A 57671-nucleotide genomic window follows, 5' to 3' on the forward strand; every position below is an offset into this window, starting at 1 on the left:
GACGGGCAGCATCTGCATCGCGAACAGGCCGAGCAGCAGGCTGATCGCGCCGACCACGCCGGGCAGCACGAAGCCCGGATTGGCGAATTCGAAGAACAGGCCGTACATGCCGAGCATGAGCAGGATCAGCGCGACGCTCGGGTCGGTGATGACGGCGAGAAAGCGGTTGCGCCAGTCGGGTTCGAGCACGACGAGCGGCGCGTGGGCGGTGTGCAGCGTGATGCTGCCGCCCGTTGTCGCGACGGTGTGGCCGTTCAACTGGCGCAGCAGGTCGGGCACGTCGCGCGCGACGACGTCGACGACGTGCTGCGCGAGCGCTTCCTCGTCGGACAGGCTCACGGCTTCGCGGACCGCGCGCTCGGCCCAGTCGGCGTTGCGCCCGCGCATCTGCGCGAGGCCGCGGATGTAGGCGGCCGCGTCGTGGACCTGCTTGCGCAGTTCGGTCGATTGGGTGTCGAGGGGGAGTGCGCTCGCGGCGGGCGATGGTGGTGTCGCGGCAGGCTCGGCTGCGGCTGCGGCGGTGGAGGGCGCCGATGCGCCTGAGGTGCCTGATGAACCCGATGCCAGGGGGCCGGACGCTGACGGACCGGACGCACTGCCTGACAAGGCGCGCATGTCCGGCAATTCCGGCGTGCCTGGTAAAGCTGGCGCACTCGGCGCACCGCCGCCCGCGGGCGGCTCGGCCCCGCCGATCCCTATCTGGATCGGTGTCGCGGCGCCGAGGTTGGTGCCTGGCGCCATCGCCGCGATATGGCTTGCGTAGACGATATAGGTGCCGGCGCTCGCGGCCCGCGCGCCGCTCGGCGCGATGAAGGTCGCGACCGGCACCGGCGAGCCGAGGATCGCCTTGATGATCTGCCGCATCGACGTATCGAGCCCGCCCGGCGTATCGAGTTGCAGCACCGCGAGTTGCGCGCGCTGATTCGCGGCGCGTTGCAGGCCGCGCACGATGAAATCGGCGCTGGCCGGCCCGATCGCGCCGTTCACCGGAATCACGACGACGCTGTTCGCGGTGGCCGCCGCGCCAGGGGCAGCATGGGCCGTTTGCACCAGCGCGAAGCCTTCGCGCGCCGAAAATCCGGCCGCGAGCCCGGACGTCAATCCGGCCGCGAACCTGGCGGTGGGGCCGGCGGTGAATCCGGATGCCAGCCCAATCGCCAAGGCCAACGCCAACGCGAACCCCACCGGCAACAGCACCCCGCGCGCGCCGATGGTGCGCATCAACCGGCGCGCCGCACCGCCGCGGATAAGCGGCCTGCGCGAACCGGACTGCCGGAGCGGAAAACGCGTGGACGTGTTCATCGCCGACGGCCACCGCGCCCGCCGCTTAAGTCCGGCGAGCGCGGGCCGATACCTCGATCAAGGCTGGCCTGTTGCCTCTTAAAGCTTAGTCCGATTCCGCGCGATGCGTGAGGCGCGTGAGGCCGGCACCGCTTGCCGGGCGATAGTCGGCCGGCCGCATGCCGGTCCATTTGCGGAACGCGCGATGAAACGCGCTCGGTTCCGCGAAGCCGACCGCGTTGGCGATGTCGGCGATCGTGCGGTGGGTGCGCTGCAATTCCGCGATCGCGATGTCGCGCCGCAGCGCGTCCTTGATCGATTGATACGTATAGCCTTCCTGCTTCAGATGCCGCCGCAGCGTCGCCTCGGCGACGTGCAGACGCGCGGCCATCTGGTCGGCGGCTGGCCAGTTCGCCGTCGGCAGCGCGCGCAGCGTCTTGCGCACGCGCGCGGCGAGCGAGCCGGCATTGCGGTATTTGACGATGAAGTTGCCCGGCGCATCGCGCAGAAACGCACGGGCCGAGCGCGCGGTCTGGATCACGGGCAGGTCAAGAAACGCCGGTTCGAGATCGACGTACGACTCGGGTTCGTCGAAATGCATCGACTCGCAGAACATCAGCCTGTATTCGTGAGCGGCGGGCGGCGCGGCGCAGCGAAAGCGCGCTTCGAGCAGCGGAATGCGCCGTCCGACGAGCCAGCACACGAGGCCGTACACGAGGATGAAATACGTGGCGTACGCGAACATCGCCGGTGCGGGCGCGCCGGGTCGTTCGACGAATTTCAGCCTCACGCGCTGACGCGTGTCCCGCAGTGAGCCCGTTCCGGGCGCTGCTTCAACCTTCGTTTCAACCTTCGTTGCGGCACCCGTTTCGGCATTCGTTTCGATGACCGCGCCGAGGTCGTCGAGCACGAGCCGCATGAAGCCGACCGCGCGCGCGAGCGCCTGCGCGCCGTTGCGTGCGCCGAGCGCCATCTGCGTCATCGCGACGAAGCTGCCGCTTTTCATCGGATGCGAGTCCTGGCCGAAGAATTCGTCGTCGAGGGCGCGCGCGATGCCGGTCCAGAGCGCACCGTATTGCGCCGACGACACGCGGCTTTTCGGCGACGCGAGCATCGGCGCGGCGATGCCGGCCGCCTCGGCAAGAGGCAGCGCATCGAAGCCGCGCGCCCTCGCGAGCGCAAGCGTTTCCTCGACGAGACTGACGGAGATCGTGCCTTTGTCGCTTTTCATGGGGGGGCGGGTCGATGCCGGCCGAGCGGGGCCGAATCTGGCAAAAGCGCTCAGTGGCGTATGGTGGCGATGCGCAAAAGCACTGTAAACACGGGGTACCGCGTATGCGCATAGTAACAGTATGGCAAAAGCGCTCAACAACAATGAGCGCAGCGAGCATCGAGAGACGCGCCCGGCTTGCCTACACTACAGCGGCAAGCCATGAGCGACGGCGGGGGGCGCGAGCGGGCACCGCGAGCACTTCGAGCCTCGTTCGCACACCCCGGGACGCAGGCATGGACAGTTTCTACACCGACGAACAACGGATGATTCGCGACGCCGCGCGCGACTTCGCCACCGGTTGCCTCGCGCCGCACGCGGCGCAATGGGATCGCGACGCGCAACTGCCGGCCGGCGTCGTCGCGCAGATGGGCGAACTCGGCTTGCTCGGCATGATCGTGCCGTCCGAGTGGGGCGGCTCCTACACCGACTACGTTGCCTACGCGCTCGCGCTCGAAGAGATCGCGGCCGGCTGCGCAGCCTGCGCGACGCTGATGAGCGTGCACAACTCGGTTGGCTGCGGGCCGATCCTCAATTTCGGCAGCGCCGCGCAGAAGGAGCGCTATCTGCGCGACCTCGCGACCGGCCGTACGATCGGCGCGTTCTGCCTGACCGAGCCGCAGGCCGGCTCCGAGGCGAACAATCTGCGCACGCGCGCGGTGCCGCGCGACGGCCACTGGATTCTCAACGGCAGCAAGCAGTTCGTGACCAACGGCGCGCGCGCGAACCTCGCGATCGTGTTCGCCGTGACCGATCCGGAGCGCGGCAAGCGCGGCCTGTCCGCGTTTATCGTGCCTACCGATACGCCGGGCTTCAAGGTCGGCAAACCGGAGCACAAGCTCGGCATTCGCGCGTCCGACACCTGCCCGATTTCGCTCGACGACTGCGCGGTGCCCGCCGCGAATCTGCTCGGCGAGCCGGGCGAGGGCCTGCGCATCGCGCTGTCGAATCTCGAAGGCGGGCGCATCGGCATCGCGGCGCAGGCGGTCGGCATCGCGCGGGCCGCGTTCGACGCCGCGCGCCGCTACGCGAGCGAGCGCGAGCAGTTCGGCAAGCCGCTCCGGGACCATCAGACGATCGCCAACATGCTCGCGGACATGGCGACGCGCCTGAATGCCGCGCGCCTGCTCGTGCATCACGCGGCGCGGCTGCGCTCGGCGGGGCGGCCGTGTTTGTCGGAGGCGTCGCAGGCGAAGCTGTTCGCCTCGGAACTGGCCGAGGAAATCTGCTCGAACGCGATCCAGATTCATGGCGGCTATGGCTATCTGGAGGATTACGCGGTCGAGCGGCATTACCGCGATGCACGCATCACGCAGATTTACGAGGGGACGAGCGAAGTGCAGCGGATGGTGATCGCGAGGCATGTTTGAGCGCAAAATAGCCTGGCCGTGGGTCGTTCGCGGCGGGCATGTGGCAACCTCGGCGGCAACTACGGCAAAAAATGGAGCGCGCAGCGCGCCATGCGCGACTGCTTTGCATGGGATCGGAGTAAGCGCTGAAACGCCAACTCCGGATCGACAACTAAAGCGCTAACTCTGATCGACCGCGTTGCATGGGATCAGAATAAGCGCTGAAGCGCTAACTCAGATCGACATTGGAGACGACGATGACAGCAGCGAAAGCCTTTCTCGACGCGCGCGATCTGCTCTTGCGCCATCGGATCGACTACGAGCGCGCGTATCGCGAATTCGCCTGGCCGACGCTGGGCGAGTTCAACTGGGCGCTCGACTACTTCGACGCAATCGCGCGCAACAACGACAACCCCGCGCTGTGGATCGTCGACGATCCGTCCAGCGACGGCCTGCGCCTCTCCTATGCGCAGATGTCGGAGCGCTCCGCGCGCATGGCGAATTTCCTGCGCGGCGCCGGTGTCGGCCGTGGCGACCGCGTGCTGCTGATGCTGCCGAACCGCGTCGAACTGTGGGACGTGATGCTCGCGGCGATGAAGCTCGGCGCGATCGTGCTGCCCGCCACCACCCAGCTTTCCGCCGACGACGTGCGCGACCGCGTGCAGATCGGCGGCGCGAAGTTCGTGGTGGCCGATAGCGCCGAACTCGCCAAGTTCGACACGCTCGACGTGCCGCTCACGCGCTTCTCGGTCGGCACGCCGCGCGAAGGCTGGACCGATCTCGCCGCCGCCCGCGAGGCATCGCCGCACTTCGCGCCCGACGGCGTCACGCGCGCGAGCGATCCGCTGCTGCTGTACTTCACGTCCGGCACGACGTCGAAGCCGAAGCTCGTCGAGCACACGCACGAGAGCTACCCGGTCGGCCATCTGTCGACGATGTACTGGATCGGCCTGCAGGCGGGCGACATCCACTGGAACATCAGTTCGCCGGGCTGGGCCAAGCACGCGTGGAGCTGCTTCTTCGCGCCGTGGAACGCGCAGGCCTGCGTGTTCGTGTTCAACTTCGCGCGCTTCGTGCCGAAGGACACGCTCGATGCGCTCGTGCGCTTCAACGTGACCACGCTGTGCGCGCCGCCCACCGTGTGGCGCATGCTCGTGCAGGAGCATCTCACCGATTATCCGGTCAAGCTGCGCGAGATCGTCGGTGCGGGCGAGCCGCTCAATCCCGAGATCATCGAGCGCGTGAAGCACGCATGGGGCATCACGATTCGCGACGGCTTCGGTCAGACCGAAACCACCTGCCAGATCGGCAACTCGCCGGGGCAGCCGGTCGTGCCGGGCTCGATGGGTCGTCCGCTGCCGGGCTACACGGTCGAACTGCTCGATGCCGACGATCAGCCGGTCAGCGAGGGCGAGATCGCCTTGCCGCTCGCCAAGCGGCCGCTCGGTCTCATGACGGGCTATGCGAACAACGCGAACGCGACGGCCCAGGCGATGCGCAACGGCTTCTATCGAACGTCCGATGTCGCGCTGTGCCGCGACGACGGCTACTACGTGTACGTCGGCCGCGCCGACGACGTGTTCAAATCGTCCGACTACCGGCTGAGCCCGTTCGAACTCGAAAGCGTGCTGATCGAGCACGAGGCGATCGGCGAGGCGGCCGTCGTGCCGAGCGCCGATGCCGTGAAGCTGTCGGTGCCGAAGGCGTTCGTCACCGTGCGCCAGGGCTACGTGGCCGGGCCCGAACTGGCGCGCGCGGTGTTCGCGTTCTCGCGCGAAAAGCTCGCGCCGTACAAGCGAATTCGCCGCCTGCAATTCAGCGAATTGCCGAAGACGATCTCCGGCAAGATTCGCCGCGTCGAATTGCGGCGCCGCGAAATGGAGCGTGCGGCCGAACCCGCGCGTCTGCCCGACGAGTACTGGGAAGAGGATTTTCCCGACCTGCGTTGATCGTTGGGGGCGAGTCTCCGGAGCGTCTTTGGAACGTCAGCCGGTTGATCGTGCTGTCTGTTTGCGGGGCCGCTTGTCAGCATGATTTATCAGCACGATTTGTCAGGGCGGCTCGCAGGCTCGCTGCCCGGATCGCTTCCAGACTCGCTTGCCGGCCCGCTCACAGGATTGTTTATCGGCCCTCGTGTCGCTTCGTCCGCATCCCCATGCCGACGCGAGGCCCACGCTTTTTCCTTCCCATCGCCGTCCGGCCGCCGCGCGGCTATCGCACAGGAGTTTCAGCATGAGCACCGTTGCTTCGAACGAGACCAGCCGCGCCGCCGCCGCTGGCGCCGTCTCCACCGTCAAGCTGCTGATCGACGGCGAATTCGTCGAATCGCAGACGACCGAGTGGCGCGACATCGTCAACCCGGCGACACAGGCGGTGCTCGCGCGCGCGCCGTTCGCGACCGTCGCTGAAGTCGATGCCGCCGTGCGCAGCGCGCAGGCCGCGTTCAGGACCTGGAAGGACACGCCGGTCGGCGCGCGCATGCGCATCATGCTCAGGTACCAGGCACTGATTCGCGAGCATATGCCGCGCATCGCGAAGACGCTTTCCGCCGAGCAGGGCAAGACGATTCCCGATGCCGAAGGCGACATCTTCCGCGGTCTCGAAGTGGTCGAACATGCCTGCTCCATCGGCACCTTGCAGCAGGGCGAATTCGTCGAGAACGTCGCGGGCGGCGTGGATACCTACACGCTGCGTCAGCCGCTCGGCGTATGCGCCGGCATCACGCCGTTCAACTTCCCGGCGATGATCCCGCTGTGGATGTTCCCGATGGCGCTCGTCTGCGGCAACACGTTCGTGCTGAAGCCGTCCGAGCAGGACCCGCTCTCGACGATGCAGCTCGTCGAACTCGCGCTCGAAGCCGGCGTGCCGAAGGGCGTGCTCAACGTTGTGCATGGCGGCAAGGAGGTGGTCGATGCGCTCTGTACGCACGAACTCGTGAAGGCGATTTCGTTCGTCGGCTCGACGGCGGTCGGCACGCACGTGTACCGCCTCGGCAGCGAGCACGGCAAGCGCGTGCAAGCGATGATGGGCGCGAAGAATCACGCGGTCGTGCTGCCCGACGCGAACCGCGAGCAGACGCTCAATGCGCTCGCGGGCGCCGCGTTCGGCGCGGCGGGGCAGCGCTGCATGGCGACTTCGGTCGCGGTGCTGGTCGGCAGCGCGCGCGAGTGGCTGCCCGAACTCGTCGCGAAGGCGCAGACGCTGAAGGTCAACGCGGGCCACGAGCCCGGCACCGACGTCGGCCCGGTGGTGTCGCGCGCGGCGAAGCAACGCATTCTCGGCTTGATCGACGCGGGCGTGAAGGAGGGCGCGACGCTCGCGCTCGACGGCCGCGATGTGCGGGTGCCCGGCTACGAGCAGGGCAACTTTATCGGCCCGACCGTGTTCAGCGACGTGACGACCGGCATGGAAATCTACCGCACCGAAATCTTCGGGCCGGTGCTCGTGGTGCTGAGCGTCGCGACGCTCGACGACGCGATCGCGCTCGTCAATGCCAATCCGTTCGGCAACGGCGTTGGCCTCTTTACGCAAAGCGGCGCGGCGGCGCGCAAATTCCAGAGCGAGATCGATATCGGCCAGGTCGGCATCAATATCCCGATTCCGGTGCCGGTGCCGTTTTTCAGCTTCACCGGCTCGCGCGGCTCGAAGCTCGGCGACCTCGGTCCGTACGGCAAGCAGGTCGTGCAGTTCTATACGCAGACCAAGACGGTCACGGCGCGCTGGTTCGACGACGACACCGTCAACGACGGCGTCAATACGACGATCCGCCTGCGCTGAGCGCGCACGGCGCAACGCGAAAACACGGAGACGACACCATGAAAATAGGCTTTATCGGACTCGGCAACATGGGCGCGCCGATGGCGTTGAACCTGCTTAAGGCGGGCCATGCGGTGAGCGTATTCGACCTCAGCGCGCAGGCCGTGCGCACGCTCGCCGACGCGGGCGCGCAGGCGGCCGGCTCGCCACGGGCGGCCGCGAGCGAGGCCGCCTGCGTCATCACGATGCTGCCCGCGGCGGCCCACGTGCGCAGCGTGCTGACCGCCGACGACGGCATCCTCGCCGGCATCGCACCGGGCGTGCCGATCGTCGATTCGAGCACGATCGATCCGGCCACCGTGAAAGCCTGCGCCGAACTCGCGGCGCGTCACGGCAACGCCTTCGTCGATGCGCCGGTTTCGGGCGGCACCGGCGGCGCGGCGACCGGCACGCTGACCTTTATGGTCGGTGGCAGCGCGAGCGCGTACGAGCAGGTCAAGCCGGTGCTCTCGGCGATGGGCACGAACATCGTGCATTGCGGCGATACCGGCACGGGCCAGGTCGCGAAGATCTGCAACAACCTCGTGCTCGGCATTTCGATGGCGGGCGTCGCCGAGGCGATGTCGCTCGGCGAGGCGCTCGGCATCGATACGAAGGTGCTCGGCGGCATCATCAATACGTCGACGGGGCGTTGCTGGAGTTCGGATACGTATAACCCGATGCCGGGCGTGATCGACAGCGCGCCGTCCTCGCGCGGCTATAGCGGCGGCTTCGGCACCGACCTGATGCTGAAGGACCTCGGCCTCGCCACCGATGCGGCGCGCAGCGTGCGGCAGCCGGTCTACCTCGGCGCGCTCGCGCAGCAGCTTTATCAGACGATGAGCACCCACGGCGCGGGACGGCTGGATTTTTCGGCGGTCATCAGGCTGTATCGTCAAGATGGCCGCGAGGCGAGCGGCGGGGGCGCGCGATGATCGAACTCGACTACGCGCACGACGGCGCTGTCGCGCTGCTCACGCTCCGGCGTCCGCCCGCCAATGCGTTCACGCCCGATGGCCTGCTGCAATTGCAGCGCCTCGTCGGACAATTGAACGGCGACGCGCGCGTGCGCGCGCTCGTCATCACCGGCGACGGGCCGAAATTCTTCAGCGCGGGCGCCGATCTGAACACGTTCGCCGACGGCAATCGCGAAGTCGCGCGGATCGCGGCGGCGCGCTTCGGCGCGGCGTTCGAAGCGTTGCAGAACGCGCGGCCCGTCGTGATCGCCGCGCTCAACGGCTATGCGATGGGCGGCGGGCTCGAATGCGCGCTCGCGTGCGATATCCGCATCGCCGAACAGCACGCGGTGCTGGCCTTGCCCGAGACCTCGGTCGGGCTGCTGCCGTGCGGCTGTGGCACGCAGACGCTGCCGTGGCTGGTCGGCGAGGGCTGGGCCAAGCGCATGATCCTGACCGGCGAGCGTGTCGACGCGGCGACCGCGCTGCGCATCGGTCTCGTCGAGGAAGTCGTCGAGCGGGGCGCCGCGCGTGAGGCGGCGCTGGCGATGGCGCAACGCGTGACGGGTCTGAGCCCGCAGGCGGTGAGCTTCAGCAAGGCACTGATCCATCAGGCGCGCCATGGGGTGCCGCGCGCGGCGGCGCTTGCGCTCGAACGCGAGCGTTTCGTCGATCTGTTCGACGGCGCCGATCAGCGCGAAGGCGTCAATGCGTTCCTCGAAAAGCGCGCGCCGCGCTGGCAGGCGAGCGAACCGCACACTGAGGCGCACGGGTCTGCCGGCGGAGCGTGATGCGGGGCCACGGCGTGGGAGCATGACGCGGGAGCGAGCTTGATCGATCGTTGCCGATGGCGGGTTGTCCGGTGGTCGCGGCGGCTGGGTGGGCCGGAATCGAGCGGTTCCGGGTGGCGCGAAATGTCGAGCGGATGGCGCGAATCGCGTACCGTTGAGCCGGGAACGCCGCTTGCTATATCTGAGGGATTACCCGGGTAGCAATCGCATGATGCGAATCGCGGCATGCGACGAAAGCGGTTCCTGAGCCGCACGCCGAGGCGCGTCGCGAGCCGCGCACGGCGGTTCAGGCAAGGCCGCTGCCCGGGTTGCCGTTTCAATCCCACGAGGACAGCGCCATGAACAGAAATCGGGTAGAAGGTACAGCGAAGGAACTGAAGGGCTCGATCAAGGAAGCGATTGGCAAAATTACCGGTAATCGCGTGCAGCAGGCCGAGGGTGCGGCGGAAAAGCTTGCCGGGCGGATGCAGGCCAAGGTCGGCGAGGCGGCCGATGCGATGCTCGAACAGCTGAAGAGTTGACGTTTTCTCACGTTGCGCGGGGGTTTCCCTTGCCGTACACCGTTGCGTGCAGACAGTGCGCAGGCGGCGGCCCGCGCGCAACTGTGCGTATGAGCACGCGCAAGACCGCGCGCAGGACCACGGACACGGCCCACGCCGCTCGCGCCCGCGAACCCTCCGGTCACACGCGGCCCGCGCGCACCTGATACAGTCGGATGTCCCCGGCGCCGGTAAGGCGCCGGATCACATCGCCTATTCGAGGACGGTTCATGCTGGGATTCGATGTCGGCACGGCCAGGAAAGTCTGGACCGCGGCCCTGCTCGCGTTGCTGTTCTTCGTCATCTATGTCGCGTCGACGACGGTGCTCGTCATCATCTTCGCGGTGTTCTTCAGCTATCTGATCTATCCGATGGTCGCGCTCATCGAGCGTGTGAGACCGCGCCGCGTGCCGCGCGTCGCCTCGATCGCGCTCGTGTTCGTCGTCGTGGTCGCGCTGCTCGCGGTGGTCGGCTCGCTGTTCGGCGTGCAGTTGCAGGATCAGGCGACGCGTCTGCTCGCGCAATTGCCCGAGCTGATGCGCACCGACGTGCCGAACCGCCTGCCGCTGCCGCATTTTCTCGAACCGCTGCGCGAGCGCATCGTCGACTTCGTGCGCAGCCAGATCGAGACCGGCTCCGACAAGGCCGTGCCGGTGGCGCGCAGCCTCGGCCTCGGCGTCGTGCATGCGGCGAGCAACCTGATCTATCTGGTGCTGATTCCGATCCTGAGCTTTTTGCTCATCAAGGACGGCGCGCACATGCGCGATGCGTTTCTCGCGCTGCTGAACCGGCGGCATCGCGCGCTGTGGAGCGATATCGTCGACGACGTGAACGTGCTGCTCTCGAAGTACGTGCGCGCGATGCTGTTTCTGTCGCTCGCGACGCTGCTGTGCTACGGCGTTGCGTTCTCGCTGCTCGGCGTGCCGTACGCGTTTCTGCTTGCGGTCAGCGCGGGCCTGCTCGAATTCGTGCCGTTCGCGGGGCCGCTCGCCGCGGTCGCGATCACGCTCGTGGTCGCGGTGTTCAGCGGCTATTCGCATCTGCTGTGGCTGGTGATTTTCATCGGCCTGTACCGGCTCTTCCAGGACTACGTGCTCAATCCCTATCTGATGAGCGAAGGGGTCGAGGTCAGTCCGTTTCTCGTGATCGTCGGCCTGCTCGCCGGCGATCAGCTCGGCGGCGTGGCGGGGATTTTTCTCGCGGTACCAGTGATCGCGATGCTGAAGATCGTGATCGGGCGGGCGCGGGTTTTCTACGCGACATCGCACGATGAAGGGGACGCCGCGCGGCGCGTGCCAGTGGAGAAGACGGATTGACGGAGCGCGGCGGGGCGCAACGGTTCTGGTATCTTGACGCGCAATCCAGTTCCGACGTACCGCTCGCTCCCTCATGGCGCTCACCTTCAATCTGAACAACCTCATCACGTTTCTCGCTGTTGCCGAAACGCTCAGTTTCCGCCGCGCGGCGGAACAGATTCACACGTCCCAGTCCGCTGTCAGCGCCCGCATCGGCCAGCTCGAAGATCGGCTTGGCGTGCGCCTGTTCCATCGAACGACGAGGCAGGTCACGCTGACCGACGAAGGGCAGCAACTGTTCGTCGTGGCCAAGACGGCGGTCGAAGACATGGAGCGGGTCGCCGAATCGTTGCGCAAGAAAGCGGCTTTGCAGAGCGGCGAACTGACGATCGCCGCCGTCCCGTCGATTGGACAGACGGTGCTGCCGACTATCATGGGCGAGTTCCATCGCCGGCATCCGGGCGTGACGCTGAAATTGCTCGACGTGGACTCGCGGCGCTGCATCGAGATGATGGAAGCGGGCGTGGTCGATCTGGCGATCGTCTCGGATCTCGAAGACCGTCACCACACGGTTTTCGAGCCGCTCTTCTGGGACGAATGTTTCCTCGTCGTGCCGCGAACGCATCCGCTCGGCGAGCGGCGCAGCATTTCCCTGCGCGAAGCCGCGCAATACCCCCTGATGGCGAGTCCCAGGGGGACGACCCTATGGCAGATCATCGAGCGTGCGTTTGCGGCATGCGGCGCCACGCCCGTCGCGCATCAGGAAACCTGGAACATGTCGACTCTCGTGCGGCTGGTCGAAGAGGGTTTCGGCATGGGCATCGTGCCCGAGATCTGTCTCGGCAAGCTCGACGTGTCGCGCTGCACGGTCCTGTCGCTGGAAGAGCGCGTGGGCCGCATGATCGGCGTGGCGCGCCTGACGGATCGCTCGGAAACGCCCAGCAGCGCGGCGTTTCGCCAGTTGCTCGGCGAACGGACGCCGCCGCTGCGGGCGGCGCGCCCGTAGCAAGCATCGCTGGGGTTGCGTCGTCGGCTCCGCGCCGATTGTGCGCCGATTGATCGGATTTCAGCATCAATCGATAAGAAACGAGCGATTGTGGGCGCTTCACGCTGTCGACATAATCGCTTCAACAAGGCCGGCTAGCGCGTTGCCGTAGCGGCCGCAGATCAAGAATACGAAACTGCTGGAGACACATTGCCATGTATGCAGAGCCGAGGCGTATCAAGACGGAAGTGTTCGCGAGGTTGCCCGACGAATTCAGGCAGCCGCAGGCCTCGTCGGAGTGGCACGCCCAGCAGCCGGCCGGCATGCCCGGCCATTCCCTGCTCGAAGGTCCGTCGTTCGACCGGCACGGCAACCTGTGGTGCGTCGATATCCCTTGGGGCCGCATTTTCCGCGTCAGTCCCGAAGGCCGCTTCGAGTTGATGCACACCTATGACGGCGAGCCCAACGGCCTGAAAATCCACGAGGACGGCCGGATTTTCGTCGCCGACTACAAGAACGGCATCATGCTGTTCGATCCCGTAGAAAAGACCGTGCGGCCCGTGCTGGAACGGGTTCATCTCGAACGGCTCAGGGCCGTCAACGATCTGGTGTTCGCCTCGAACGGCGATCTCTACTTTACGGATCAGGGTCTCTCGGGCCTGCACAATCCCAACGGACGGGTCTTCTGTCTGCGCAAGGACGGGCAGATCGATTGCCTGATGGACAACGTGCCGAGTCCCAACGGACTGGTGCTGAACCGCGAGGAGTCGGCGCTCTATGTCGCCGTCACGCGGGCCAATGCCATCTGGCGCATTCCGTTGTTGCGCGGTGGCCGGACAGCCAAGGTCGGGTGCTTCATCCAGATGTCCGGCGGCGGCGGCCCGGACGGGCTCGCGCTCGACGAGGACGGCAATCTGGCGGTCGCGCATGTCGGTATCGGCGCGGTGTGGCTGTTCTCGGCGCGCGGCGAGCCGATGTACCGGATTCAGTCCGAGATCGGCTATCACACGACCAACGTCGCCTACGGCGGCGCCGAGCGCAAGACGCTGTTCATTACGGAATCGGAAAGCGGCACGATCCTGACGGCGGCCATGCCGGTGGCAGGGCGTCGGATGTACTCCGGCGTTTGAGCGCCGACTCGGGACCCTGGGCTTAGTCAGGGTCGACGCCGGCATCGGGAAGCAGGAATTTAAGTTAGTTATCCATATAAGTTGGACGGCAGCGGTGCTGCACGCGATGTCCACGATATGGCGGATGACCATGAAGAACGGAGAAGAAGCGTGCTGAGATTCGAGAACAAGGTGGCGATCGTGAGCGGCTGCGGTTCCTCGTTGCCGGGCTGGGGAACGGGTAAGGCGATTGCCGCGGTGCTGGCGCGCCAGGGCGCCCAGGTGGTGGGGCTCGATGTGAACGAAGAGGCGCTGGCCGACACGCGCGCCGTTATCGAAGGCGAGGGCGGCAAGCTGAAGGCCATGCTATGCGACGTGACGGACCCGCGCAGCATCGACCAGGTCGTGCGTCAGACGCTCGACGCCTACGGCCGCATCGACGTGCTCGTGAACAACGTCGGCGTGTCCGCGCCGGGCAACGTGGTCGATATGAGCGAAGAGCTGTGGGACCGGCAATTCGACATCAATCTGAAGAGCGTCTTCCTGATGTGCAAGGCGGTCCTGCCCGTGATGGACCGGCAACGCAGCGGCAACGTCGTCAACGTTTCGTCGCTCTCGGCGTTGCGCTACAGCGGCAAGCCGCAGATCGCCTACTCGTCGAGCAAGGCGGCGCTGATCCAGTTCACGCGGATGGCCGCCTTGATGCACGGCGAAAACAATGTGCGCCTGAACTGCGTCATTCCGGGGCTGATTACCACGCCGCTGGTCCAGCGCCTCGCCAACCAGTTCGGCGGCGGCGATTACGAAGCCTATCTCAAGCGCCGCAACGCGCAGGTTCCGCTGGCTCAGGAAGGGGACGCCTGGGATGTCGCCAACGCGACGGCATTTCTGGCGTCCGACGAGGCGCGCTATATCACGGCGACAGAAATTCTGGTCGACGGGGGCTCGGCCTCGACCATGCGTTAGCCACGAGCAGAAGCAACACACACGCACCGTACACGCAACGCACACGCAATGCCCCTACAGCGACACGACAAGAATCGCTGACACATGCCAATCATGATCGGAGACAGACATGCAACCCACCGCGTACGCGGCTAACCGGCTTGACCGCCTGCCTTTGAGCGGTTTTCACTGGCGTCTTCTGTGCATCATCGGCTTCGGCCTGTTCCTCGAGTTTTTCGATCTGTACACCGGCGGCGCGATTGTCGGCGTATTGCTCAAGCAGGGATGGTCGACGCTGCAGCTCAATGCGCTGTTCGGCACGCTGACGTTCGCCGGCCTGACCGTCGGCGCGCTGCTGGCGGGGATCATCGGCGACCGCTACGGGCGGCGCGTCGCCTATCAGATCAATCTCGTCGTCTTCGGTATCGCGTCGTTTGCGGCGGCGGTCGCGCCGAACATGTACTGGCTCAGCGCGATCCGTTTCGTCATGGGGCTCGGCATCGGCGCCGAGGCGGTCATCTCGTACGGGATGCTCGGGGAATTCGTGCCGCCGGGCTATCGTGGCCGCATGCTGGCCTTTCTGTCGGTGTTCGGCAACTCGGCGGTGTTTGTCGGCTCGCTCGTGAATCTCTGGGTCATTCCGCATTTCGGCTGGCGCTACGTATTCGTGATCGCAGGCGTTCTGGCCGTGGTGCTGTGGATCATGCGCCGCTCGATTCCCGAATCGCCGCGCTGGCTCGAAACCCAGGGCCGGATCGACGAGGCCGAGGCGGTGCTGCAGCGGATCGAGCGCCGTGTGGCGCGCGGCGGCGAACTGCCTGCCTATGCGCGCGAACTGCCCGCGCCGGCGCCGCAGGTTTCCATTGGCGTATTGTTCGCGCCGCCGATCCTCGGGCGCACGCTGGTCGGCTCGGCGATCCTCGTGTGCATCGGCTTCAGCATCTACGGCCTGATCAACTGGCTGCCGACGTTCTTCATCCAGCAGGGCTTCGACATCGTCAAGTCGCTGACGTGGACCACGGTCATCACGCTGGGCGGCCCGGTGGGCTCGCTGCTCGGCGTCGCGGTGTCGGACCGGGTGGGCCGTCGTCCCGCGATCATTACGTCGTGTCTCGTGACCGCGGTGTGCGGCCTGATCTATCAGCAGGTCGACTCGGCGTATGCGCTGATGGGCGTCGGCTTTCTGCTCGTCTGCTCCATCTACGTGCTGGTGGCGGTCGGGCAAGGGGCTTACGTGCCGGAACTGTTCTCGACGTCCTATCGCCTGCGCGGCACCGGCGTTTGCATGACGGCGGGACGGCTGGCCAGCGCGGGATGCCAGTTCTTCATCCTGTGGCTGTTCACGACGGGCGGGGTGCTGATGGTGGTCGGTTCGGTGGTCGCCGCGCAGTTGCTGCTCGCGTTCGCGGTGTGGGCCATCCGGATCGAGACGCGCGGCAAGCGGCTCGAGGAACTCGATTCGGGCGTGCGTGGCGGCGCGCTCACGGACAGTCACTCCTACAGCCGCGGTCAATAACACTGACGGGCGTATCGCGCATGATGCGTCCGCTTATCCCCTGGAGGTCACATGGGTTCATCACGCAAGGTCATCATTACCTGCGCCGTGACTGGCGCGATTCATACGCCCACGATGTCGCCGCATCTGCCGGTCACGCCCGACGAGGTCGCGCAGGCGTCGATCGGCGCCGCCGAAGCCGGCGCGGCGGTCATTCATCTTCACGCGCGCGACCCGCATGACGGCCGTCCGACGCAGGACCCGGCCGCTTTCGCCGAGTTTCTACCGCGCATCAAAAGCGCGACCGATGCCGTCATCAACCTGACCACGGGCGGCAGTCCGCATATGACGGTCGAAGAGCGCCTGCGTCCGGCCACGCACTATCGGCCCGAACTCGCCTCGCTCAATATGGGCTCGATGAACTTCGGGCTCTATCCGATGCTGGATCGTTTCAAGGAATTTGCCCACGCGTGGGAGCGCGAGCATCTGGAGCGCAGCCGGGACCTGGTGTTCAAGAACACGTTTGCCGATATCGAGTTCATTCTCAAGACATGCGGCGATAACGGCACGCGCTTCGAATTCGAGTGCTACGACACGTCGCACCTGTACAACCTCGCGCATTTCGTCGACCGCAAACTGGCGACGCCGCCATTCTTCGTGCAAACGGTCTTCGGCCTGCTCGGCGGGATCGGGCCGCACCCCGAGGATCTGGCGCATATGAAGCGGACCGCGGACCGGCTGTTCGGCACCGACTTCGTATGGTCGGTTCTGGGCGCGGGACGCCATCAGATGCCGCTCGCTTCGATGGGCGCGGCGCAGGGCGGCAACGTACGGGTGGGACTGGAAGACTCGCTCTGGATCGCGCCTGGCGAACTGGCGCAAACCAATGCCGCCCAGGTCCGCAAGATCCGGCAGATACTCGAAGGCTTGTCGCTCGAGGTCGCCACGCCCGCCGAGGCGCGAGCGATGCTGGGCCTGAAAGGCGCGCAGAACGTCAACTTCTGACGAGGCTCGCGCCGGGCTGCCGTCAACCAGAATATGAGCCGAAAGCAAGCCGCAAGCCGATGTCGTCGGAGCATGACAGCGGTGGTCGATAGCGGCTTTTCCCCACCTCTACCGGAGTTCAGTATGGCTAACATTACGTATGTACCGATCGATCTCGCCGAACCCAGGGAGATCGTCGACGCGGTTCGCGCACGCCGCGGCGGAACGCTGTCGCATCTCGACCGCATTCTGCTGCATAGTCCGAACCTCGCGCAGGGATGGAACACCTACCTCGGTGCCGTGCGGCAACGGCTGTCCATCGATGCCAGGTTGCGTGAAATCATTATTTGCTGCGTCGCTTCACTGAACGACGCGGAGTACGAGTTTTATCACCACGCGCCGGAATTGCTGAAGGCGGGCGGAACGCAGCAGCAGGCGGATGCGTTGCGCAACGTCGAGGCCGCGGTGGCCGACGAGCATCTTTTCAGCGCAAGCGAACGCGCGGCGATCCGGTTGACGCTTGAAATGACGCGTGACGTCAAGGTCAGGCCCGACACGCTGGCACAGGCGCGAGCGGCGCTGGGTAGCGATCAGGCGATCGTCGAGGCGATTGCGACGGCTGCCGCGTACAACATGGTTTCCCGCATGATCGTCGCCTGCGGCATCGAGCCGGAGTCGGGGCATTGAGTTTTTCGGCGGCCCGCCGCCACAGCCTGGCGGGCCGGTCTCGCGCGCATGCTAATCTTGCTCACTTTGCAGAAGTCATACGGCAGAGCAGATAGCATGATGGAAGCCTTCGATCCGGACGGCATCGGGCAAGCGGTCTTCGTGGTCGGCGAGCGCCACGAGATGCTGGACGAACCCTGGCGCGCGCATCGGCGCGCCACGCTGATTCACGTGAACGACGGTGTGCTGACGGTGCGCACCGAAGCCGGCCGTTGGGTCGTGCCGCCCGGCCGCGCGCTGTGGATCGCCGCGGACACGCGGCATTGCCTGCGCGCGGCGCGTCCCGTGGAACTGCATGTGCTTTATGTCGCGCCGGATTGTGCGGCGGATCGCGCGCCGTTTTCCGCTAGCGAGGATGCGTCGCCGTTCGGGTTCGCATCCGCGTCTTTATCTGCGTCGTTACCCGCGCGTTTCTCCACTTCATCGCCCGCTTCGCTGCCGACCTCTACGCCATGGCCCGCGCAAACCGGCGCGCTCGTTCCGGATGCGCTCGTGCAGGCGCTGCTCGCCGTCGCGGCCGGTTTGCCGCACGATGTGCCACTCGACGAACCCGCGCGCCGCCTTCTGCACGTGCTGCTGGACCGCCTCGCGGTCTTGCCCGCGGCGCCGCTTGGTTTGACCTGGCCGCGCGATCCGCGCGCGCAGCGGATCGCCGATGCGCTCAGCGCCGATCCGGCGCAATCGCTGATACTTGAGGAACTCGCCGCGGCTGCGGGCGTGACGGCCCGCACGGCCGCGCGTCTGTTCGCGAAGGAAACCGGGCAGACCTTCGGGCAATGGCGCCAGCAACTGCGCCTGCTGGCCGCGCTCGAACATCTCGGCGCCGGCGAAAGCGTCACGCAGGTGGCGCTCGCAGTCGGCTATAGCGATGTGTCGTCGTTTATTGCCGTGTTTCGCGAGGCGTTCGGCGATACGCCGGCGCGGTATTTTCGCTGATGCGATGTTGACGCGATGTTGCCGCGACCGCGTTGTTAAGTTCACTGTCTGGTACTGAGTGCCGAGTCGCCTCGCATCGCTCAACCCCCCGCGCACCATTCCCGCCGCTCCCTCGACTCAATGCGCTCCCGCCGCACCCGGCCCGCCGCCGCCTTTCACCGGCCGCGTGATCCAGATCAGTGGAATGATCAGCACGAAAATAATCGCCGAGATAAGGAAGATGTCGTTCAGGCCCATCATCGCCGCCTGCGTGTTGACCGTGAAATCGAACAGCGCATTCGCCGACTGCGCGTTCAGATGCAGCAGCGCTTGCGTCGTGTCGATCTGCTGCGCGAACACGGGGTTGCCGATCGACGCCTGCTCCGTGAGCCGCACATGATGGAGCACCGTGCGGTTGTTCCAGGCCGTGCCCGCGAGCGACGTGCCCACCGCGCCGCAAAACACGCGCACGAAATTCGACAGACCCGCCGCCGCCGGAATCCGGCTCGGCGGCTGGCCCGACAGGATGATCGCCGTGAGCGGCACGAAGAACATCGCCATCGGAATGCCTTGCAGCAGCGTCGGCAGCACGAGATGCCACGTGTCGATTTCGATCACGTATTTCGAGCGCATGTAGAACACGATTGCGAAGCCGACGAACGCGAGCGTCGAGATCACGCGCGCGTCCGAGCGCGGCAGCACGCGGCCCATGACCGGCGCGAGAATCACCGCGAACACGCCGAGCGGCGCGGTGACGAGGCCGGCGTCGACCGAGCGGTAGTTCAGATACTCCTGCATCCATTGCGGCAGCAGCACGAGATTGCCGAAGAACACGCCGTACGCGACTGAAATCGCGATCGTGCCGCCGAGAAAATTGCGCTGCCGGAACAGCCGCAGATCGACGATCGGGTTCTCCTCGGTCAACTCCCACACAAGGAAAAACGCGAAGCTGATCAGCGCGACGAGGCCGAGCGTCGCGATCACCGGCGACGAGAACCAGTCGAGGTCCTTGCCCTTGTCGAGCATGATCTGCAGCGACGCGACCCACGTAATCAGGAGGCCGAGGCCGATCACGTCGATCGGCGGCTTGCGCGTGGGCGATTCGCGGGTGCGGTAGATCATCCACGTGACGCCGCCCGCGAACAGGCCGACCGGAATGTTGATGTAGAAGATCCACGACCAGCTGTAGCTATCCGTGATCCAGCCGCCGAGCGCCGGGCCCGCGATCGGGCCGACGGTCGCGGTCATCGCCCACAGCGCGAGCGCGGTCGAGGCTTTCTCCTTCGGATACGAGCCGAGCAGGATCGCCTGCGAGAGCGGAATCAGCGGACCGGCCACCGCGCCCTGGAAAATCCGCGCGATCAGCAGGACCGGCAGTGTCGGTGCGATGCCGCACAGCCACGAGGCGAGCGTGAACGCGAGGATCGCGCCGACGAACAGCTTGACCTGGCCGATGCGCTGCGTGAGCCAGCCGGTCAGCGGAATCGACACGGCATTGGCGGCCGCGAATACGGTGATGACCCACGTGCCTTCGTCGACCGAGACGCCGAGATTGCCTGAAATCGTCGGGATCGCGACGTTCGCGATCGAGGTGTCGAGCACGTTCATGAACGTGGCGAGGGCGACCGCGAAGGTCGCCAGCACGAGTTTGCCGCCTTCGAGGGGCGGCGGCGGTGCGGGAGGCGGTGGAGGCGGCGCGGAAGCGGGCGCGTCGTTGGGCTGGGTCAAGCGGTTTCTCCGGATACGGTGCGGCCAGTGAGGCGGACGGACCGCGTCTGCGCGTTGCGCCGATGATGTGCCGCGCGAGAGTGGGCGGCGGGTCCGTCGGGTACTCGTCGGAGCATACCTGTATTCGGGTTGAGGCGTCGGCGAGGCGGGCGGTGCAGGGCTGACCGGCGAGACCGGCCCATGGTGGCGAGTGTCGTTGCCTCGGGGCGACGGAGCGATTCACTGTCGGGAATGCCTTTCTCCAGAAATTTCAGGATTTCTCACAATCCCGACCATGGAAGGATCGTTGTCGCGGGCATGGATGTGCTGCGCAGGTCATGCGGCGAAAAGTCAAACAGGATGGCGTCTTTGACGGGTTTCAGGGAGCGCCGACCCGGTTTGCACGGCAGAGAGCTTGGGCTGGTTTGCAGAATCGTGTCGTTGCTTTTCCGTGAGAAGTTGGGAACGATCACACGCCATGCATCCGCAAGCCTGGCCTATCCGGCCCCGGGTGCGCCGCTCGGGGTTGCCGCCGTGGGAGCGGCGCGAAGAACCACGCGCTGAATAGCAGGGGAACCGGCGGTGTCATGGCCGAAGGTACGCCAGGAAAACGTCAGGTGTACGGATGGAGTTTTTTGCCGGCTACATCGCCGAATAACGCGGACGGAAAGGAGACTATGAGGTTATGGCAGCACAGATGATTCCCGTTGACACAACGGTGACCATTCGGGAGGACATACCCAAATACGTCCGTCTTCCGCATCAGGCGATGGGTTACCTCGAAGAAAAAATCCGCTCGGCGATGTGGTGGCCCGAGGTACTGCGGGTGCAGAGACCGGATGGGCTCGTGGGAACGAGCCTGCTCAAGCAGATTGCAATGAGCGCGGCGATTCGCGCGGATGAAAGGAAGCATGAGTTCTGCTGGCGGTATAAGGCTGAGGTGTCGTTTGATATGCGGCCTTGGCAAACAAGCAGACGTGCAAAAGCGCCAATTCCTTTTCTGAGCAAGACCGACGGCGACACCCCCGGGCGCCGCCACAGCCAGAACCCGTTTCCTCTGCCCGGCAGCCTTGCGGGCGAAGTCCGCCGCCCGGATGTGGTGATCGTCGAGAACGAGGGCAACCGGTGGCCAGGGCGCGGAGCAGTCGATCACGACGGGATGGCGCAGTGGCCGAACCTGCTGAGGCTCGTCGAGGTCAAGTTTCCGGGAGACACCTGGGGAAAGGGACAGGAAGAAGACTATGTAGGGATAGCCGGCGATAACCACCACATGACTGTGCTGAAGGTCTCGGGCGGTGAGGAGCATGCGAAAGAGCTGGTCGAGGCGGCCATTGCCGCCGGATTCCTCGGCAAGGTCGCCGGCAGGCTGCTGCTGCGCGCCCGGCTCCGCTCGAAGATACCCGTCCCGCAAGCCGCATGGTTCGAGCCGTGGAGCGCGCTGGAGGGCGCAGCCGGTTCGGCCGCGAGCGGTGTGGCGGCGCTGTGGGATACGGCGGCACAAGGGGTCCGCGAGCTTTCTGCCGACACCCAGGTCTGGCTGCGTCAGAGCGCGCAGTGGCTGTTCGAGCAGGGCCGGTGGATAACGGAAGCGAGTGCCGCTGGCCATGACCATGAATGGCACTACCTCGACGACACAAACCAGGCCGTGTCGCGCTACACCGCTGCTGAACTCAAGGCCGCATGGCAGCAGATCAGACAGCAGACCGACCTGACCGTCCAGCAACTGCGGCAGATCGACTGGGGACAGGTGTGCATCACCATGTCCGGGGGGATGGCCGTGGTTGTCCTCGTCATCGATGGGGTTCTCGTTCCCGTCGTGCTGACGCAGGCTCTGGTCGGCGCGCTGGCCGCGCTGGTGGCGATCACCGCGACAGCGGGCGACGCGGCGCTGATGGCGGCACTGACCAGCCCACCCAATTTTTCTTTTACTTCAAATGGATCACATGATGAATTCTTCCCATAAAAAAACGGTGCTGACACCGGCGGAAGCCTTCAGCCGCTATGGCGAGGAACTATGTCAGCACGACAACCGGGGCGGCGGGCTGGTGATCTTCCCCGGCGTGATCGGCACGGTGTTCTTTGAACGCGGCTCGAAGCCCGATGTACGCCAGGGACTGTTCGCCTGCTTCGACCGTTTCGAACAACTGTTTGGTCACTACCTGAAAGGCGGCAGGAATGGCGATGACGGCCGCTTCAGCCGGAAGACACCACGCGGGGTCGAGGCGATCCGCCGGGCAATTCTGGAAGTCCCGCCAGAGGTCAAGCTGGAAGTCGTACGCTCCAGCGCGATCGATGAGGATAGCGCTGCGGCCTATCAGATCGAGACGCTGACCGATGTAGCGGTAGCCGAGGACTATACCGATCCGTCAGGATTTTCCGTGAAGAAAGGGCAGGACTGTGGTTTGTCCTACCTGAAATTCTGGATGCCGATGGATTTCGTGAACACGCCCGAAGGTGTCTGGAGCTACGAAGCGTTCCTGCGCTTTGTCTGCGAACAGCTTCCGGTGCGGGGCGGCTACGGCGGTCTGTCGTCCATCCTGCCATACAGTTTCCACGAGTACATGCCGCAGGAATGGGCGCTCGCGCAGCGGTTCAGCGGGCTGGAAATCGACAGCTATGCCTTTCTACAAAAGCAGGAATACGACACCATGTCGTACGAGGGTCAATCGACCGACCACATGACGGCGATTTATGAAGATATTCGTCCCGGCGCCAAAGTCGGGCATTACGGCTTCATCAAGGGCGTGAACTGGTACACCCTTATCGGCGACCTGTTTGTCGACCGCCTCGGCGGGGAAGCCGCCGTGCGAGCCCAACTGGCACGGCCTGACATTGGCATCGAGCGGGTCGGCCACTGCCTGCTGATCCGCGCGGGCGACTTCCCCCGCCTCGGCGCGCCTGAGGAGGGACTTCCCGAACCCTACGTGTTCGTCAATCGCGTGCTACGCGTGCTGCGTAATCCCGCGCCTCCCTCGCTGCACACCAACGTGCCGGGCGCCGACCATGCCGACCCCGACGGCACCCGGCGATGGGAAGCCCGCTTTGATCTGCCCGGTGCGCCTCCCTTGCCGCGCACGCCTGAAATCGTCCCGCCGAAGAGAAACTGACCCAGCAAACTGATCCAGGACAACGACATGGATTTTATTCGGCTCGGCGACACCACCGACCACGGCGGCAAGGTCGCCATCGTGTCGAATCCAGCCATGTGAGTCTCACTCCGCCCCGAACACGAAAAAGTCCGCCTTCCCAGCACAAACCCACCCCACAGCGTATGCTCGCGCCTGAGGCCCCACGCGTCGTCTTCGCGTTCAGCAGCAGGGCCGCGCAACCCACCACGAATCCAACGCTAGAAAGGACCCCCCCATGAACTGGGAACAATTCGAACATGGCTGGCGGCGCGCGCCGGTGAATGCGCCCGCAACGAGTCTCGTCGTGCTGATGCACGGTGTCGGCAGCAATGCGCGCGACCTGATGCCACTTGCCGATATCTGGAGCGAGAGCCTGCCCAAGGCGGCGTTCGTGTCGCTCGACGGCACCGAGCCGTTCGATGGTGGCTTCGGCGGCCGTCAGTGGTTCAGCCTGCGCGACGTCAGCGAGGCGAACCGCGCGGCGCGCGTCGCCGCCGCGTATCCGGCGCTGCGGCGCGTGCTCGACGCCGAACTCGCGCGCTGCCAGCTGTCTTTCGAAAAACTCGCGCTCGTCGGCTTTTCGCAAGGCTCCATCATGGCGCTGCATCATGTCGCGGAAAATCCGCAGGGCGCCGCGGCGGTCGTCGCCTATTCGGGGCGGCTCGCCTCTGCCATCACCGCGCATAACGACACACCGCGCGCCACGCCGCTCACGCTGATCCACGGCGAGGACGACAACGTGATCCCGGTGCGCGAACTCGAGCACGCCGCCGCCGCGTTCAGCGCGGCTGGTTATCCGGTCGATGCCTATGCGCTGCCCGGCGTCGGCCACACGATCACCGGCGAAGGCGTCGCGCTCGGCGGCGCGGCGCTGCAGCGCGCGCTCGATGCTGTGTCGCGCAATTGACACAGCGCTGATCGAAAGTGTCTCTAAAGGTTTCGATCCGCTTGCCGTTACAGGCTTAATGGATCGAGAATCATCTTCACCGCGCGCAAGCGCAACGCCCAGCCGGGCGTGGCGCGCGGTTCGGAGCACCGGGGGCGCATTCCAGACCCGCCTGAGACGGTGGATCACGACATATCAGAGCCTGCCTATGGCCACATCGACGCCGCATTACCCGCTTTTCGAGCGACTGTTCCGTCACTCCGTGGCGGTAGACCTCGGCACAGCCAATACGCTCATCTATACCGACGACGGCGGCATCGTGGTGAACCAGCCGTCCGTGGTCTGCTTCGAGAAAGAGCCGGCGACCGGACCGAAGCGCATCGCAGCGGTCGGCACCGAGGCGCGTCAGCTGCTCGGCCGCGCACCGCTCAATCTCGAAGCGGTGCGGCCGATGCGCCACGGCGTAATCGCCAATTTCTCGGCCGCCGAACAGATGATCCGGCAATTCGTCGACATGGCGCGTCCGCGCTCGCTGTTCAGCCGGCGCGCCGCGTTCACGGTGTGCGTGCCCGAAGGGGCGACCCAGGTCGAGCGGCGCGCGATCCGCGAGGCCGCCGAGGCGGCCGGCGCGTGGAAGGTCAGCCTGATCGGCGAATCGCTCGCGTCGGCGCTCGGCGCGGGCTTGCCGGTGAGCGAGGCGATCGGCTCGATGGTCGTCGACATCGGCGGCGGCACGACCGAAGTCGGCGTGATCGCGCTCGGCGGCGCCGCGTATAGCGGCTCGGTGCGCGTCGGCGGCGACAATTTCGACGCGGCCATCGTAAGCTACGTGCGCAATCTCTACGGCGTGCTGCTCGGCGAGCAGACGGCCGAGCACGTGAAGAAGAGCATCGGCTCGGCCGTGCACGACGTGCCGCTCGAACAGATGAGCGCGACCGGCCGCAGCGTCGACGACGGCTTGCCGCGCACGGTACAACTGAGCAACCGCGATGTCGCCGAGGCGATCGAGGGGCCGCTGCGTCAGGTGATCGGCGCGGTGAAACGCGCGCTTGAACTGGCGCCGGCCGAACTGGTCACCGATATCGCGCACAACGGCATCGTGCTGACCGGTGGCGGCGCGCTGCTCGGCAACCTCGGACAACGCCTCACCGATGAAATCGGGCTGGACGTGTATGTCGCCGACGAACCGCTGACCTGCGCGGTGCGCGGCGCAGCGGCGGCCGCCGCGACGGGCCTGCTTGACGAAGCCGGGTTCGAGTGAGCGGGGCGGGGCTCGTGCGTGTTTGTTGGTGCGTTCGCGTTAGCACCCTTGCGCAATGACGTGCCGGTGAGCAGGTCGATGAGCCAGCCCATGCGGGCTGATTGAGGCGTTCGACAGCGCTTATGTGACAATACGTCCCACGTCCCACTTTCAGGGATGCCAACGCGCTTCTTTTTCCAACGTTTTTTTTGCCGGCGCCACCGAATCCGCGTAGCGTCGCGCCGTCAGTGAACCACTCGTGAATCAATCCGTTTCCGCTTCGTCTGCCTCGTCCACTTCCTCCGCCTCGCCCTCGTCATCCTTTATCGAATTGCAGAACGGTTTGCGCATGCCCTATGTCGAAGCGGGCGAGGGCGAACTGCTGCTGTTCGTGCACGGCTCGCTATGCGATTACCGGTACTGGCAGCCGCAGCTTGCGGGTCTGTCGAAGCGCTATCGCTGTGTCGCGGTGAGCCTCACGCATTACTGGCCGGTGACCGACAGCGGCCAGGACCTGCCGTTCAGCTGGAGCGGACACGCGGACGAAGTCGCGGAATTCATCGAGCGTTTCGGCGCGGGACCGGCGCACGTGGTCGGGCATTCGCGTGGCGGCTGTGTGGCGTTCCATTTCGCGCGGCGTCACCCCGAGCGCGTGCGCACGCTGACGCTCGCCGATCCGGGCGGGCCATTGCAGATCGCCGGCCGTCCGCCCGCGCGTCTGCCGGAAACGGTCAACGCGTTGCGCGCGAAAGCGGCGCAGCTGATCGAAACGGGCGAGGTGGAAGCGGGCCTGCAACTGTTCGTCGATTCGGTGAGCCGCCCCGGTTTCTGGGACATGAGCACGCCGGGCTTTCGCCGCATGGCGACCGATAATGCGCATACGCTCGCGCGGCAATTCCGTGATCCGCTGCCTACGTACGTGCCCGAGGAAGCGGCCGAGGTGCGCTGCCCGGTGCTGTTGATCGATGGCGAGAAGAGCCCCGACATGTTCCGGCGCACCGTGACCGCATTGCAGGGATGGTTGCCCGATGCGCGTCGCGAGACGGTGCGCGGCGCGTCGCACGGCATGAATCTCGCGCATCCGTCGGCGTTTAACCGCTATGTCGACGAATTCGTCGAGGCGATGAGCGTGCGCTGAAGATGCGGTTGCAGTGAGAACATCACGGGCGATCGGTGGGCGTGCGCTTCACCGATTGCCCGCGAGACGCATGACGTCTTTATGCTTTGCGATGCGCATCCTTGTCGAGCGCACGTTCGGCTGCTTCGCCGACGAGCCCGTGATAGTACAGATGCACGCCGATCGCGAGCGAGTCGTTGCGAATTTCATGGAACACCTTCCATGCTTTGGCCGGGTCCTTGAACAGCAGATAGTGCGCTTCCTGTGCGATGAGGTCCGCGACTTCATGCAGGCCGTGGCCGTGCAATACGTCCACGAGGGTGTCGAGACTGCGATGCGTGCGCGCGTCGGTGCGCGGATAGAGCATGTGCAGTACGGCGACGTCCTGCGTCTTCAGCGCCGCCGACAACGCGACGACGATGTCCTGGTGATTGAGCGCGGTAACGGTGCTGTCTTCGGTATGGATGTGGTCCGGGAACAGCGTTTCGAGCGATGCGTTCATCGTGTCCTTCCTGTTTTTCTATCTGTTCAAAAAGCCCGCATCGGATAGCGGGCCGTAACGTCAAAGCACGGACCCAGTATCGCAGATGGATGCGGGCCGGCGCAGTGCGCGCGCCGCAAAACATTGTTGCAACGATGATGCTGACTTTCATTTAGCTGGCAATGTGCTGAGACGCGCGAAGGCGACCCGAGGGAACCGCGAGGCGTGCGTTCGCGGACGACGAACAGACGTGCGCCGGCAACGAATGTTGCGTGCATCGAGATGGATTGTTGCAGTCAATCGTCGCAATCAATGCGGCCTCGGCCCGTAGAATGCGGGGCGAGCCTGAGCATGCCCGTATTTCTCCGAGCGCGCCGATGTCGCGCTTGCCTGTCCGACCCTCATGCATGCCGGCACGTGTTCGGTATCAAAGCAAAAGGAAGATCCAGATGAATTCGAAGACACACGCAACGCTGAGCTTCTCCGACAGCGATCAGACCATCGATCTACCGATCTATCAGGGCACGCTGGGCCCGGACGTCATCGACATTCGCAAACTGTACGGACAGACCGGCAAGTTCACCTATGACCCGGGCTTCATGTCGACGGCGTCGTGCAATTCCGAAATCACGTATATCGACGGCGACAAGGGCGAGTTGCTGTATCGCGGCTATCCGATCGACAACCTCGCGCAGAATGCCGACTTCCTCGAAAGCTGCTACCTGCTGCTGAAGGGCGAACTGCCGAACGCGCAGCAGAAGGCCGAATTCGTCAACACCGTCACGCAGCACACGATGGTGCACGAGCAGATGCATTTCTTCTTCCGCGGCTTCCGCCGCGACGCGCACCCGATGGCGATTCTGGTCGCCGCGGTCGGTGCCTTGTCGGCGTTCTATCACGACTCGCTCGACATCTCGAACCCGGAGCATCGCGAAGTGTCCGCGATCCGCATGATCGCGAAGCTGCCGACGCTCGTCGCCATGGCGTACAAGTACACCGTCGGCCAGCCGTTCGTTTATCCGAAGAACGACCTGTCGTACAGCGCGAACTTCATGCGCATGATGTTCGCGAATCCCGCCGAGGAATACAAGGTCAACGACGTGCTGGTGCGCGCGCTCGACCGCATCCTGATCCTGCACGCGGACCACGAGCAGAACGCCTCGACCTCGACCGTGCGTCTCGCCGGTTCGTCGGGCGCGAATCCGTTCGCCTGTATCGCAGCCGGCATCGCGTGCCTGTGGGGCCCGGCGCACGGCGGTGCGAACGAAGCCGCGCTGAACATGCTCGAAGAAATCGGCTCGGTCGACAACATCCCCGAGTTCATCAAGCAGGTCAAGGACAAGAACTCGGGCGTGAAGCTGATGGGCTTCGGTCACCGCGTCTACAAGAACTACGACCCGCGCGCGAAGCTGATGCGCGAAACCTGCCACGAAGTGCTCGAAGAACTGGGTCTGCACGACGATCCGCTGTTCAAGCTCGCCATGGCACTCGAAAAGATCGCGCTTGAAGACGAATACTTCGTGTCGCGCAAGCTGTACCCGAACGTCGACTTCTACTCGGGCATCGTGCAGCGCGCGCTGGGCATCCCGACCTCGATGTTCACGTGCATCTTCGCGATGGCGCGCACGGTCGGCTGGATTGCGCAGTGGAACGAAATGATCGCCGATCCGGAGCAGAAGATCGGCCGTCCGCGCCAGCTCTTCATCGGCGAGACGCTGCGTGAGGCGAAGCCGCTAGCACAGCGCTAAACCGGCGCCGATGCGCGTGTCAATGCATTAGCGCTCCGTCGGCCCTTGAGGCCGGCGGGGCGCGGAAGTGTCGCGCCAACCTGCAGGTCCTGTGCCACCGGAAACATCTATAAACACATTCCGCAAAAAACCGCACAAAAAAATCGAAACTCCTCTGTGATAAGTTCGTCTCACGCGCACGGACACTCTACAATCGGAAGCGACCGGGCAAGATGGCGACCCGCCTTGGGCATCATCCGGAAGTGACACTGAACGCAGCAGCGAATCCACAGGAGCGACCTTGATACAGCAGCCAGAAGCCCTCGGCGGGCTGACCCACTCGGGCGGCGTCGATCACCGCGAACCCGAGCAGGACGGCATCTTCATTCCGACGGAAAACCTCAACGTCGCGAGCGCCACGCAGCACGTGCTGAAGTCGGGCGACACCTTCATCGTCAACGATCCCCTCGGCGACATCACGGGCCACGAAGACGGCCTGTTCGTCAACGACACCCGCATGCTGTCGCAACTGCGCCTGACTTTCGGTGGCCGCGCGCCGTCGCTGCTGTCGGGCAGCGTGAGCAGCGACAACACCTCGTTCACCGCGCATTTGACCAACCGTCCGCTGCCGCCGCTTGGCGGCAGCAGCACGCCCGAAGGCGTGATCCACGTCGAGCGCGTGCGCGTGCTGTCGGGCACCGTGCTCAACGAAGCGATCGAACTCACGAACTACGGCACGAGCGACGCGGTCGTGCCGCTGTCCATTTCGTTTTCGAGCGACTTCCGTGACATGTTCGAAGTGCGCGGTCTCAAGCGCGACAAGCAGGGGCGTATCGAACCGGCGCGCATCGAAAACCAGGAGGTGCTGCTCGGCTACCTCGGCCTCGACGACGTCGCGCGCAACGTGCAGATCGCGTTCTCGCCGCAGCCCGACAAGCTGTTCGCCGACCGCGCCGACTACACGATCAAGCTGCCCGCGCAGGCGTGCGTGTCGATCTATCTGTCGGTCGCGGTGCACCTCGTGCCGATGACGAACAAGCCCGGCGCCGACATCGCGCAGTCCGTGCATGCGGTAAGCGAGGCGCATCTGTCGCAGGTCGATGCGGAGCGCCCACGCGTCGGCCGCACGGCGGTGCGCGCGGCGCTCGTCGACGCGCACCTCGTGATGCGCGAACGCCGCCGCGCGAGTGCGCGCGTGCGCTCGGGCAACCCGCTGTTCAATGCGTGGATCGACCGCTCGTTCGCCGACCTGAGCCTGCTGACCACCGATCTCGCGACCGGTCCGTATCCGTATGCGGGCATTCCGTGGTTTTCGACCCCGTTCGGCCGCGACGCCGTTATCACGTCGCTGCAGACGCTGTGGCTGCAACCGCACCTCGCCGCGGGCGTGCTGCGCTTTCTCGCCGATCATCAGGCGCGCGAGAACTCGCCGTTCCGCGATGCCGCGCCCGGCAAGATCATGCACGAGATGCGCAAGGGCGAAATGGCCGCGGCCGGCGAAGTGCCGTTCGCGCTGTACTACGGCGGCGTCGACACCACGCCGCTCTTCATCGTGCTGGCCGGCGCCTATGCCGAGCGCACCGGCGACCTCGCGCTGATCGACGAACTGTGGCCGGCGCTCGAACGCGCGGCGCAGTGGGTCGCGGGCGTGTGCGACAAGAACCGCCATGGGCTGCTCGACTATCAGCGCGAATCGGACGGCGGGCTCGCCAATCAGGGCTGGAAAGACAGCCACGATTCAGTGTTCCATGCCGACGGCCGTTTCCCCGATGGCCCGATCGCGCTGGTCGAAGTGCAGGCCTATGCGAGCGCCGCGTTCGACACGATGGCCCGTTTCGCGAAGCTGCGCGATCTGCACGAGGAGGCCGGGCAATATGCCGGGCGCGCGCAGAAAATCCGCCGCTGCGTGGAAGAAAAGTACTGGATGGACGAGGCCGGCTTCTACGGCATCGCGCTCGACGGTCACGGCGAACTGTGCCGCGTGATGGCGTCGAATGCGGGACACCTGCTGGCGTTCGGGCTGCCTTCGCGCGAGCGCGGCGAAGCGGTCGTGCGCGCGCTCGACTCGGCGCTGTTCCATACCGGCTGGGGCGTACGCACGCTCGCCGCGAGCCAGGCGCGCTTCAATCCGATGGCGTATCACAACGGCTCGGTTTGGCCGCACGACAACGCGCTCTGCGCGCGCGGGCTGTCGCGCTACGGCGGCAAGGCGTCGGCGGTGCGGTTGCTGCAGGCGCTGTTCGAGGCCGCGGTCAATTTCGACATGCGCCTGCCCGAGCTGTTTTGCGGCTTTCCGCGCCGGCGTGGCGAGCCGCCGACCGCGTATCCGGTCGCGTGTCTGCCGCAGGCGTGGGCGGCCGGTTCGCCGTTCATGATGCTCGAGGCCTGTCTTGGCATCACGATCGACGCCGAGCGGCGTGAGGTGCTGATCGAACAGCCGATGCTGCCCGAGGGTATCGACTGGCTCGAAGTCGGCGATCTGCGGGTGGGCGATGCGTCGGTGTCGATCACGTTCCGCCGGATCGGCGAGAAGGTGGTGGCGTCGGCGGAGCAGGGCGATGTGCGGGTGGTGGCGCTGCTTTAACGCCGTGCCGCCGTTGTTGCGCGCCGTTGTTCCGTTGTCGCTCTGCCGTTACGTTGCTGTGTCGCTGCGTCATGCACCGAGGCGGGCGTCCCGCTGTCAGCCGGATGTGACGCGTCGGGACGTGGGCCGGGGCGGGCATGCGCGATGCTACCCGATAGCCCATTCACTCACATTCCGGGAGGGCGGGTGCATCCGGCACGACGACTTGGAATAGTGCTGCTGTGGGCGGCGGCGTTGGGCTCGAGCGCGGCCTGGGCGAGCGACATCCAGTGCTCGACGACGCAGCAAGCCGCTGAGCGCGTCATATGCGATCACGCGATCCTGAACAACGAATACGACGATATCTTCGCGCAGCAACAGGCGCTGCTGCGTGACGGAAGACTCGCGGTCGCGCAACTGGTGCAATGGCGGCAAGCGCGCAACGCATGTGTCGACGTTCACTGTGTCGATGGCGTATTCGCTCAGTGGAAGACGATGGCAAGGTCTCTCGAAGCCGTTCCGCAGGCGGCGCCGATAGAGATGGCTTCGGATACGGCAGCGGCTCCGGTCGGGCCGAATCCGGAGGCGCCTCCTGCGCCGGCATCGCAATCCGAAACGTCGTCGCCAGCCTCGCCGACCTCGGAGGCGTCGCTGGTGCATCAGGGCAGCGCTGCGGGCATCGCGCTTCCGCAACCGGTCGAGGCGTCGGATGCCACCGCGCCCGCGCCCGCGGTTGCGTCCGCGGCTTCCGCCGCGAGCGACGCTCGCCGTACGACCGGCATGAGCGCTGGCCTCCTGCTGGTTCTGCTGGTCGCGGTGGGGGCCGGCGTGCTGTTTGCACGCAGGACAAGGCGCGGCGGATGAGAGGCGAGGGCGGCCGCAGGCGGGCCGATTTCTCTCCGTTGAAGCCACCCCACCCGGTGGTAACATTTGTTGTCATCCTTACCTCCGGCGCCGCCCGGCCTTGATATGCCTGACAGCTTCGATCAGCTCGCCGCCCTGATCCGGGCGCGCTTCTCCGAACTGAGCCCGCAGTTCCAGTTGGGCGCGGCTTTTCTGCTCGATCATCCCGACGAGGTCGCGGTGTCGTCGATGCGCAAAGTCGCCGAGCGCGCGCAGGTGCAGCCGGCGTCGCTCGTGCGGTTGTCGCAGCAACTCGGCTTTCCCGGCTGGAACGAATTGCGCAACCTGTTCGTCGCGCGCGTGCGCACGCGTCCCGAACCGTTGACGAGCCGCGCGCGTTCGCTCGTCAAATCCAAAGATGCGCTCGCGAACGATCTGCTCGCCGCGCAACAGCACAATCTCGCAGCGACCGCCGCGCATAACGGCCGCGCGATCGTCGAGGCCGCGCGGCTGTTGCGGCGCGCGCCGCATGTGCAGGTGGCGGGCTTCCGCTCGTGTTACCCGGTCGCGTTCGGGCTCGTGTACGGCTACCGGCTGTTCCGTCCGTCGGTGTCGTTGCTGAACGGCGAGGCCGGCACGCTCGACATGCAGTTGCGCGCGATCAGGCGCGACAGCGCGACCGTCGTCGTCAGCTTCGCGCCGTATTCGGTCGAGTCCGCGCGTGTTGCCGAAGCCGTGCTCGAAAAAGGCGGCAAGCTGATCGCGATCACCGACAGCGCCGTGTCGCCGATCGCGCTGAATGCCGACAAGGTGCTGATCTTCTCGCACGAGAGCCCGTCGTTCTTTCCGTCGCTGGTGGCCGCCACCGCGCTTGCCGAAGCGCTCGTCGCGCATCTGCTCGCGCTCGAAGGCGCGGGCGCGGTCGAACAGCTCGCGCTTGCCGAGCAGTCGTTGCATGCGAAGGGCGCCTACGTGTCGTGAGCGGGTTTGTCGCGCCGGCAACGTTCGTCGTGCGTTCCCGCGAAATCGACGCGGACGGATCAAATGGCACCGTTATGATTCATCCGGTTCTATTTTGTATTTTATGACAACGTATGTTGTTTGACCACATAGAAAGACGCAATGCAAACGCCGCGATAACAGCGCAATAAAAAAGCCCCGCTTGCGAACGCCACAAGCAGGGCTTTTGTTTCTTACGGCGGCATCAACTGGGCTTCAGCCGCTTTGACTACCACAGCGAAGCCGCGCAAGTGCGCGGCTACAACGACGCACTTAATGACCGCGATACGTCGAGAAGAGCTGTTGCTGCACCGACGACGGCGTGCCCGCGTCCGACGAACTGGCCTTCACGCCGCCGACGTCCTGCGCGCCTTGCGCCGCGGCAACCACGCCTGTCGAGCCTTGCGGCATGGCCTTCGGATATTCGGCGTCGCTCTGATACAGGAGACCGGCTTTTTGCGCCGCCACCAGTTCGGCGCGCACCTGAGCGCGCGTGACCGGAGCGTTTGACTGCTGTGCGAACGACACGGCCGGAACGATAAGAGCCGATGCAACGACGACTGCGGAAAGAAGCGATTTCATGATGATCTCCGGTTTCGATTGTTGAGTGGATCGGTTTGAATGGTGTTGCCCGATCGGTTGAAGCGAGTCTATTTCTTACCGAGTCCGTAAAAAAGACGATTTCCGAGGAAAGATTGTTACTGCTATTGATATAGTCCAAAAAGCGCTTTTCTTGACCTCGGGCATCGGAGTCCGGTCCGATCGCCAGCGCGCCGTCACGACGGCGGCACACGGAAGCGCCTATGATGAAAGCCGGTCCACGCCCGCGCCCTACAGCCGCGCGGCAGCAGCGACCGATGCCGGCGCGCGGACACATCCGGGCGGGACCGCCGCGCGGCAGGCATCGTTTTCGGTCGCACGGCACGCGGCAGGGCACCACAGGAGAGCGGTGATGAAGCGCAAGGCATCGGCAATCTGGCAAGGCGATCTGCAGCACGGCAAAGGCTCGATTTCTACCGACAGCGGCGTCCTCAAGGACACCCAGTACTCGTTTTCGACGCGCTTCGCGGACGGCATCGGCACGAACCCCGAAGAACTGATTGCGGCGGCGCATGCGGGGTGCTTCTCGATGGCGTTGTCGGCGGAACTGGGCAAGGCCGGCATCACGCCCGAGCGGATCGGCACCACGGCCACCGTCACGCTCGACAAGGACGGCGGCGGCTTTGCGATCAGCGCCGTGCATCTCGACGTGACGGTGAAGATTCCGGGCGGCGACAAGGCCGCGTTCGACAAGGCGACGGCCGACGCGAAGGCGGGTTGCCCGGTGTCGAAGGTGCTCAACGCGACGATCACGATGGATGCGAAGCTCGAAACCTGAGGCTGGGGGTTCATCCGCGCGGCAGCAAAGATAAACGGAAATAAACGGAAGCCGGCGATGGTGCGAGACCGTCGCCGGCTTTTTTGCGCGTTGCGCGGGGGCGGACATGGCTCGCCGTTGCCGTCGATCGTCTGCCTCGTGCGGCGGAAGGCCGTGAGCGGGAAGGCCGGGCTTACATCGGATGTTGCGCCGTCGACGTGGCAGACTGGCCTTTCCCCGCATTCGGCATTGCAGCAATCCGCAGCGCGTTTTTGCGTGCTTCGCGCAGGCAGTTTGAAAAATGCCGTACCACGATCGTTTTCAATGACCGGCTTATCGTAAAAATTTTGTCGTTTTAAAGAAAGACTGCATGAAAGTTTCAAGGGTTTATCAGTGAGTCTGTAATTCACAAGCCGTTTTGATTTGCATCAAACAGGAATAAACCCTATGCGGCATTGCGTCACGTTTCTAATATGACGAATCCGGGCCGCATTTTCTACCGGATGGGGAAGCCCCGTGCAAGTAAGTGTTGCGCTTGTGCGGTAGCGCACAAAGCGGTTGCTGGCATGGGATTCGGGAATTTCCCCTGTTGGATGGGAACTAAACCCGGCGGCTTCGAATTCACCCGTAATGAAAGCGGTATCAATAAAAAATCGCTTGCCGCGTTTAAATTCAATTGTTAATCTCTCTCAAGTTTTAGAGCGCTCCTTCAGCAGTCAAAGTCGCAGTCAGGATCGATAAAGCGGCGCATTGGCCTGGCGCAATGACTTAATAACGCTCAACATGGGGATTCAATATGCTGACCGCGACCATTGACGCATTGCAGACACCGTCCGCCGCCTCGTTCAACGCAGGCGACGTGGTCACGCTGAAGGAAGGGGGCCCGCGCATGACCGTGACCTACGTGGGGCCGGTCGCGCTCAATCCCGGCAACTGGCTGATCTGCGAATGGTTCGACGAACACGGCGAACTGCGCCACGAGATGTTCGAGCCGGACAGGGTGCGGGCCGAGCCCCGTTCGATTCCGGCCGGCTCCGTGCAATGGAATCGCATGGGGCGCGCCGCGTGAGTCCGGTTGCGCGTGCAACGTGCGCCCGCTGCGCGAAGCACGCAATCATCGAAGCACATTCATCGAATCGCATCGTTCGACCCACACCTCGCGGCGAGTCACCGCTCCGGCCGGTTGCGCGCGGCCGTGCGCCGTTGCACGCGCGCCATCAGCGCCGATGAAAACGCCCGCATGCTCAGAAGCTTGCGCGTCTTGACGACGTCGCCCGCCAGCGTCTCCGGCGGGTTCGGCTGCAATGCCCAATAGAGCGCGAGCAGCCAGCCGAGCACGGTCCAGCCGAGGCAGGCATTGAAGAGCGCGAGCGTCAGCACGTCGCGGCGCTTGCGCCGGTCCGCGAGAATTGCCGGCAGAAAGTACAGCGCCAGCGCCGCCACCGCAGCGATGGCCTGCACGGCCACGTTACCGCTCATAAATATCTCCCGATGCGTGATGCATGCAGCGATTGTCGCGCGAACGGCGTACTTGCGCAGCGCCGCCGCACGAGTGCGCATCAAGGCATGTCGAGGGGTTCAGCCCGGCGCGCATCGGGACTATCATGATCGTTTCGACTGACCCGCCCCCACGGACGCCATCATGACCCCCGACGATACCCAGCAGGTGCAACGCCTCGACCCGGACACACTACGCGAATTCGTCGAGCGCAAATGGAACGACGAGATCGTCCCCGCGCTGACGGACTACATCGCGGTGCCAGCCAAGAGCCCGGCCTTCGATCCCGACTGGGCGAGGCACGGCTATCTCGAACGCGTGATTACGGACGCGGCGCAATGGGCCGAGCAGCAGCCGGTGCGCGGTCTGACGCTTGAGGTGATGCGCTTGCCGGGGCGCACGCCGGTGATCTTCTTCGAAACGGCCGCGACGCGCTCGGGCAGCGACGAAACCATCGTGCTGTACGGCCACCTCGACAAGCAGCCCGAATTCGACGGCTGGCGCAACGACCTCGGTCCGTGGACGCCGAAGTTCGAGGACGGCAAGCTCTACGGCCGCGGCGGCGCCGACGACGGCTATGCGATCTACGCGAGCCTCACGGCACTCGCCGCGCTCGACGCGCAGGGCGTCGAGCGTCCGCGCTGCGTGGGTCTGATCGAAACCTGCGAGGAGTCGGGCAGCTACGATCTGCTGCCGTACGTCGACGCGCTGCGCGAGCGGCTCGGCAATGTCGGCCTCGTCGTGTGCCTCGACTCGGGCGCGGGCAATTACGACCAGTTGTGGCTTACCACGTCGCTGCGCGGCCTCGTCGGCGGCGATCTCGAAGTGCAGGTGCTCGACGAGGGCATTCATTCGGGCGTCTATGGCGGCATCGTGCCGTCGAGCTTCCGCATCATGCGTCAGCTGTTCGACCGGCTGGAAGACTCGGCGAACGGCACGCTGCTGCCCAGGGGCTTCCATTGCCCGATCCCGGCGGACCGCCTGCGCGAAGCGGAAGCGACCGCGCGCATTCTCGGCGACGACGTCTGGAAGAAGATGCCGTGGGCCTGCGGGCAGGATGGCCGCCAGGTGCTGCCCACCACCAGCGATCCGCAGGAGGCGCTGCTCAATTCGACGTGGCGGCCGTCGCTGTCGGTGACGGGCGCGGCCGGCTTGCCCGCACTCGCGGATGCCGGCAATGTGCTGCGTCCGCGTACGGCGTTCAAGCTGTCGCTGCGTCTGCCGCCGCTCGTCGAGGCGGAGAAGGCCGTCGCCGAACTGAAGGCGCTGCTCGAACTCGATCCACCGTACAACGCCAAGGTCACGTTCAAGCCCGACGCGGGCTCGGCGAACGGCTGGAGCGCGCCCGATGTCGCGCCGTGGCTTGCCACCGCGCTCAACGACGCCTCGCGCACGCATTTTGACGCGGATGCGGCCTATATGGGGCTGGGCGGCACGATTCCGCTCATGAACGTGTTGCAGGAGGGCTTCCCGAAATCGCAGTTCATGGTGTGCGGTGTGCTCGGGCCGAAGTCGAACGCGCATGGGCCGAACGAGTTCCTGCACGTGCCGTACGGCAAGAAGCTTACGGCCGCGGTGGCCGAGGTGATTGCCGCGGCGCCCTGAGTGCGGGAGGAAGAGGCGGAGGGTTTGGTGCCCGTCGCTTTACGCATGGCATCGGCGTGATCTCGCGGCGTCTCGTTGCAGCGGGAAGCAGCAGGTTTAGCGCTTGTCGCTTCGCGCATGGCGCCAGTGCGATCCCATGCCGTCTCGCCACCGTCGGAAGAAGCGGCGCGCTCTGCGGCCGCCGCTTTGGGGATGGTGTAGGTCTGATCCCGCGCCATCTCGCGCTGTTTCGCATAGCTTGCGCGCCATATCGGCGTGAGCAGGAAAGTGTCGGTCCGCAAACCGGCGCACCTGCAACCAGCGCAGAAGCGTGACGCTCAGGCGATCAGCCTGAGCTTGCGCCGGTCGAGCAGCCAGCGCTCGAATTCGGCGGCGGGCATCGGCTTGCCGTACAGGAAGCCCTGCACGTAATCGACGCTGAGCCCCTTCATGAATGCCTCTTCGGCCTCGGTTTCGATGCCTTCGGCCACCACCTGGAAGTCGAGCTCCTGGGCAACCGCGACCATCGAGCGCACGAGTGCCTGCGCCTTCGTATCCGCATGGATCGAGCGCACGAAGCTGCGGTCGAGCTTGATGACGTCGAGCGGAATGCGGCCCAGTTGCGACAGCGACGAATAGCCGGTGCCGAAATCGTCGAGATGCACTTGCGCGCCGAGCTGGCGGAACTGCTTGATCAGTTCGATGGCGGCCGCTTCGTTTTCGATCAGGCAGCTTTCGGTGAGTTCGAGGTCGAGCAGGCAAGGGTCGAGGTTCGCGTGATGCAGAGCCTCGGCGAAGTGCCGGACCACGGCGGTATCGGTCAACTGGCGCGCCGATACGTTGATCGCGATGCGCAGATCGTAGCCGGCCGCGTTCCAGCGAGCCGCCTGTTTCGCGGCGGTTTCCATGACCCAGCGGCCGAGCACGCCGATCAGTCCGGATTCCTCAGCATAGCGGATGAATTCCACCGGCATGATCTGCCCGCGCTCGGGCGAATTCCAGCGCACGAGCGCTTCCGCGCCCTGCACGGCGCCGCTCGCGAGTGCCAGCTTCGGCTGATAGTGCAGCGCGAACTGGCCTTCTTCGAGACCACGGCGCAGGTTCGTGTCGAGCCACATGAATTCGGCGACGCGCCGGTTCATGTCCGGCGAGAACACGCGGTGCGTGCGCTTGCCTTCGTCTTTCGCGACGTACATCGCGGTGTCGGCCGAGCGGATCAGCGAGTCGAGACTGTCGCCGTGCTCCGGCGAGCGCGCGATGCCGATCGAGCAGCCCGTGTAGACCTCCACGAGCCCGATCGCGAACGGCATGCGCATGCGGTCGAGAATGCGCTGCGCGGTGTGTTCGAGTTCGTGCGCGGTGCCTTTGGCCGCGAGCACGATGAATTCGTCGCCGCCGAGCCGCGCGAGCGAGTCGCCCGGATTCAGGCAATTGCGGATCGCATCGGAAACGTCGCAGATCAGCCGGTCGCCGAATACGTGGCCGTAGTGATCGTTGACCTTCTTGAAGTTGTCGAGATCGAGAAACAGCACACCGACCGCTTCGCCCGGCGCGGCCTGCTCGATGGCGATCTGGATCTTCTCCTGGATCGCGTTGCGATTCGCGAGGCCGGTGAGCGGGTCGGTGGTGGCCTGCTCGATGAGCCGTTCCTGGGCGAGCCGCTGTTCGGTGACGTCGGTGCCCGAGCAGATCAGGAATTGATCCTCGATGCCGGTGCCGCTGCGCACGAACTTGTTGCGAAACAGGAAGAGCCGTTCGCCATGCACGGTTTTGATGCGCCGCTCGATCTCGTACGATTCGCCGCGATTGAAAAACGCGGCGAGGTTCCGGCTCGAGGCCGTATCGTTCCCGGACGGCATGAACAGCGTCCACACGCTGCGGCCGATGATGTCTTCTTCGCGGATGCCGGTCAGGTCTTCGGCGAGCCGGTTGAAACGTTGTATCCGGCCATGCCGGTCGACGATGACCACGACCGAATTGACTTCGGAGACCACCTGTTCCGCAAACGCAAGACCGTGCAGCAGCGCGTGGGCGACGGCTTCGGTGTCGTGGTGGGCCGAGGCGGTGCCGCTCCACGTGTGATGGTCGCGCCGCTTGCCGACCAGGTGCAGACGCAGCGGCGCACCGGCCAGTTGCACTTCGACGACGACGTGCGAGGTCGCGCCGGTCAGGCCGCGGATGGATGAGGCTTGTTCAGGCGTGAGGGGAATCGCGACGCCGGCGGGTGTGCCGCCGCGCACCGGCATCAGTTCGAGCACGTCGCGGCCGGCCGACAGATGCCAGCGCGGGCTGCTCGTGCCGAACTGCTGGTGAAGCACCTGGTCGTGTTGCGCGTCGCTCATGAAGTCCCCGGGCAGTGTGCCGGCAGTCCCTGTCAGCGCGGGTGTCGGCAGACAGTCTTCCTCATACTAAAGTGAAACTGCTTCATTGTATCGAAGCGTTTGAATTCAGGCGCATAAAACGCGTATAAAACGTTAACGGCCAGTGCGGACAAAAACTTCAGGATGGCGCCGCGCCAAGCCGTGTTTTCAGCAACGCCTTCACAACTTCCGTGCAAGCAGGGCACGCGCCCGTTCCCGTTCGACGGGATGCACATCGAGCGCGGCGTCGAAGCAGAACTTGCCGGCCACGAGCGTGGCCGCAACCACGCCGTCGCGATACAGCACGCGGTTTCCCGCGACCGCCGGCACGCGCTCGCCCACCAGCAGCGTGCCCGCGAGATTCAGCGGGTCCGTGCCGGCAACACAGACAAAAGCTCCGTCGTTCGCATGCCGCCGCACTTCGCGCAGCAGCGGAATCGCCTCGGGCAAGGCGAACTGCTCGCCGGCGAGTCCATTGACAAAACGTCCGCCGCGGATCACGCCGCGCGCTTCGAGCCGCTGGAACACGCGCAGCAGATCGCGCCACGGCGGCAGCCATTCTGCTTCGCGTTCGAGCACGCGCCAGAATACGACGCCATAGCGACGCAACAGTGTCATCGCGACATGTTCGAGCACCTCGGGCGGCAACGGGCGACGACGTTGGGGCAGGTTTTCCGCCGCTTTGACGTCGCTGCCGGTTGCGTGGGCCGCCTCGCTGGCTGCGGCGGTATCGGCGGCTGGGCGGCGGCTCACGAGCGCCCAGCGCCCCGCGTCGTCCATGCCGCCGATCAGCGCGCCCGATCGCGCGCGCCGGCCGCTCGAAAACGCGTTGCGCTTCGTGACCGGCTTGAGCAACGCGCGCAGGCCCGCGAAGCTGTCGGAGTTGACGAGTCCCGCGGCGACCAGTTCGCCGAGCGCGCCTTCGAGCTCCATCCGTAGCACGCGAATTTCCGCGAGCAGTTCGTCGAAAAACATCGCGCCGTGCTGCGCGAGCGCGTCGTACACGCTTTGCGCGAGCGCCGACAATTCCATCTGCCGCGCGGGATCGAGCAGCGCGCGCCACGTGCGGACCTCGGCGCGCGGCAGCAGCACGATCGGCGTGCTGCGGATCGGACCGGCGGTGCCGCGCGCGCGTTCGGTCAGGCGCGTCCAGACGAGCTTGCCGGAGCGGCATAGTTCGTCGAGCGAACTATTGGCATAGGCGCGCACGCGTGCCGGCAGAATGTCTTCTTCCCAGGCGGCGGCCGCGGCCTGGAAACCTTCGAGCTGATCGAGCGCGGCCGCAAGCGCATCGCGGCCTTCGGCGCGCGTGTCCGGCGTCAGATGCTGCCACTCGAACAGGAAGCGCATGAAGTCGTGCCGCTCGACCGGCTCGATTTCGCGCCGCAGACGCCGCACCGTGTAGCGATGAATGCGCGCGAGCAGATGCCGCTCGCACCATTCCTCGACGCTGCCTTGCGGCGTGAAGCGGCCGCGCAGCAGATAGCCTTCGGCTTCGAGCCGCACGAGCGCCTGCTCGACCTGGTGCGCGGGCAGGCCGAGCGGCTGTGCGATTGCCTCGACCGTGAGCGGGCCGAAGCCGGTCAGACGCGCGCGCAGCACGTCGACGAGCGCGTCGTCGGCGTTCCAGCTACCGGTGTAGCCCTTCGGCGCGCTCAGTTGCGGCGCGTAGTGCTCGCGCGGAATGCCGGGGTAAAGCGCGGCGAAGCAGGTGAGGCGTTCGGCGGGCAGCCACAGCGCGTCGCGGGTGGCCGTGCCGGCGTTTGCGTTTGCGTTTGGGCGAGCGGCGAGTGGCATGCGCGTGGCGCGTCCGGCTTGCGCGAGCGATGCGAGCAACGCCGGCCATTCTTCATACGCTTGCGCCTCGGCTTCGGTGATGCAGGCGAGACCCGTCAGCGCTTCGTGCATTTCGTCGGCGTTGCGCGCCTGCGGCCAAGCTTCGTCGCGCACGCTGTCGATCGCGGCGGCGTCGAGCGCGCCGAGGTCGTCGGTGCTCGACGGATCGCTCCAGCGGCGGTTTTGCACCGCCAGAGTGCGGCGTTCCTCGATCGGCGCGTCGTCGAGATAGGCGTACGGCTTCGCAGTCAGGATTTCGGCGGCAAGCGGCGAGGGCGCCGGCAGATCGCGCGCGACGAGCCGCATCTCGCCGTGCTCGATGCGGCGCAGCAGCGCGAGCCAGCGTTCGCTGTCCATCGCGTCGTGCAGGCAGTCGTCGATAGTTTGGTCGACGAGCGGGTGACGCGGCACTTCGCGCTCGCCGACGATGTTTTCGAGACACGCGGCCTGCTCGGGAAACACGCTCGCGAGCAGATCTTCGCTGCGCATCCGTTGCAGTTGCGGTGCGGTCTTGCGGCCACCCGTGTAGCGCGGCAAACCGAGCGAGGTCGTCGCGTTCCAGCGCCAGCGCACGCCGAAAAGCGGCGCGTCGAGCAGCGCCTGGATCAGCAGATGCTCGGCGCTGTTCGAATGCAGATAGCGCCATACGTCGTCGAGCACGAACGAATGGCTACCGGTCAGCGACAGCACGATCGCGTCCTCGGTCGCGGCCGCCTGCAACTCGAAATTGAAGCTGCGGCAGAAGCGCTTGCGCAGCGCGAGCCCCCACGCGCGGTTCACGCGGCTGCCGAACGGCGAGTGGATCACGAGCTGCGTGCCGCCCGATTCGTCGAAGAAGCGCTCCATCACGAGCGTGTTCTGCGTCGGCAGCACGCCGAGCGCGGCGCGGGCGCGCGCGAGGTAGTCGACGATCTGGCGCGCGGCGGGTTCGTCGAGCGCGAGGTGGTCGATGAGCCAGGCGACGGCGTGGTCGATGCGCGGCGAGCCGGCTGGCGTGGAGGTCGTGAGGGTTGCGCTCGCGGGCGGGTTCGTCGCGGTTGCGGTTGCAACCGGGTTTGCAACCGCGTTTGCGCATTTATCGTCACCAGGTGCTGGCGATGCGACTGCGTGGGTCGCAACGGGTTGCGCCTGCTGTTCAATCGCGGCTGTTGCCTTGGCTTTGCGCCGGGTTTTCGCAGCCGCTTTTGCCGGTGCAGCTATTGTCGCGCCGGTCGCGGCTTCCGCTTCGATCTCCGCCTCGGCTTTTGCGCTGACTTCTGCCTTAACGTCGACTCCCACCGACTTCGCCACCCCCAGCGCCCCCGGCTCGCGCTCCGTAAGCAGCCGCTCGATCTGCTCGCGCAAGCGCGCGACCGCGAACGACAGTTCATCGCTGCGCCCCGGCGCCTCGCCGAGCCAGAACGGAATGTTCGGCGGCTGCCCCTGCGCGTCCTCGACACGCACGCGGCCGCTCTCGATGCGCAGAATCCGGTACGACGCATTGCCGAGCTGGAACACGTCGCCGGCCAGGCTCTCGACCGCGAAGTCCTCGTTGACGGTGCCGATGTTGATTGCCTGCGGTTCGAGCACGACCGCGTAGTCGGCGTTCTCGGGAATCGTGCCGCCCGAGGTGACGGCGACGAGCTTGCCGCCGCGCCGGCCGCGCAGCGTGCCGCTGACCGCGTCGCGATGCACATAGGCGGCGCGCGGCCCCTGGCGGCTCGTGTAGCCGTCGACGAGCATGCGCAGCACCGCGTCGTATTGCTCGCGCTCCAGTTCGGCATACGGCGCGGCGCGGCGGATCATCTCGAACAGTGCGTCCTCGCTCCACTCGGTGCTCGATACTTCCGCGACGATCTGCTGCGCGAGCACGTCGAGCGGCGCGCGCGGAATCCTTAGCGCGTCGAGTTCGCCGCGCCGCACGCAATCGAGCAGCGCCGCGCATTCGAGCAGATCGTCGCGCGACGCCGGAAAGAGCCGCCCCTTCGGCATGCCGCCGACGTGATGGCCCGAGCGTCCGACGCGCTGCAGAAACGGCGCGATCGCGCGCGGCGAACCCATCTGGCAGACCAGATCGACGTCGCCGATATCGATGCCGAGTTCGAGCGACGCAGTCGCGATCAGCACGCGCAATTCGCCGCGTTTGAGGCGCTGCTCGGCATCGAAACGATGTTCTTTCGCGAGGCTGCCGTGGTGCGCGGCAACCGCCTCCTTGCCGAGCCGTTCCGTGAGATGCCGCGCGGCACGTTCGGCCATGCGGCGCGTGTTGACGAACACCAGGGTCGTGCGATGCAGCGCGACGAGTTCGGCGAGGCGATCGTAGACGCGCTCCCACACTTCGTTCGGCATCACCGCTTCGAGCGGCACGGGCGGGATGTCGAGCGCGAGGTCGCGCGCGCGAACATGGCCGACGTCGACGATCGCGCAATCCACGGGCGAGCCGTGTTCGATACCGGTTCCGCCGACCAGAAAACGCGCCACCGCATCGACCGGCTTTTGCGTCGCGGAAAGACCGATGCGCGGCAAGCGCCGCTCGCACAGCGCGTCGAGTCGTTCGAGACTGAGCGCGAGATGGCTGCCGCGCTTGCTGCCCGCGAGCGCATGAATTTCATCGACGATCACCGTGCGCGCCGTCGCCAGCATGCGCCGCCCCGAATCGGAGCCGAGCAGCACGTAGAGCGATTCGGGCGTGGTGACGAGAATGTGCGGCGCGCGTTTTTTCAGTGCGTTGCGTTCCTGTTGCGTGGTGTCGCCGGTGCGCACGGCCGTGCGGATCTCGAGCGGCGGCAGGCCGAGCGCGTCGAGTTCGGCGGCGATGCCCGCGAGCGGCATCTGCAGATTCAGGCGGATGTCGTTCGAGAGCGCCTTGAGCGGCGAGACGTAAACCACGAGCGTTTCGTCGGGCAGCGTGCCGCCGTTCGCGAGTCCTTGCTGGACCAGTTCGTCGAGTGCCGAGAGGAACGCGGTGAGCGTCTTGCCGGAGCCGGTCGGCGCGGCGACCAGCGTCGAGCGACCGCTGCGGATCGACGGCCAGGCGGCGGCCTGGGCGTCGGTGGGCGCGGCAAACGTCTTCAGGAACCAGCCGGCGACGGCCGGATGAAAACCGTCCAGCGCGCCGTCCAGCGCGCGCTGCGTCGGCGCGGGTTTCACCGCGGGCCGCGCAGGGCTCGCGCGCGAGCGGGATTGCCTCGCGTGCGGAGTCGCGTCGAGCGCGGCAGAAGTCCTGGTCGAAGAAGTCATGCTCGTCTAGATGAGGGCGGCGCGCGGCATATCCAGTGGCGATGCGATGCGAGGCGGGCGGCCCGGATTTTGTCGCGGCGCGTCATATCGAATCGTTCGGCGTCGGAGTCAGTCTCGCAGTTTTTTGCGACTTTTGCGCGGCACGCCGGGATTTGCGTGGCCTGACCTTGCGCCCAGGCATCCGCCGATTACTTCGCGGCGTCCTCGCTATAAGCCGCCACGGCGTCCATCGTGCGGGCCGAGTACACGAGCGTCGCGCCCGCGTTGACCGCCATCGCGACGCCGAGCGCTTCAGCTATTTCCTCGCGCGTCGCGCCGTGTTTCAGCGCCTCGGCCGTGTGCACGGTGATACAGCCGTCGCAACGCAGGCTGACCGCGACCGCGAGCGCAATCAGTTCGCGCGTCTTCGCGCCGAGCGTGTCGGTCTTCTGGCCGGCGCCCGACATCGCCCGATAGGCCTTCACGGTGTCCGGCGCGAGCTTCGACATCTCGCCGATACGGCCGAACAGTTCCTTGCGGTAATCGATCCAGTTCAACATGGCAGTGCTCCTTGGTCTGTGGCGCACCGGCGGATGCCGGCGTCGTGGGAGAAAGTATTGCGCGCCGCCGCGATATCCCGAATACTCGGTTCGCTCAACTTTTAGCGCGGGCGTCTCATGGACACACTCAGCCGGCTGATCGACCTCGCCCGTCCGCAAGCGAGCCTCGACTTGCGCTGCATGCTCTCGGGCGCGTTCGATATCGATCACGCGCCGATGGAAGCGGGCATCGCGCCGTTTCACCTCGTGCTCGGCGGCGCGTGCGCGATCGACACCGCGGGCGGCGCCGTCGAATTGCAGGCCGGCGACTTCGTGCTGTTTCCGCGCGGCGCGGCGCATCGCGTGCGCGACCTGGGGCGTTCGGCCGGCGCCGCGCCGTTGGCGCTCGGGCATGACGGCATGCTGCCGGTGCGGCGCAACGACCGCGCCGCGGCGGCTCGCGAATCCGGCGACGCCGCCTTGCCCGATGAGCCCGACGTCGATCTGCTGTGCGGTCGCTTCGTCTACGCGCCGGGTTCGTCGGCGCTGCTGCTCGACGCGCTGCCCGATCCGTTGCACGTATCGCTCGGTGGCGCGCGGACGCTCGGCACATTGCAAACGGTGATCGCGCTGATGCGCGGCGAGGCGGAGCGCCGTCAACCCGGTGCGTTCGCGATCGTCACCGCGCTGAGCCACGCGCTCTTCGCGATGGCGTTGCGCGTATACGGCGAGCATGCGGCGCAGAGCACCGGCGTGCTCGCACTGCTGACCGACGCGCGGCTTGGCGCGTCGGTGCAGGCGATGCTCGATGCGCCCGAGCGTGCCTGGACGATCGCCGAACTCGGCGAGCGCGCGGCGATGTCGCGCGCGACCTACGCGCGTCGTTTCAACGAGCGCGCGGGCGTGACCGTGATGGACTTTCTCACGCGGATTCGCATGACGATCGCGAGCGATCTGCTGTTGCGCACGCGCCGCAGCGCGGCGGAGATCGGCGAGGCGGTCGGCTATCAATCGGAAGCGGCATTCGGCAAGGCGTTCGCACAAAGCGTCGGCATGACGCCCGGACGCTACCGGCGCCGCGCGCAAGCGGACGATGCTTCGGAAACCTGATGAGATGCCGCTGGGCGTCAGGGCATGCCGCGGTGCCGATGGCCGGGTTCGCCGCGAACCTCGCGGCGGCGCTGGCGTGCAACGCTAGCCGGATTGTCCGGATTTGCCGAACGCACGCCGTTCGAGCGAGGACATGAGCCATGCGACCAGCAATGCGCAGACGGTGCCGAGCGTCACTTCGGCGAGCCGCAGAAACGCTTTGTCCCACACGGGCCCGATGCCGGGCACGAGCAGCATGATCGTCGCGGTGACGCCGCCCAGCCGCGCCGCGCTGCCCACGTTGACGACCCAGCAGATCATGATCGCGACGGCCACCGTTGCCGCATAGACCGCGAAATGACCGCCGCCCGCGAGCGTGCCGAGGAGACCGCACACGCCGCCGACCATTGCGCCGATGAACTGGTCGCGCGAGAGCTTGCGCGTGTCGATATAACTGTGCTGGCTGACCGCGATCGCGGTGATCGCGGCCCAGAACGCCTGTTCCGTATGCAGCGCGCGGCCGATCGCGAACGCGAGACTCGCGCCCGCCACCGCCTGCACGGCCATGAAGCCGCCTTCGATGAGCCGGTCGCCGAGCGGCAGCGTCTTGAGGAAAGCGAACAGGGCGTCGGCGGTGGACGTACGCGCGGATTGCCGTGAATCGTCGGAGGGAGTCATCGAATGAAGGCGCCTTGCCGCAGCATGGAGGTGCCGTATTCTAGCGACTCCGCTTCGGGGCGCTCAAGCTTGAGTTTGTGCGCGGGCTCGTGCGAAGGCGGCGGGCAGGGTCGTGGCGAGGTCGAGGTTCCGATGAGCCGCATATGGAGCGTTGGACCGGTGCGGCTCGCAGCCGGAGTGCCTGGTTTGGTGTACCGAGGTGGCTGGCGTGCGGTCCGCCATCAACGAGCAGTGATCCTTATCAAATCCCTGAGCGAGGTGGGTCGATGTGCCGACGATCGGGCAACGATCGCTCCTTCGACGTTCGACATTACCGATGCGCGAAATACACAAGATGCCCGATATCAACGCGGCTTCGATTTCGCTCCGCAATGTGCGAATAGCCCGCATCGCGTGACCTCGCGCGGCAGAACGCCTCGCCGGATATGGGCACGTGTTTTGCTCCCAACGCTTTAGCAAAGGGGGCCGTCATGCAAATGCATAACGAGCAAACGCCGATCGCGCGAACGACGAAGCACAAGGGGTTGCATGAGCGAGAGCGATGGTCTGCAAGCGCCGCCGCTTCGATGTATCAGCATGGTGTGTCAACAGGGAGAAAATGCATGACATTCCGGTATTCCCTACAAGTGTTGACGATGGCGCTGGCCGTGGCGGGCATCGGCGTCGCATCGACCGGCACCGTCCATGCGCAGGCAAGCGAGGCCCCGACCGGCGCCGCGCCGGTTGGCGGCACGACACTTTCTCCCGCCGATCAGCAGTTCGTGCTCGAAGCTTCGACGTCCGATACGACCGAAATCGCCGCAAGCGAAGTCGCGCTGAAAAATTCGCACGATCCGCAGGTCAGGAAGTTCGCACGACAAATGATCGCCGACCACACGAAGCTCTCGCAGGGCATGGCGGCGCTCGTCGCGAAGAAGGGCTTCAAGTTGGCGCCGTCGGCGGATTCGGCGCTGGTCGGCAAGCTGCAAACGCTAAAGGGCACTGTGTTCGATCAGGCTTACGTCGAGCAGATCGGCGTGGAGGCGCATCAGCGCGCGGTCGATCTGTTCCAGCAGCAACGCGCGAGCGGCACCGATGCGCAACTGAAGGCCGCGGTCGCGCATGCGCTGCCGACCATCCGGCATCACCTCGACATGGCGCGTCAGCTCGCCGGCAAGATGAAGGGCTCGTCATGAACGCGACCCTGCCGCGGCCTGCTTATGAGGATTCCTTTATGCAGATCATTTTCCCCGATGAGCAACCCGTTTTCGACGGGGCGAATCTGACGGTTTGCTTCATCGCGCGCGTGCATGGCGAGCCGGTCGTGTGCGCGATTACCGCCGAGGCGCTCGAAGATCATTTCGGTGCCGATTCGGCGCTCGAACCGGCCTTGATGGAGGCGTTCGACAGGGGGCGCCAGCGCATCCGTTCGGTCTGCGCGGAAGCGCTCGACCAGAACGACGGAGAAGGCGTAGTGTTGCATAGCGGACTGTTCCGAGTCGAAGGCCTGGAGCCGGATCGCGGCGCTGCGGCATAGCGCGCTCGCGTGCCGCAGCGCCGCGCTTTCTCGATGCGCCATGCAAAGGCGCGGACAGGGGCCGTGAACGCCTTTCATCGATAAGGAGGCGATATGTCACTCATCGTTGCAGCACGCTTTACGACTTTTCCCACCGCGGAAAACGCCGCGCAAAAGCTCTTCAATACCGGGTTCGTCGAAGAAGACGTGACGCTGTTTTTCGTCAATCCGCGCGGCCAGCACGCGCATCATCCGATCGGCGGCAATATGGGCACCGACCCCGGCGCGCGCGACGCGCCCAAAGGCACGGGAATGGGCGTGACGATCGGCGCGGTGATGGGCGCAGTCGTCGGCGTCGCGATCTTCGCGGCGTTTTCGGCCCCGCTGCTCGTTTCGCTGATCGCGGCCGGGGTCGGCGCGTATGCCGGGTCGCTGGCGGGCGCGATGTCGCGCACGCGCGAGCACGCAAAAACGGGGTACAGGGTGCCGTATCACGAAGAGTTGCGCGATTCCGGCGTGCTGGTCGCCGTGCACGTGTCGCAGGACAATCAGCTCGAAGCCGCGCGCGTGTTGCGAGAGGCCGGGGGCATGGCGATCGAAAAGGCGACCGGGCGCTGGCAGCAGGGACGCTGGGCCGATTTCGATCCTTCGAAAACGCCGGAGCCGTTCAATGAGTTTGTGGAGAAGCGGGCGTAGGTTGGGGCGGCGGTATGAATAGAACGGCTCGATGGATTCGGGCCGTTTTTTTGTGCAGCTGAGTGGTAGCTATCGCACGAATTAACTTATTGCCATCTCGTTAATAAATAAAAATGATGATCTTGGTGGGTGCATGAGATTTGATGATGTTTTCTTGATTTTAATTGTTGGAGTGTCTGATATTTATTGTCGAATTTTTATTTAATTGTATTTTTAAATGTCAATCGGACAATTCCTATTTGTATTTTTATTTTCTGATTCGTGTGCAATTAACTTTTATTAAAAGAATAAAATTGATGTATGCGGTATTTTGAGGCGGTTAAAAAAACACGCTTCCTAAAGATGAACAGGAATACTTTTCGGCTCGTCTATAGCCGGCTTCGGGATATGCCCGTTGCAGTTGCAGAAACGGCCATTGGCCACGGCAATGTATGTCAAGGGGAAACTCTTCCGTCCGTCTCAAATCGACGCATGACTCTTTTCGCGATGCGTCACGCAGTTTTTGCCGTGCTCGTGCTGTCCGGATTTACGCCCGAGTTTTCGAATGCGCAGATCGTGCCCTCGGGTGCGCATGCGCCAACGGTCATCCAGACGCAGAACGGTTTGCCGCAAGTCAATATCAACAAGCCGGGTGGCGCGGGGGGTTCGGTCAACACGTATTCGCAATTCGACGTGCAAAAGCCGGGCGTGATTCTGAATAACTCGCCGACCATCGTTCAGACGCAGCAGGCGGGGCAGATCAATGGCAATCCGGATCTGTCGCCGGGACAATCGGCGCGGATCATTCTGAATCAGGTCAATAGCAATTCACCGAGTCAATTGCGTGGTTATCTCGAAGTCGCCGGCAATAAAGCGGAAGTGGTGGTGGCGAACGGCTCGGGCATCGTCGTCGATGGCGGCGGCTTCATCAATACGACGCGCGGCATTCTGACGACCGGCACGCCACGGCTCGACGCCAGCGGCAATCTGACCGGCTTCGACGTGGCGGGCGGCAACATCACCGTGCAGGGTGCGGGGCTCAATACGCGCAACATCGATCAGGTCGATCTGATTGCGCGCGCGGTGCAGGCGAATGCCGCGATTTACGCCAATACGCTCAATGTCGTGACCGGCGCGAACCAGGTCGATCACGACACGCTGGCGGCCACGCCGATCGCGGCTAACGGCGCATCGCAAGGCGTCTCGATCGACGTGAGCCAGCTTGGCGGCATGTACGCGAACCGGATCGTGCTCGTCGGCAATGAGAAGGGAGTCGGCGTGTCGAACGCGGGCGTCATCGAGGCGCAGGCGGGCGACCTCACGCTGACCACGCAGGGCAAGCTGGTGCTCAGCGGCACGACGGGCGCAAGCGGCAATCTCTCGGTGTCGGCGGCAGATGGAGTCGACAACAGCGGCACGACCTCGGCGCGTCAGTCGGTGTCGATCAATACGTCCGGCACGCTCGTCAATAGCGGCACGCTGGCCGCGCAGCAGGGGCTCACGGTGAACGCGGGCAGCATCGCCTCCACCGGTTCGCTCGGCGCGGGCATCAACGACGACGGCCCGGTTGCACAGTCGGGTGATCTGGATCTCTCTGCAAACGGCACGCTGTCGGCGACGGGCCAGAACATGGCGGGCGGCAACGCGACGCTGCGGGGCAGCGATGTAATGCTCGCCGGCAGCCGGACCATCGCCCATGGCGCGCTCGATGTGTCGGCCGCGCAAACGATCGATACCAGCACGGCGACGCTCGATGCGGCGCAGCTTTCGCTCAGTGGTACGAACCTCGTCAATCACGGTGGCACGATCACGCAGATCAGCGCGACGGACGTGAATAACACCAACGTTGCGGCCGAGAACTCCGCGACCGGAGCGACGGGTGGCACGCTCGGCGCCAACCAGCTGATGAAGGGGACCCAGGTCAAGGCACCACAGACGGTTGCGGGCAGTAGCGGCTCGTTGAACCTGAGCCTGCCGAAGAGCGGACTCTATACGTTCGCGAGCGCACCCGATGCGTCGTATCTGGTCGTAACCGATCCGCGTTTGACGAGCTATACGGGCTTCATCTCGTCGGACTACATGCTAGGTCAGCTTGGCCTGAATCCGCAGAGCGTGGAGAAGCGTCTCGGCGACGGCCTGTACGAAGAACAACTGGTGCGCGAGCAGATCACCCAACTCACCGGGCGTGTCTATCTGCAGGGTTATGCGTCGACTTGACGTTCTTCGCCGCGAGCAGATCCGCCTTGACCTTGGTCGTGATGGCGCCGTCGTCGATGTGCTCGCCGATGGTTTCCGATGACGCGGACGGCGCCGTCGTCGCGGTCTGTGCGGTGGCATTCAGGGCGAATGCGACGACAGCGATGCTGCTCGCGGTCTTCAGAAGCTGGATCGTCTTCATGGTTTCTCCTTCGGGTGTTGATGAGAATGGACGGTTTTGTTGCTGGTGACCGATCGTGGCCGAAATCGCTGATGATCCACGTAGAGCCGTTGCCACGACGACTCCATCGGGGCCCGTTTTTCGCCATCGCTCGACACCGAATGCGACGCTTGCAGGGACTTTTCTATTGGCCGAAGCTCACATCCGTCATGCCGAATCGGGCTGCAAGCAGTGTGCCAACCACGTTCGTGCAGACGACTCATGCACACGTATCGCTGTCGAAAAAGCGTCGCGGCATCGGGTTCGTGGCCGAGGATGAGTGCATGAACGATACGCGTCGAGTTTCGCGTGGTCGTCCGATAACGTGGACCGGAAATTTCAGGGCGCTTGTAAAAAAGGGCGTCTCCCGCCTATGCAGATACGCGAGCCCGAATAGCCAAAGCGTAAATAAAACAGCAGCTTGAGAAACCTGGTACGACAGTTGCTCCAATGAGCGAAAGCAGCTTTCCTGGCCCTTGGCTGTTACGGCTATCAACGAACGGAATCTCACGCCAATGCCTTCCATCGAATTACGTACGAGGCAATCGCTTGCACTGACGCCTCGGCTTCAGCAATCGGTGCGCCTTCTGCAACTGTCGGCGCTGGAGTTTCAGCAGGAATTGCGCACGGCACTCGATACGAATCCGTTCCTCGAATACGATTCGTCGGAAACGGAAGACGTCGCGCTAGCCACGACGTCGCCGGCCGAAGAAGCGGGCGCGCTGCCCGCGGCCGATACGCTCGCCGCCGAACCCGGTGCGTTGCCCGCCGAAAACGCCGATGGCGACACGCTGGAAAGTACAGGTCAGGACGACATGCCCGGCGATTTTTCGGGCGACTACGGCGCTCGCACGTCGACACGTCAGAACGGCGATGCCGATGGCAGCGATCCGGCCGATTGGGCCCGCTCGCAGCCGACCTTGCGCGAGCAGTTGCACGATGCGCTGCGTCTTTACCGGCTCGACGACCGCGACCGCGCGGTGGCGCGCTTCATCATCGAGGCGCTCGACGACGACGGCTATCTGCGGCAATCGCTTGCCGATCTTGCCGACAGCGTGGCCGATAGCGTCGAACTCGAACCGGCCTTGACCGAGGAAGACCTGCTCGTTGCACTGCGTCTCGTGCAGTCGCTCGATCGCCCGGGGCTCGGCGCGCGTTCGCTGTCGGAATGCCTCGCACTGCAGATCAACGCATTGCCCGACGATACGCCCGGACGCGAGGTGGCGCGGCAGATCGTCGAGCATCATCTCGAACGTCTCGCGCGCCGCGAGCAGGCCGAATTGCAAAAGCAGATCGGCTGCGGCGCGGAAGAGTTGCGCGTGGCCTGCATGCTCGTGCGCAAGCTCGATCCGAAGCCCGGCAATTGCTATGGCCGCGCCGAGGACAACTACGTGGTGCCCGACGTGATCGTGCGTCAGGCGCGCAACAAGTGGGTCGTGTCGGTCAATCCGGCCGTGCAGCCGCGCGCGCGGATCCATCGCATGTATGCGCGGCTTTTCGCGCAGTCGGCGGGCGCGAGCCGTTCGCCGCTCGCGCAGCAGTTACAGGAAGCGCGCTGGCTGATCCGCAATGCGCAGCAGCGCTTCGATACGATTCAACGCGTCGCCGAGTGCATCGTCGCGCATCAGAAAGCGTTCTTCCAGTACGGCGAAATCGCGCTGAAGCCGATGGTGTTGCGCGACGTCGCGGACGAACTCGGTCTGCATGAATCGACGATCTCGCGTGCAACGGGCAACAAATACATGGCCACGCCGCGCGGCATTTTCGAATTCAAGCATTTCTTCCCGCGCGAACTCGGCACCGAAAGCGGCGGCACCTGTTCGGCCGCCGCGGTGCGCGCGCTGCTCAAGGAGATGATCGCCGCCGAGAACACGCGCGATCCGCTCTCCGACGTGACGCTCGCGAAGATGCTGGCCGATCAGGGCGTGCTCGTCGCGCGGCGCACGGTGGCGAAGTATCGGCATTTGATGAAGGTGCCGCCGGCGGAATTGCGCCGGCAGTTCTGATGGCAGGTTCAGGCGCAACGCGCCTGATCGCGCGTTCCTTACTATCATCGTCGGCTCGCGCGTGAGCCGCGCCACCCAGACTCCTCGTGATCCATCGTGCGCGCGAGGCCGATGCGCTCCCAGCCGGGGCAGCCCCACACAGCCACAAACTCGATCTCGAAGCAGATGAGCTGCCACCCAAAAAGCCTGGCACGATGCCATGCGACCCAGTTCGCGAACAGCAGAATATAACGGCACTCTTCCTGCATGACCGGTTCGAACGCATCGATGAGTTCGGGCGGAAAGGAACCGGAGCGGCGTGCGAGTTCGAAAAATCCGAATGCAAAGAATCTGTCCACGCATTCGCCGTAGCCGGTCACGAGATAGGCTCACTCGGCGTCTTTCAATAGACATAGGGCGGCTCGCTGGCAAGCGTGATGCCGTATGCCCGCACATGCGCGATAGCACCTCTTTGCGGCGGCCTTCTTCCCATGCGTTGAGCGTGAGCGCGTTGGGCTGTTCCTGCGGCAGGTGCGGTACGCGAAAGCCGGGGCGGCAGCGTGGCAGCGTCGCATGCATCCTGTACCGGTTGCTCCATGGGCAACGCTCGGCAAGACGGCATCTTCGATTCTGCACGATGCACGACATACGTGCGAGGTCGCGGCGCGGCAGAAGCCATTTGTAATGTCGCGCCCGCAATGACAGGACGGTTGACGTCGCGCGGACTTGCGTCAAGAATCGAGCGCCGGGTGCGTTCCTGAAGCGGATTGACGAGGCCTCATCCGGCGCTTCTTGCAGCGCTGCTTTCCGCACTTCTGCCCGCGCCTCATCCGGCAATTCCGGCGCGTCTCGACTCGTGGTTGGGGAACTTCATGATCCTTCGTTTCCGTGTTTCGTTGCACCGCTTCCATGCGGCGGGATGGCCGGTCGCAGCGCTGGCGGCGACGTTTTCCATCGTCACCCTGGCGTCGTTCAGTGAACGAAGCATGGCGGCCACCCCTGGCGATTTGCCGAATGCAACGCAAAGCGCGCAGGCGGTGGAGCGCGCGGCGTCCGGACCCGCCGCGAATCAGCCCACGCCCGGCAATGCGGGCGAGCCGAACGCCACGACCTCGCGCACCGGTACGGAGCCGCGCAAACATTCGGCTTCACAATGGAATACGCAAGCAGCAACGAATGCCTCGGACGCCACGGCAACATCGCATGCCACGGATACCACGGATGCCACACAACACGACGGCAAACCATCGACGCCCGCCATTCCCGTCCCGCCGGAAACCACGAGCGTCACCACGCATTCGCTGCGGCTCGATGGCCGCAAGCTCGACTACACCGCGACGGCCGGCAATCTGCTGCTGCATGACAAGACCGGCGCGGCCAACGCCAGTGTCTTCTATGTCGCCTACACGGTGCCGGGCAAAACGCCGGCGACGCGACCCGTCACCTTCCTGTTCAACGGCGGCCCCGGCGCCGGCAGCGTGTTCCTGATGATGGGCTCGTTCGGACCGAAGCGCGTACGCACCGCGAGTCCCGCGAGCACGCCGCCCGCGCCGTACACGTTCGAAGACAACCCCGACAGTCTGCTCGACACGACCGACCTCGTCTTTATCGACGCGGTCGGCGCGGGCCTGTCGAGGATCGTCGGGCATGGCACGGGCAAGGATTTCTGGGGCGTCGACGAAGACCTCAACGCGTTCGCGCAGTTCATCGATCGCTATCTGACCGTGAACCAGCGCTGGGATTCGCCGAAGTATCTGCTCGGCGAATCGTATGGCACCGCGCGCGCCGCGATGCTCGCGTACAAGCTCGGACAGAACAATATCGCGCTGAACGGCGTGATCCTGATGTCGTCGGTGCTCGATGCGTCGGCGTTCTCGCCGGGCTTCGATTTAAAGAGCGAGAGCTATCTGCCGAGTTTCGCGGCTATCGCGTGGTATCACGACAAGATCACGCCGAAGCCCGCGAGCTTGCCGGCGTTTCTCGACGAAGCGCGCGCGTTCGCGCGGGGACCTTACGCACAGGCCCTTGCGCGCGGCGATGCATTGCCCGATGCCGAGCGCGATGCGATTGCCGCGCGCATTGCGTACTTCACCGGGCTCGACGTGGGCTATGTGAAGCGCAATCGTCTGCGGCTTTATCCGTCGCGTTTTCGCAGCGAGTTGCTGCGCGACCGCTCGCGCACCGTCGGCCGTTACGACGCGCGTTTCGAAGGCATCGACTTCGACGACGCCAACGAGCATCCCGACTTCGATGCGTCGGTGAGCGGTATCTCGAGCGCATTCGACGCGGCGCTGCATCGGCATTTCGCGGAAGACCTGCACTTCACGCCGGCGGACCGCTACGAGGTTTTCAACGACGACGCGCTGCGCCAATGGGACTGGAAGCATCGCGAGTGGTGGGGCGAGCGCTTGCAGTTGCCGTACCCGGCCGGCGATCTGGCCGAGGCGATGCGGCAGAACCCGCAGTTGCGCGTGATGTCGCTGAACGGCTACTTCGATCTCGCTACGCCGTTCTACGCGACCGAGTATGCGCTGGCGCATCTCGGCATCGATTCGCCGCTGCGCGAGAACGTGCGCATCACGTACTATCCGACCGGACACATGATCTATCTCGACGATGCCGCGCTGCATGCGCTCAAGCACGATCTGGCGAGCTTCTACGCCGCGCAGCCGCATTGAGTGTCCGCACGAAAGCGTGTCGCGCGCATGAAATCGGCGTGGAGTCGAAAGGTATAATTCCACGCACCGTGGGGCAGGCCGCCGCCGCTTGCTCCACCCACCGGTTTCACCGATCGCCGCCCATGCCATTCACTCCGATCCCGTCTTTTACGCGCAAACGCATTTCCGACGTGGTGTCCGACCAGGTCAAGCAACTGATCTCGGAAGGCACGCTGATGCCCGGCGACCGTCTGCCCGCCGAGCGCGATCTCGCGGCGCAGCTCGGCGTATCGCGGCCGTCGCTGCGCGAGGCGCTGATCCGGCTCGAAGCGGACGGCTATATCGAAACGTCGGGGCGGGGCGGCTTCACGGTGGTCGACGTCACCGCGCCGATTATTTCGAAGCCGCTTGCCGAACTGCTGCTGCAGAATCCGCGTACCAGTGCCGACATTCTGGAGTTGCGCCAGGGGCTCGAAGCGATTTCGACCGTCTACGCGGCGCAGCGCGCGACCGCCGCGGACCTCGAGCGGATCGGCACGGCGTTCGAGGCGCTGAAGGCCGCTTCGCTGTCGCGCGATCGCACGAGCCTCGCCGAACTCGACGCCGCGTTTCACCTCGCGATTGCCGACTCCACGCACAACGTCGCGCTCGCTCATGTGATGCACGGGATTCATACGCTGATTCGCGAGGGTATGCGGCAATATCATCGCTTGATCGATTACGATGACGCGATGGAAAAGCAGTTGATGGCTCAGCATCAGGCGATTTACGACGCCGTGATCGCACGCGATGCGCAAAAGGCGCGCAAGGCCGCCGAGCGGCATCTGGCGTTCGTGCGTGAAATCTATAAGGAAGACGCGGCAAAGCCGTCGCCGGCATGAATGCCCGATTCCCCGCAGCTCGCGCGTAGCGGCGAAGCACGCGGGCCAGAGCGCCACGGAACGGATTGACACCGATTGACACCACTCGTGGACTTTCTTATAGTCTTGGTCAGACCAACATGACCAAGTGAGCCGAAGTCGCCACTGCTGCCGGTGGCGGCCATGCCGGCCACGGTCCGATTGGCGTCATCCCCGCCTTTTTAAAAAGCCTATGAAAGTCGCGCTGTTTATCCCGTGCTTTATCGACGCGTTCTATCCGGAAGTGGGCATCGCCACGCTGGAACTGCTCGAACGCTT

General features: G+C 65.1%; 45 protein-coding genes and 2 pseudogenes (2 of these 47 only partly in view). 35 read left to right on the forward strand and 12 right to left on the reverse strand.

Translation table 11 applies throughout. The annotated features are described in order from the left end of the window. Window positions 1-1302: the 5' portion of a nodulation protein NfeD gene (locus F3J19_RS12500; RefSeq protein WP_167041560.1), read on the reverse strand. 504 nt of this gene lie to the left of the window's left edge; 1302 of the gene's 1806 nt are visible here — the first part of the coding sequence; its start codon is at window positions 1300-1302; the stop codon falls past the left edge of the window. Window positions 1303-1387: 85 nt separating this feature from the next. Next, window positions 1388-2512 carry an AraC family transcriptional regulator gene (locus F3J19_RS12505; RefSeq protein WP_167041563.1) on the reverse strand — a complete coding sequence of 375 codons (1125 nt, stop codon included), beginning with the start codon at window positions 2510-2512 and terminating at the stop codon, window positions 1388-1390. Window positions 2513-2787: 275 nt separating this feature from the next. Here F3J19_RS12505 and F3J19_RS12510 point away from each other — a divergent pair, with 275 nt between their 5' ends. From F3J19_RS12510 to F3J19_RS12575, 14 genes are all read left to right on the forward strand, one after another. Beyond that, window positions 2788-3921 carry an acyl-CoA dehydrogenase family protein gene (locus tag F3J19_RS12510; protein ID WP_167041566.1) on the forward strand — a complete coding sequence of 378 codons (1134 nt, stop codon included), beginning with the start codon at window positions 2788-2790 and terminating at the stop codon, window positions 3919-3921. A gap of 236 nt (window positions 3922-4157) precedes the next feature. Continuing rightward, the gene (locus F3J19_RS12515) at window positions 4158-5849 is read left to right on the forward strand and encodes an AMP-binding protein (RefSeq protein WP_167041569.1); all 1692 of its coding nucleotides are present in this window, start codon (window positions 4158-4160) and stop codon (window positions 5847-5849) included. Window positions 5850-6132: 283 nt separating this feature from the next. Next, window positions 6133-7677, forward strand: a complete 1545-nt coding sequence (locus F3J19_RS12520) for a CoA-acylating methylmalonate-semialdehyde dehydrogenase (protein WP_167041572.1) — start codon at window positions 6133-6135, stop codon at window positions 7675-7677. Window positions 7678-7715: 38 nt separating this feature from the next. Next, complete coding sequence (gene mmsB / locus F3J19_RS12525; RefSeq protein ID WP_167041575.1) at window positions 7716-8630, forward strand: 3-hydroxyisobutyrate dehydrogenase; 915 nt, start codon at window positions 7716-7718, stop codon at window positions 8628-8630. After that, complete coding sequence (locus F3J19_RS12530; RefSeq protein WP_167041578.1) at window positions 8627-9442, forward strand: enoyl-CoA hydratase; 816 nt, start codon at window positions 8627-8629, stop codon at window positions 9440-9442. Before mmsB ends, F3J19_RS12530 begins: the two co-directional genes overlap by 4 nt. 338 nt (window positions 9443-9780) lie before the next feature. After that, window positions 9781-9963 (forward strand): CsbD family protein, encoded by a 183-nt coding sequence (locus F3J19_RS12535; protein ID WP_167041581.1) that lies wholly within the window; start codon window positions 9781-9783, stop codon window positions 9961-9963. A 248-nt stretch (window positions 9964-10211) separates the two neighbouring features. Further along, window positions 10212-11297 carry an AI-2E family transporter gene (locus F3J19_RS12540; protein WP_167041584.1) on the forward strand — a complete coding sequence of 362 codons (1086 nt, stop codon included), beginning with the start codon at window positions 10212-10214 and terminating at the stop codon, window positions 11295-11297. 73 nt (window positions 11298-11370) lie between these two features. Beyond that, window positions 11371-12282 carry a LysR family transcriptional regulator gene (locus F3J19_RS12545; protein WP_167041587.1) on the forward strand — a complete coding sequence of 304 codons (912 nt, stop codon included), beginning with the start codon at window positions 11371-11373 and terminating at the stop codon, window positions 12280-12282. A 194-nt stretch (window positions 12283-12476) separates the two neighbouring features. After that, window positions 12477-13391 carry an SMP-30/gluconolactonase/LRE family protein gene (locus F3J19_RS12550; protein ID WP_167041590.1) on the forward strand — a complete coding sequence of 305 codons (915 nt, stop codon included), beginning with the start codon at window positions 12477-12479 and terminating at the stop codon, window positions 13389-13391. 150 nt (window positions 13392-13541) lie between these two features. Continuing rightward, complete coding sequence (locus tag F3J19_RS12555; RefSeq protein ID WP_345891027.1) at window positions 13542-14336, forward strand: SDR family NAD(P)-dependent oxidoreductase; 795 nt, start codon at window positions 13542-13544, stop codon at window positions 14334-14336. Between the two features lie 109 nt (window positions 14337-14445). Continuing rightward, window positions 14446-15831 carry an MFS transporter gene (locus F3J19_RS12560; protein WP_167041596.1) on the forward strand — a complete coding sequence of 462 codons (1386 nt, stop codon included), beginning with the start codon at window positions 14446-14448 and terminating at the stop codon, window positions 15829-15831. A 51-nt stretch (window positions 15832-15882) separates the two neighbouring features. Next, window positions 15883-16815 carry a 3-keto-5-aminohexanoate cleavage protein gene (locus tag F3J19_RS12565; RefSeq protein ID WP_167041599.1) on the forward strand — a complete coding sequence of 311 codons (933 nt, stop codon included), beginning with the start codon at window positions 15883-15885 and terminating at the stop codon, window positions 16813-16815. 123 nt (window positions 16816-16938) lie between these two features. Further along, the gene (locus F3J19_RS12570; RefSeq protein WP_167041602.1) at window positions 16939-17481 is read left to right on the forward strand and encodes a carboxymuconolactone decarboxylase family protein; all 543 of its coding nucleotides are present in this window, start codon (window positions 16939-16941) and stop codon (window positions 17479-17481) included. A 96-nt stretch (window positions 17482-17577) separates the two neighbouring features. Continuing rightward, window positions 17578-18456 (forward strand): helix-turn-helix transcriptional regulator, encoded by an 879-nt coding sequence (locus F3J19_RS12575; RefSeq protein WP_167041605.1) that lies wholly within the window; start codon window positions 17578-17580, stop codon window positions 18454-18456. Between the two features lie 117 nt (window positions 18457-18573). Here F3J19_RS12575 and F3J19_RS12580 read toward each other — a convergent pair whose 3' ends face one another. Then, a complete protein-coding gene (locus F3J19_RS12580; RefSeq protein WP_167041608.1) occupies window positions 18574-20163 on the reverse strand; it encodes a DHA2 family efflux MFS transporter permease subunit in 1590 nt (529 codons plus the stop codon). Between the two features lie 664 nt (window positions 20164-20827). Between F3J19_RS12580 and F3J19_RS12585 the strand changes: the two genes are divergently transcribed. The 5 genes from F3J19_RS12585 to F3J19_RS12605 all read left to right on the forward strand — a co-directional run bounded on the left by F3J19_RS12585 (window position 20828) and on the right by F3J19_RS12605 (window position 26534). Beyond that, window positions 20828-22105, forward strand: a complete 1278-nt coding sequence (locus F3J19_RS12585) for a VRR-NUC domain-containing protein (protein ID WP_167041611.1) — start codon at window positions 20828-20830, stop codon at window positions 22103-22105. Then, window positions 22086-23249, forward strand: coding sequence for a type VI immunity family protein (locus tag F3J19_RS12590; RefSeq protein ID WP_240158905.1), 1164 nt, complete (start codon window positions 22086-22088; stop codon window positions 23247-23249). The genes F3J19_RS12585 and F3J19_RS12590 overlap by 20 nt, the downstream gene beginning before the upstream one ends. Window positions 23250-23505: 256 nt before the next feature. Continuing rightward, window positions 23506-24177 (forward strand): dienelactone hydrolase family protein, encoded by a 672-nt coding sequence (locus tag F3J19_RS12595; protein WP_167041614.1) that lies wholly within the window; start codon window positions 23506-23508, stop codon window positions 24175-24177. A gap of 187 nt (window positions 24178-24364) precedes the next feature. Then, window positions 24365-25417: a rod shape-determining protein gene (locus F3J19_RS12600; RefSeq protein WP_167041617.1), complete on the forward strand. Its 1053-nt coding sequence runs from the start codon at window positions 24365-24367 to the stop codon at window positions 25415-25417. Window positions 25418-25745: 328 nt separating this feature from the next. Beyond that, on the forward strand, window positions 25746-26534 hold the full coding sequence (locus tag F3J19_RS12605) for an alpha/beta hydrolase (protein WP_167041986.1): 789 nt from the start codon (window positions 25746-25748) through the stop codon (window positions 26532-26534). 79 nt (window positions 26535-26613) lie between these two features. Here F3J19_RS12605 and F3J19_RS12610 read toward each other — a convergent pair whose 3' ends face one another. After that, window positions 26614-27015 (reverse strand): hypothetical protein, encoded by a 402-nt coding sequence (locus F3J19_RS12610; protein ID WP_167041620.1) that lies wholly within the window; start codon window positions 27013-27015, stop codon window positions 26614-26616. A gap of 428 nt (window positions 27016-27443) precedes the next feature. On the opposite strand from F3J19_RS12610, the gene gltA reads away from it, so the two are divergent. From gltA to F3J19_RS12630, 4 genes are all read left to right on the forward strand, one after another. Further along, window positions 27444-28742 (forward strand): citrate synthase, encoded by a 1299-nt coding sequence (gltA, locus tag F3J19_RS12615; RefSeq protein WP_167041623.1) that lies wholly within the window; start codon window positions 27444-27446, stop codon window positions 28740-28742. Window positions 28743-29025: 283 nt separating this feature from the next. Continuing rightward, window positions 29026-31305: an amylo-alpha-1,6-glucosidase gene (locus tag F3J19_RS12620; RefSeq protein WP_167041988.1), complete on the forward strand. Its 2280-nt coding sequence runs from the start codon at window positions 29026-29028 to the stop codon at window positions 31303-31305. Window positions 31306-31518: 213 nt separating this feature from the next. After that, the gene (locus F3J19_RS12625) at window positions 31519-32148 is read left to right on the forward strand and encodes a hypothetical protein (protein WP_345891028.1); all 630 of its coding nucleotides are present in this window, start codon (window positions 31519-31521) and stop codon (window positions 32146-32148) included. 105 nt (window positions 32149-32253) lie between these two features. Then, complete coding sequence (locus F3J19_RS12630) at window positions 32254-33108, forward strand: MurR/RpiR family transcriptional regulator (protein WP_167041629.1); 855 nt, start codon at window positions 32254-32256, stop codon at window positions 33106-33108. A gap of 291 nt (window positions 33109-33399) precedes the next feature. Here F3J19_RS12630 and F3J19_RS12635 read toward each other — a convergent pair whose 3' ends face one another. Then, complete coding sequence (locus tag F3J19_RS12635; protein ID WP_167041632.1) at window positions 33400-33708, reverse strand: DUF4148 domain-containing protein; 309 nt, start codon at window positions 33706-33708, stop codon at window positions 33400-33402. 370 nt (window positions 33709-34078) lie between these two features. On the opposite strand from F3J19_RS12635, the gene F3J19_RS12640 reads away from it, so the two are divergent. Both F3J19_RS12640 and F3J19_RS12645 read left to right on the forward strand, forming a co-directional pair. Further along, entirely contained in the window at window positions 34079-34504 is a 426-nt protein-coding gene (locus F3J19_RS12640; protein ID WP_167041635.1) for an OsmC family protein, read from the forward strand. 775 nt (window positions 34505-35279) lie between these two features. Next, window positions 35280-35552 (forward strand): YodC family protein, encoded by a 273-nt coding sequence (locus tag F3J19_RS12645; protein WP_167041637.1) that lies wholly within the window; start codon window positions 35280-35282, stop codon window positions 35550-35552. Between the two features lie 98 nt (window positions 35553-35650). Here the strand turns inward: F3J19_RS12645 and F3J19_RS12650 are convergent, their stop codons facing one another. Continuing rightward, window positions 35651-35962, reverse strand: a complete 312-nt coding sequence (locus tag F3J19_RS12650; protein ID WP_167041642.1) for a superinfection immunity protein — start codon at window positions 35960-35962, stop codon at window positions 35651-35653. A 163-nt stretch (window positions 35963-36125) separates the two neighbouring features. Here F3J19_RS12650 and F3J19_RS12655 point away from each other — a divergent pair, with 163 nt between their 5' ends. Next, window positions 36126-37586 (forward strand): M20 family metallopeptidase, encoded by a 1461-nt coding sequence (locus F3J19_RS12655; RefSeq protein ID WP_167041645.1) that lies wholly within the window; start codon window positions 36126-36128, stop codon window positions 37584-37586. A 317-nt stretch (window positions 37587-37903) separates the two neighbouring features. Here F3J19_RS12655 and pdeR read toward each other — a convergent pair whose 3' ends face one another. The 3 genes from pdeR to F3J19_RS12670 all read right to left on the reverse strand — a co-directional run bounded on the left by pdeR (window position 37904) and on the right by F3J19_RS12670 (window position 45519). Beyond that, entirely contained in the window at window positions 37904-39907 is a 2004-nt protein-coding gene (gene pdeR / locus F3J19_RS12660; RefSeq protein ID WP_167041648.1) for a cyclic di-GMP phosphodiesterase, read from the reverse strand. Window positions 39908-40105: 198 nt separating this feature from the next. Further along, window positions 40106-44980 carry a DEAD/DEAH box helicase gene (locus F3J19_RS12665; RefSeq protein WP_240158909.1) on the reverse strand — a complete coding sequence of 1625 codons (4875 nt, stop codon included), beginning with the start codon at window positions 44978-44980 and terminating at the stop codon, window positions 40106-40108. 188 nt (window positions 44981-45168) lie between these two features. Further along, entirely contained in the window at window positions 45169-45519 is a 351-nt protein-coding gene (locus F3J19_RS12670; protein ID WP_167041651.1) for a carboxymuconolactone decarboxylase family protein, read from the reverse strand. 117 nt (window positions 45520-45636) lie between these two features. Here F3J19_RS12670 and F3J19_RS12675 point away from each other — a divergent pair, with 117 nt between their 5' ends. Then, on the forward strand, window positions 45637-46608 hold the full coding sequence (locus tag F3J19_RS12675; RefSeq protein ID WP_167041654.1) for an AraC family transcriptional regulator: 972 nt from the start codon (window positions 45637-45639) through the stop codon (window positions 46606-46608). An 84-nt stretch (window positions 46609-46692) separates the two neighbouring features. Here the strand turns inward: F3J19_RS12675 and F3J19_RS12680 are convergent, their stop codons facing one another. Continuing rightward, window positions 46693-47265 (reverse strand): FUSC family protein, encoded by a 573-nt coding sequence (locus F3J19_RS12680; RefSeq protein ID WP_167041657.1) that lies wholly within the window; start codon window positions 47263-47265, stop codon window positions 46693-46695. Window positions 47266-47867: 602 nt separating this feature from the next. Between F3J19_RS12680 and F3J19_RS12685 the strand changes: the two genes are divergently transcribed. From F3J19_RS12685 to F3J19_RS12700, 4 genes and pseudogenes are all read left to right on the forward strand, one after another. Further along, window positions 47868-48440 (forward strand): DUF4142 domain-containing protein, encoded by a 573-nt coding sequence (locus F3J19_RS12685; protein ID WP_167041660.1) that lies wholly within the window; start codon window positions 47868-47870, stop codon window positions 48438-48440. Next, entirely contained in the window at window positions 48437-48781 is a 345-nt protein-coding gene (locus F3J19_RS12690) for a DUF1488 domain-containing protein (RefSeq protein ID WP_167041663.1), read from the forward strand. The genes F3J19_RS12685 and F3J19_RS12690 overlap by 4 nt, the downstream gene beginning before the upstream one ends. A 93-nt stretch (window positions 48782-48874) precedes the next feature. Continuing rightward, complete coding sequence (locus F3J19_RS12695; RefSeq protein ID WP_167041666.1) at window positions 48875-49456, forward strand: hypothetical protein; 582 nt, start codon at window positions 48875-48877, stop codon at window positions 49454-49456. Window positions 49457-49798: 342 nt separating this feature from the next. Continuing rightward, window positions 49799-51247, forward strand: a pseudogene (locus F3J19_RS12700) (filamentous hemagglutinin N-terminal domain-containing protein); the annotation flags it as partial. A 391-nt stretch (window positions 51248-51638) separates the two neighbouring features. Here the strand turns inward: F3J19_RS12700 and F3J19_RS12705 are convergent. Further along, window positions 51639-51833 (reverse strand): annotated as a pseudogene (locus F3J19_RS12705) (transporter); the annotation flags it as partial. A 533-nt stretch (window positions 51834-52366) separates the two neighbouring features. Between F3J19_RS12705 and F3J19_RS12710 the strand changes: the two are divergent. Continuing rightward, window positions 52367-53857: an RNA polymerase factor sigma-54 gene (locus tag F3J19_RS12710; protein ID WP_167041672.1), complete on the forward strand. Its 1491-nt coding sequence runs from the start codon at window positions 52367-52369 to the stop codon at window positions 53855-53857. Window positions 53858-53901: 44 nt separating this feature from the next. Here F3J19_RS12710 and F3J19_RS12715 read toward each other — a convergent pair whose 3' ends face one another. Beyond that, window positions 53902-54216: a hypothetical protein gene (locus F3J19_RS12715; RefSeq protein ID WP_240158910.1), complete on the reverse strand. Its 315-nt coding sequence runs from the start codon at window positions 54214-54216 to the stop codon at window positions 53902-53904. 492 nt (window positions 54217-54708) lie between these two features. Here F3J19_RS12715 and F3J19_RS12720 point away from each other — a divergent pair, with 492 nt between their 5' ends. The 3 genes from F3J19_RS12720 to F3J19_RS12730 all read left to right on the forward strand — a co-directional run. Then, a complete protein-coding gene (locus F3J19_RS12720) occupies window positions 54709-56514 on the forward strand; it encodes a peptidase S10 (RefSeq protein ID WP_167041675.1) in 1806 nt (601 codons plus the stop codon). A 122-nt stretch (window positions 56515-56636) separates the two neighbouring features. Further along, the gene (locus F3J19_RS12725) at window positions 56637-57374 is read left to right on the forward strand and encodes a FadR/GntR family transcriptional regulator (protein WP_167041678.1); all 738 of its coding nucleotides are present in this window, start codon (window positions 56637-56639) and stop codon (window positions 57372-57374) included. A 211-nt stretch (window positions 57375-57585) separates the two neighbouring features. Further along, window positions 57586-57671, forward strand: partial view of a (Fe-S)-binding protein gene (locus tag F3J19_RS12730; protein WP_167041681.1) — the 5' end (the start) only. It continues 658 nt past the right edge of the window; only the first 86 of its 744 coding nucleotides appear in the window; its start codon is at window positions 57586-57588; the stop codon falls past the right edge of the window.

The organism is Burkholderia sp. Ax-1724 (genome assembly GCF_011752995.1).
Taxonomy (GTDB): domain Bacteria; phylum Pseudomonadota; class Gammaproteobacteria; order Burkholderiales; family Burkholderiaceae; genus Paraburkholderia.

Bases quoted from the DNA above. Each gene is read 5' to 3' on its own strand.
- F3J19_RS12505 (WP_167041563.1), bottom strand. From the start codon at position 2,512: ATGAAAAGCGACAAAGGCACGATCTCCGTCAGTCTCGTCGAGGAAACG.
- F3J19_RS12510 (WP_167041566.1), top strand. From the start codon at position 2,788: ATGGACAGTTTCTACACCGACGAACAACGGATGATTCGCGACGCCGCG.
- F3J19_RS12515 (WP_167041569.1), top strand. From the start codon at position 4,158: ATGACAGCAGCGAAAGCCTTTCTCGACGCGCGCGATCTGCTCTTGCGC.
- F3J19_RS12520 (WP_167041572.1), top strand. From the start codon at position 6,133: ATGAGCACCGTTGCTTCGAACGAGACCAGCCGCGCCGCCGCCGCTGGC.
- mmsB (WP_167041575.1), top strand. From the start codon at position 7,716: ATGAAAATAGGCTTTATCGGACTCGGCAACATGGGCGCGCCGATGGCG.
- F3J19_RS12530 (WP_167041578.1), top strand. From the start codon at position 8,627: ATGATCGAACTCGACTACGCGCACGACGGCGCTGTCGCGCTGCTCACG.
- F3J19_RS12535 (WP_167041581.1), top strand. From the start codon at position 9,781: ATGAACAGAAATCGGGTAGAAGGTACAGCGAAGGAACTGAAGGGCTCG.
- F3J19_RS12540 (WP_167041584.1), top strand. From the start codon at position 10,212: ATGCTGGGATTCGATGTCGGCACGGCCAGGAAAGTCTGGACCGCGGCC.
- F3J19_RS12545 (WP_167041587.1), top strand. From the start codon at position 11,371: ATGGCGCTCACCTTCAATCTGAACAACCTCATCACGTTTCTCGCTGTT.
- F3J19_RS12550 (WP_167041590.1), top strand. From the start codon at position 12,477: ATGTATGCAGAGCCGAGGCGTATCAAGACGGAAGTGTTCGCGAGGTTG.
- F3J19_RS12560 (WP_167041596.1), top strand. From the start codon at position 14,446: ATGCAACCCACCGCGTACGCGGCTAACCGGCTTGACCGCCTGCCTTTG.
- F3J19_RS12565 (WP_167041599.1), top strand. From the start codon at position 15,883: ATGGGTTCATCACGCAAGGTCATCATTACCTGCGCCGTGACTGGCGCG.
- F3J19_RS12570 (WP_167041602.1), top strand. From the start codon at position 16,939: ATGGCTAACATTACGTATGTACCGATCGATCTCGCCGAACCCAGGGAG.
- F3J19_RS12575 (WP_167041605.1), top strand. From the start codon at position 17,578: ATGATGGAAGCCTTCGATCCGGACGGCATCGGGCAAGCGGTCTTCGTG.
- F3J19_RS12585 (WP_167041611.1), top strand. From the start codon at position 20,828: ATGGCAGCACAGATGATTCCCGTTGACACAACGGTGACCATTCGGGAG.
- F3J19_RS12590 (WP_240158905.1), top strand. From the start codon at position 22,086: ATGATGAATTCTTCCCATAAAAAAACGGTGCTGACACCGGCGGAAGCC.
- F3J19_RS12595 (WP_167041614.1), top strand. From the start codon at position 23,506: ATGAACTGGGAACAATTCGAACATGGCTGGCGGCGCGCGCCGGTGAAT.
- F3J19_RS12600 (WP_167041617.1), top strand. From the start codon at position 24,365: ATGGCCACATCGACGCCGCATTACCCGCTTTTCGAGCGACTGTTCCGT.
- F3J19_RS12605 (WP_167041986.1), top strand. From the start codon at position 25,746: ATGCCCTATGTCGAAGCGGGCGAGGGCGAACTGCTGCTGTTCGTGCAC.
- F3J19_RS12610 (WP_167041620.1), bottom strand. From the start codon at position 27,015: ATGAACGCATCGCTCGAAACGCTGTTCCCGGACCACATCCATACCGAA.
- gltA (WP_167041623.1), top strand. From the start codon at position 27,444: ATGAATTCGAAGACACACGCAACGCTGAGCTTCTCCGACAGCGATCAG.
- F3J19_RS12630 (WP_167041629.1), top strand. From the start codon at position 32,254: ATGCCTGACAGCTTCGATCAGCTCGCCGCCCTGATCCGGGCGCGCTTC.
- F3J19_RS12635 (WP_167041632.1), bottom strand. From the start codon at position 33,708: ATGAAATCGCTTCTTTCCGCAGTCGTCGTTGCATCGGCTCTTATCGTT.
- F3J19_RS12640 (WP_167041635.1), top strand. From the start codon at position 34,079: ATGAAGCGCAAGGCATCGGCAATCTGGCAAGGCGATCTGCAGCACGGC.
- F3J19_RS12645 (WP_167041637.1), top strand. From the start codon at position 35,280: ATGCTGACCGCGACCATTGACGCATTGCAGACACCGTCCGCCGCCTCG.
- F3J19_RS12650 (WP_167041642.1), bottom strand. From the start codon at position 35,962: ATGAGCGGTAACGTGGCCGTGCAGGCCATCGCTGCGGTGGCGGCGCTG.
- F3J19_RS12655 (WP_167041645.1), top strand. From the start codon at position 36,126: ATGACCCCCGACGATACCCAGCAGGTGCAACGCCTCGACCCGGACACA.
- pdeR (WP_167041648.1), bottom strand. From the start codon at position 39,907: ATGAGCGACGCGCAACACGACCAGGTGCTTCACCAGCAGTTCGGCACG.
- F3J19_RS12665 (WP_240158909.1), bottom strand. From the start codon at position 44,980: ATGACTTCTTCGACCAGGACTTCTGCCGCGCTCGACGCGACTCCGCAC.
- F3J19_RS12670 (WP_167041651.1), bottom strand. From the start codon at position 45,519: ATGTTGAACTGGATCGATTACCGCAAGGAACTGTTCGGCCGTATCGGC.
- F3J19_RS12675 (WP_167041654.1), top strand. From the start codon at position 45,637: ATGGACACACTCAGCCGGCTGATCGACCTCGCCCGTCCGCAAGCGAGC.
- F3J19_RS12680 (WP_167041657.1), bottom strand. From the start codon at position 47,265: ATGACTCCCTCCGACGATTCACGGCAATCCGCGCGTACGTCCACCGCC.
- F3J19_RS12685 (WP_167041660.1), top strand. From the start codon at position 47,868: ATGACATTCCGGTATTCCCTACAAGTGTTGACGATGGCGCTGGCCGTG.
- F3J19_RS12690 (WP_167041663.1), top strand. From the start codon at position 48,437: ATGAACGCGACCCTGCCGCGGCCTGCTTATGAGGATTCCTTTATGCAG.
- F3J19_RS12695 (WP_167041666.1), top strand. From the start codon at position 48,875: ATGTCACTCATCGTTGCAGCACGCTTTACGACTTTTCCCACCGCGGAA.
- F3J19_RS12710 (WP_167041672.1), top strand. From the start codon at position 52,367: ATGCCTTCCATCGAATTACGTACGAGGCAATCGCTTGCACTGACGCCT.
- F3J19_RS12720 (WP_167041675.1), top strand. From the start codon at position 54,709: ATGATCCTTCGTTTCCGTGTTTCGTTGCACCGCTTCCATGCGGCGGGA.
- F3J19_RS12725 (WP_167041678.1), top strand. From the start codon at position 56,637: ATGCCATTCACTCCGATCCCGTCTTTTACGCGCAAACGCATTTCCGAC.